Source organism: Actinomadura alba, assembly GCF_014323705.1.
GTDB lineage: Bacteria > Actinomycetota > Actinomycetes > Streptosporangiales > Streptosporangiaceae > Actinomadura_C > Actinomadura_C alba.
In genome coordinates this window covers 443,226-499,314 of record NZ_JABVEC010000001.1, presented here as the reverse complement: position 1 = coordinate 499,314, position 56,089 = coordinate 443,226, and the positions used below count along the sequence as shown (strand labels likewise).

General features: G+C 71.0%; 52 protein-coding genes and 2 tRNA genes (2 of these 54 only partly in view). 35 read left to right on the top strand and 19 right to left on the bottom strand.

The window, feature by feature from the left end; genetic code table 11:
- From HKK74_RS02640 to HKK74_RS02630, 3 genes are all read left to right on the top strand, one after another.
- Window positions 1-556: the end of an FtsX-like permease family protein gene (locus HKK74_RS02640; RefSeq protein WP_187241319.1), read on the top strand. 2,087 nt of this gene lie to the left of the window's left edge; only the last 556 of its 2,643 coding nucleotides appear in the window; its start codon lies off the left edge, out of view; the stop codon is at window positions 554-556.
- Between the two features lie 188 nt (window positions 557-744).
- Window positions 745-2,337, top strand: coding sequence for a phosphoglycerate dehydrogenase (serA, locus tag HKK74_RS02635; protein ID WP_187241318.1), 1,593 nt, complete (start codon window positions 745-747; stop codon window positions 2,335-2,337).
- 510 nt (window positions 2,338-2,847) lie between these two features.
- The gene (locus tag HKK74_RS02630; protein ID WP_187241317.1) at window positions 2,848-3,591 is read left to right on the top strand and encodes a (2Fe-2S)-binding protein; all 744 of its coding nucleotides are present in this window, start codon (window positions 2,848-2,850) and stop codon (window positions 3,589-3,591) included.
- A 122-nt stretch (window positions 3,592-3,713) separates the two neighbouring features.
- Here HKK74_RS02630 and HKK74_RS02625 read toward each other — a convergent pair whose 3' ends face one another.
- Window positions 3,714-5,300, bottom strand: coding sequence for a cellulase family glycosylhydrolase (locus HKK74_RS02625; protein ID WP_187241316.1), 1,587 nt, complete (start codon window positions 5,298-5,300; stop codon window positions 3,714-3,716).
- 273 nt (window positions 5,301-5,573) lie between these two features.
- Between HKK74_RS02625 and HKK74_RS02620 the strand changes: the two genes are divergently transcribed.
- The 3 genes from HKK74_RS02620 (at window position 5,574) to cimA (ending at window position 9,872) form a co-directional block, all read left to right on the top strand.
- Window positions 5,574-6,629, top strand: a complete 1,056-nt coding sequence (locus HKK74_RS02620) for a 3-isopropylmalate dehydrogenase (protein ID WP_187241315.1) — start codon at window positions 5,574-5,576, stop codon at window positions 6,627-6,629.
- Window positions 6,630-6,792: 163 nt separating this feature from the next.
- On the top strand, window positions 6,793-7,896 hold the full coding sequence (locus HKK74_RS02615) for a branched-chain amino acid aminotransferase (RefSeq protein ID WP_187241314.1): 1,104 nt from the start codon (window positions 6,793-6,795) through the stop codon (window positions 7,894-7,896).
- A gap of 398 nt (window positions 7,897-8,294) precedes the next feature.
- A complete protein-coding gene (gene cimA / locus HKK74_RS02610) occupies window positions 8,295-9,872 on the top strand; it encodes a citramalate synthase (RefSeq protein ID WP_187241313.1) in 1,578 nt (525 codons plus the stop codon).
- A 120-nt stretch (window positions 9,873-9,992) separates the two neighbouring features.
- Here cimA and HKK74_RS02605 read toward each other — a convergent pair whose 3' ends face one another.
- Entirely contained in the window at window positions 9,993-10,358 is a 366-nt protein-coding gene (locus HKK74_RS02605; RefSeq protein WP_187241312.1) for an antibiotic biosynthesis monooxygenase family protein, read from the bottom strand.
- 210 nt (window positions 10,359-10,568) lie between these two features.
- Between HKK74_RS02605 and HKK74_RS02600 the strand changes: the two genes are divergently transcribed.
- The 4 genes from HKK74_RS02600 to HKK74_RS02585 all read left to right on the top strand — a co-directional run bounded on the left by HKK74_RS02600 (window position 10,569) and on the right by HKK74_RS02585 (window position 13,162).
- Complete coding sequence (locus tag HKK74_RS02600; RefSeq protein ID WP_187241311.1) at window positions 10,569-11,831, top strand: cellulose binding domain-containing protein; 1,263 nt, start codon at window positions 10,569-10,571, stop codon at window positions 11,829-11,831.
- A gap of 200 nt (window positions 11,832-12,031) precedes the next feature.
- Entirely contained in the window at window positions 12,032-12,796 is a 765-nt protein-coding gene (locus tag HKK74_RS02595) for a fumarylacetoacetate hydrolase family protein (RefSeq protein ID WP_187241310.1), read from the top strand.
- Window positions 12,797-12,880: 84 nt separating this feature from the next.
- Window positions 12,881-12,952: transfer RNA gene (locus HKK74_RS02590), tRNA-Gln, on the top strand.
- A 137-nt stretch (window positions 12,953-13,089) separates the two neighbouring features.
- Window positions 13,090-13,162 (top strand) — tRNA-Glu (locus tag HKK74_RS02585).
- Between the two features lie 63 nt (window positions 13,163-13,225).
- On the opposite strand, the gene HKK74_RS02580 is transcribed toward HKK74_RS02585, so the two are convergent.
- A complete protein-coding gene (locus tag HKK74_RS02580; RefSeq protein ID WP_312881187.1) occupies window positions 13,226-13,624 on the bottom strand; it encodes a GNAT family N-acetyltransferase in 399 nt (132 codons plus the stop codon).
- 71 nt (window positions 13,625-13,695) lie between these two features.
- On the opposite strand from HKK74_RS02580, the gene HKK74_RS02575 reads away from it, so the two are divergent.
- From HKK74_RS02575 to HKK74_RS02560, 4 genes are all read left to right on the top strand, one after another.
- Complete coding sequence (locus HKK74_RS02575) at window positions 13,696-14,781, top strand: S-(hydroxymethyl)mycothiol dehydrogenase (protein WP_187241309.1); 1,086 nt, start codon at window positions 13,696-13,698, stop codon at window positions 14,779-14,781.
- Window positions 14,781-15,398, top strand: coding sequence for an MBL fold metallo-hydrolase (locus HKK74_RS02570; protein ID WP_312881203.1), 618 nt, complete (start codon window positions 14,781-14,783; stop codon window positions 15,396-15,398). The genes HKK74_RS02575 and HKK74_RS02570 overlap by 1 nt, the downstream gene beginning before the upstream one ends.
- Before the next feature lie 39 nt (window positions 15,399-15,437).
- Window positions 15,438-15,635, top strand: a complete 198-nt coding sequence (locus HKK74_RS02565) for a hypothetical protein (RefSeq protein WP_187241307.1) — start codon at window positions 15,438-15,440, stop codon at window positions 15,633-15,635.
- A 124-nt stretch (window positions 15,636-15,759) separates the two neighbouring features.
- Window positions 15,760-16,866, top strand: a complete 1,107-nt coding sequence (locus HKK74_RS02560) for a phosphotransferase enzyme family protein (RefSeq protein ID WP_187241306.1) — start codon at window positions 15,760-15,762, stop codon at window positions 16,864-16,866.
- A gap of 126 nt (window positions 16,867-16,992) precedes the next feature.
- Here HKK74_RS02560 and HKK74_RS02555 read toward each other — a convergent pair whose 3' ends face one another.
- Window positions 16,993-17,403, bottom strand: a complete 411-nt coding sequence (locus HKK74_RS02555; RefSeq protein ID WP_187241305.1) for a PTH2-like family protein — start codon at window positions 17,401-17,403, stop codon at window positions 16,993-16,995.
- 113 nt (window positions 17,404-17,516) lie between these two features.
- Here HKK74_RS02555 and HKK74_RS02550 point away from each other — a divergent pair, with 113 nt between their 5' ends.
- The 5 genes from HKK74_RS02550 (at window position 17,517) to HKK74_RS02530 (ending at window position 22,176) form a co-directional block, all read left to right on the top strand.
- Window positions 17,517-18,374: an AraC family transcriptional regulator gene (locus HKK74_RS02550; protein WP_312881186.1), complete on the top strand. Its 858-nt coding sequence runs from the start codon at window positions 17,517-17,519 to the stop codon at window positions 18,372-18,374.
- A gap of 92 nt (window positions 18,375-18,466) precedes the next feature.
- Window positions 18,467-19,834, top strand: coding sequence for a hemolysin family protein (locus tag HKK74_RS02545; protein ID WP_187241304.1), 1,368 nt, complete (start codon window positions 18,467-18,469; stop codon window positions 19,832-19,834).
- Complete coding sequence (locus HKK74_RS02540) at window positions 19,831-20,835, top strand: hemolysin family protein (protein ID WP_187241303.1); 1,005 nt, start codon at window positions 19,831-19,833, stop codon at window positions 20,833-20,835. Before HKK74_RS02545 ends, HKK74_RS02540 begins: the two co-directional genes overlap by 4 nt.
- A gap of 94 nt (window positions 20,836-20,929) precedes the next feature.
- Window positions 20,930-21,556 (top strand): MerR family transcriptional regulator, encoded by a 627-nt coding sequence (locus HKK74_RS02535; RefSeq protein WP_187241302.1) that lies wholly within the window; start codon window positions 20,930-20,932, stop codon window positions 21,554-21,556.
- 212 nt (window positions 21,557-21,768) lie between these two features.
- Window positions 21,769-22,176 (top strand): hypothetical protein, encoded by a 408-nt coding sequence (locus tag HKK74_RS02530; RefSeq protein WP_187241301.1) that lies wholly within the window; start codon window positions 21,769-21,771, stop codon window positions 22,174-22,176.
- A gap of 20 nt (window positions 22,177-22,196) precedes the next feature.
- Here HKK74_RS02530 and HKK74_RS02525 read toward each other — a convergent pair whose 3' ends face one another.
- Entirely contained in the window at window positions 22,197-22,916 is a 720-nt protein-coding gene (locus tag HKK74_RS02525; RefSeq protein ID WP_187241300.1) for an IclR family transcriptional regulator, read from the bottom strand.
- Between the two features lie 89 nt (window positions 22,917-23,005).
- Here HKK74_RS02525 and leuC point away from each other — a divergent pair, with 89 nt between their 5' ends.
- From leuC to HKK74_RS02505, 4 genes are all read left to right on the top strand, one after another.
- On the top strand, window positions 23,006-24,403 hold the full coding sequence (leuC, locus tag HKK74_RS02520) for a 3-isopropylmalate dehydratase large subunit (protein ID WP_187241299.1): 1,398 nt from the start codon (window positions 23,006-23,008) through the stop codon (window positions 24,401-24,403).
- A gap of 9 nt (window positions 24,404-24,412) precedes the next feature.
- Window positions 24,413-25,003, top strand: a complete 591-nt coding sequence (leuD, locus tag HKK74_RS02515; RefSeq protein WP_187241298.1) for a 3-isopropylmalate dehydratase small subunit — start codon at window positions 24,413-24,415, stop codon at window positions 25,001-25,003.
- A gap of 43 nt (window positions 25,004-25,046) precedes the next feature.
- A complete protein-coding gene (locus HKK74_RS02510; protein ID WP_222721824.1) occupies window positions 25,047-25,391 on the top strand; it encodes an SCO5555 family protein in 345 nt (114 codons plus the stop codon).
- 188 nt (window positions 25,392-25,579) lie between these two features.
- Entirely contained in the window at window positions 25,580-25,858 is a 279-nt protein-coding gene (locus HKK74_RS02505) for an HU family DNA-binding protein (RefSeq protein WP_187241297.1), read from the top strand.
- Between the two features lie 58 nt (window positions 25,859-25,916).
- Here the strand turns inward: HKK74_RS02505 and HKK74_RS02500 are convergent, their stop codons facing one another.
- A complete protein-coding gene (locus HKK74_RS02500) occupies window positions 25,917-26,144 on the bottom strand; it encodes a cold-shock protein (RefSeq protein WP_187241296.1) in 228 nt (75 codons plus the stop codon).
- 37 nt (window positions 26,145-26,181) lie between these two features.
- Window positions 26,182-26,853, bottom strand: coding sequence for a 2-phospho-L-lactate guanylyltransferase (gene cofC / locus HKK74_RS02495; protein ID WP_187241295.1), 672 nt, complete (start codon window positions 26,851-26,853; stop codon window positions 26,182-26,184).
- Window positions 26,854-26,931: 78 nt separating this feature from the next.
- Between cofC and HKK74_RS02490 the strand changes: the two genes are divergently transcribed.
- The 3 genes from HKK74_RS02490 to HKK74_RS02480 all read left to right on the top strand — a co-directional run bounded on the left by HKK74_RS02490 (window position 26,932) and on the right by HKK74_RS02480 (window position 29,970).
- A complete protein-coding gene (locus HKK74_RS02490) occupies window positions 26,932-27,678 on the top strand; it encodes a lysophospholipid acyltransferase family protein (RefSeq protein ID WP_187241294.1) in 747 nt (248 codons plus the stop codon).
- An 11-nt stretch (window positions 27,679-27,689) separates the two neighbouring features.
- Complete coding sequence (locus HKK74_RS02485) at window positions 27,690-28,703, top strand: NAD(P)H-dependent glycerol-3-phosphate dehydrogenase (RefSeq protein ID WP_187241428.1); 1,014 nt, start codon at window positions 27,690-27,692, stop codon at window positions 28,701-28,703.
- Between the two features lie 160 nt (window positions 28,704-28,863).
- The gene (locus tag HKK74_RS02480) at window positions 28,864-29,970 is read left to right on the top strand and encodes a D-alanine--D-alanine ligase family protein (RefSeq protein ID WP_187241293.1); all 1,107 of its coding nucleotides are present in this window, start codon (window positions 28,864-28,866) and stop codon (window positions 29,968-29,970) included.
- A gap of 15 nt (window positions 29,971-29,985) precedes the next feature.
- On the opposite strand, the gene HKK74_RS02475 is transcribed toward HKK74_RS02480, so the two are convergent.
- Window positions 29,986-31,905: a beta-propeller domain-containing protein gene (locus HKK74_RS02475; protein ID WP_187241292.1), complete on the bottom strand. Its 1,920-nt coding sequence runs from the start codon at window positions 31,903-31,905 to the stop codon at window positions 29,986-29,988.
- A gap of 189 nt (window positions 31,906-32,094) precedes the next feature.
- On the opposite strand from HKK74_RS02475, the gene HKK74_RS02470 reads away from it, so the two are divergent.
- A complete protein-coding gene (locus HKK74_RS02470) occupies window positions 32,095-32,784 on the top strand; it encodes an acetamidase/formamidase family protein (protein WP_246491109.1) in 690 nt (229 codons plus the stop codon).
- Between the two features lie 47 nt (window positions 32,785-32,831).
- Here HKK74_RS02470 and HKK74_RS02465 read toward each other — a convergent pair whose 3' ends face one another.
- Window positions 32,832-34,418, bottom strand: coding sequence for a tetratricopeptide repeat protein (locus HKK74_RS02465; protein WP_187241291.1), 1,587 nt, complete (start codon window positions 34,416-34,418; stop codon window positions 32,832-32,834).
- Between the two features lie 201 nt (window positions 34,419-34,619).
- Entirely contained in the window at window positions 34,620-35,825 is a 1,206-nt protein-coding gene (locus HKK74_RS02460; protein ID WP_187241290.1) for an MFS transporter, read from the bottom strand.
- A gap of 121 nt (window positions 35,826-35,946) precedes the next feature.
- Here HKK74_RS02460 and HKK74_RS02455 point away from each other — a divergent pair, with 121 nt between their 5' ends.
- A complete protein-coding gene (locus HKK74_RS02455) occupies window positions 35,947-37,137 on the top strand; it encodes an ROK family transcriptional regulator (RefSeq protein ID WP_222721748.1) in 1,191 nt (396 codons plus the stop codon).
- Between the two features lie 36 nt (window positions 37,138-37,173).
- On the opposite strand, the gene HKK74_RS02450 is transcribed toward HKK74_RS02455, so the two are convergent.
- From HKK74_RS02450 to HKK74_RS02435, 4 genes are all read right to left on the bottom strand, one after another.
- Window positions 37,174-38,718, bottom strand: coding sequence for a beta-1,3-glucanase family protein (locus HKK74_RS02450; protein WP_187241289.1), 1,545 nt, complete (start codon window positions 38,716-38,718; stop codon window positions 37,174-37,176).
- On the bottom strand, window positions 38,715-40,274 hold the full coding sequence (locus HKK74_RS39550; protein WP_187241288.1) for a ThuA domain-containing protein: 1,560 nt from the start codon (window positions 40,272-40,274) through the stop codon (window positions 38,715-38,717). Before HKK74_RS39550 ends, HKK74_RS02450 begins: the two co-directional genes overlap by 4 nt.
- Window positions 40,267-43,104, bottom strand: coding sequence for a PQQ-dependent sugar dehydrogenase (locus HKK74_RS02440; protein WP_187241287.1), 2,838 nt, complete (start codon window positions 43,102-43,104; stop codon window positions 40,267-40,269). Before HKK74_RS02440 ends, HKK74_RS39550 begins: the two co-directional genes overlap by 8 nt.
- A gap of 79 nt (window positions 43,105-43,183) precedes the next feature.
- Window positions 43,184-44,947 carry a discoidin domain-containing protein gene (locus HKK74_RS02435; RefSeq protein WP_187241286.1) on the bottom strand — a complete coding sequence of 588 codons (1,764 nt, stop codon included), beginning with the start codon at window positions 44,945-44,947 and terminating at the stop codon, window positions 43,184-43,186.
- 393 nt (window positions 44,948-45,340) lie between these two features.
- Between HKK74_RS02435 and HKK74_RS02430 the strand changes: the two genes are divergently transcribed.
- Window positions 45,341-46,336 carry a LacI family DNA-binding transcriptional regulator gene (locus tag HKK74_RS02430; protein ID WP_187241285.1) on the top strand — a complete coding sequence of 332 codons (996 nt, stop codon included), beginning with the start codon at window positions 45,341-45,343 and terminating at the stop codon, window positions 46,334-46,336.
- A gap of 118 nt (window positions 46,337-46,454) precedes the next feature.
- Here HKK74_RS02430 and HKK74_RS02425 read toward each other — a convergent pair whose 3' ends face one another.
- From HKK74_RS02425 to HKK74_RS02410, 4 genes are all read right to left on the bottom strand, one after another.
- Entirely contained in the window at window positions 46,455-47,492 is a 1,038-nt protein-coding gene (locus HKK74_RS02425; RefSeq protein ID WP_187241284.1) for an ABC-2 membrane transporter-related protein, read from the bottom strand.
- Complete coding sequence (locus tag HKK74_RS02420) at window positions 47,489-48,379, bottom strand: ABC transporter ATP-binding protein (protein ID WP_187241283.1); 891 nt, start codon at window positions 48,377-48,379, stop codon at window positions 47,489-47,491. The genes HKK74_RS02425 and HKK74_RS02420 overlap by 4 nt, the downstream gene beginning before the upstream one ends.
- Complete coding sequence (locus tag HKK74_RS02415) at window positions 48,376-48,768, bottom strand: GntR family transcriptional regulator (RefSeq protein ID WP_187241282.1); 393 nt, start codon at window positions 48,766-48,768, stop codon at window positions 48,376-48,378. The genes HKK74_RS02420 and HKK74_RS02415 overlap by 4 nt, the downstream gene beginning before the upstream one ends.
- Before the next feature lie 294 nt (window positions 48,769-49,062).
- The gene (locus tag HKK74_RS02410) at window positions 49,063-49,542 is read right to left on the bottom strand and encodes an Lrp/AsnC family transcriptional regulator (RefSeq protein ID WP_187241281.1); all 480 of its coding nucleotides are present in this window, start codon (window positions 49,540-49,542) and stop codon (window positions 49,063-49,065) included.
- 34 nt (window positions 49,543-49,576) lie between these two features.
- Here HKK74_RS02410 and HKK74_RS02405 point away from each other — a divergent pair, with 34 nt between their 5' ends.
- The 6 genes from HKK74_RS02405 to HKK74_RS02380 all read left to right on the top strand — a co-directional run bounded on the left by HKK74_RS02405 (window position 49,577) and on the right by HKK74_RS02380 (window position 55,070).
- Window positions 49,577-50,515 (top strand): EamA family transporter, encoded by a 939-nt coding sequence (locus HKK74_RS02405; RefSeq protein ID WP_187241280.1) that lies wholly within the window; start codon window positions 49,577-49,579, stop codon window positions 50,513-50,515.
- A gap of 367 nt (window positions 50,516-50,882) precedes the next feature.
- Window positions 50,883-52,331, top strand: a complete 1,449-nt coding sequence (locus HKK74_RS02400) for a sensor histidine kinase (protein ID WP_187241279.1) — start codon at window positions 50,883-50,885, stop codon at window positions 52,329-52,331.
- A 115-nt stretch (window positions 52,332-52,446) separates the two neighbouring features.
- Window positions 52,447-52,866 carry a roadblock/LC7 domain-containing protein gene (locus tag HKK74_RS02395; RefSeq protein WP_187241278.1) on the top strand — a complete coding sequence of 140 codons (420 nt, stop codon included), beginning with the start codon at window positions 52,447-52,449 and terminating at the stop codon, window positions 52,864-52,866.
- A complete protein-coding gene (locus HKK74_RS02390; RefSeq protein WP_187241277.1) occupies window positions 52,863-53,222 on the top strand; it encodes a DUF742 domain-containing protein in 360 nt (119 codons plus the stop codon). The genes HKK74_RS02395 and HKK74_RS02390 overlap by 4 nt, the downstream gene beginning before the upstream one ends.
- Window positions 53,209-53,811 (top strand): GTP-binding protein, encoded by a 603-nt coding sequence (locus HKK74_RS02385; RefSeq protein WP_376771502.1) that lies wholly within the window; start codon window positions 53,209-53,211, stop codon window positions 53,809-53,811. The genes HKK74_RS02390 and HKK74_RS02385 overlap by 14 nt, the downstream gene beginning before the upstream one ends.
- Window positions 53,808-55,070: a cytochrome P450 gene (locus HKK74_RS02380; RefSeq protein ID WP_246491108.1), complete on the top strand. Its 1,263-nt coding sequence runs from the start codon at window positions 53,808-53,810 to the stop codon at window positions 55,068-55,070. The genes HKK74_RS02385 and HKK74_RS02380 overlap by 4 nt, the downstream gene beginning before the upstream one ends.
- 108 nt (window positions 55,071-55,178) lie before the next feature.
- Here HKK74_RS02380 and HKK74_RS41240 read toward each other — a convergent pair whose 3' ends face one another.
- Window positions 55,179-56,089: the 3' portion of a cytochrome P450 family protein gene (locus tag HKK74_RS41240; RefSeq protein ID WP_187241275.1), read on the bottom strand. 346 nt of this gene lie beyond the right edge of the window; 911 of the gene's 1,257 nt are visible here — the last part of the coding sequence; the start codon falls outside the window, past its right edge; it ends in the stop codon at window positions 55,179-55,181.

Below are 56,089 nucleotides of genomic sequence, written 5' to 3'. Positions count from 1 at the left end.
CACGCCGGCCGCCTTGCTCATCGCGGCGGCGGACCACCGGGTCACCGTGGCCGAGGGGAAGCGTCTCGACGAGGTGGTGGCGGGGGTCACGGACATGGTCGACATCTACACAGAGCGCGGATTCACGCAGTCGTTCGCCATGCCGCTGCTGCTTCTCGCCGGCGCGGGCGCGATCATGGTGCTCGGTGGCTCGCTCATCGCCACCGGCCTGTCCGCCGCCGACGCCAGGCCCGATCTCGCGACGCTCGCCGCCGTGGGCGCGCGGCCTCGTACCCGGCGGCTGCTCATGATGGGGCAGGCGGGGTTCGTCGCCCTGCTCGGCTGCTGGCTCGGCATCGCGGCCGGGATGGTGCCGGGCATCGCCGTGGCGTTCCCCCTCACCTCGAACGACGGGTCATTCGGGACGGTGACCGGCGGCGTGCCGGAGCACGGTGTCATGATCGCGGTTCCGTTTCAGTTGCTGGCCGGCGTCGGGATCGCCGTGCCGCTGATCGCGATGATCGCCGCCGGGCTGTTCACCCGGTCGAGGCTGCCGCTCGTACGGCGCATCGGGTGACCCGGCGACCCTGGCCCTCGCCGATCTTGATCCGCCGTCCGGGATCTCACGCGGTGAACCCGCCCTATGACGCGCAGGGGTGGTCGCCTCCGGCTACGGGGCCACGGATTAAACTGGGGCGCTGGCGCGGCACGAGGAGGTGTCTCGCGACCTTCATCGCCTGAATCCATCCGAAAAAGGACTATTCCTTGAGTAAGCCTGTCGTCCTCGTCGCAGAAGAGCTTTCGCCAGCCGGCATCGCCGTGCTCGAGACCGATTTCGAGGTCCGGCACGTGGACGGTGCCGACCGTGATCAGCTGCTCCCGGCCGTCGCCGATGTCGACGCGCTGATCGTGCGCAGCGCGACCAAGGTCACGGCGGAGGTGTTCGAGCACGCCCGCGGCCTCCGCGTGGTCGCCCGCGCCGGCGTCGGCCTCGACAACGTCGATGTCGAGGCCGCCACCAAGGCCGGGGTCATGGTCGTCAACGCCCCGACCTCCAACATCGTCACGGCCGCCGAGCACGCGATCGCGCTGCTGCTGGCCATCGCGCGCAACGTGCCTCAGGGCCACTCCGCGCTCAAGAAGGGCGAGTGGAAGCGCTCGAAGTACACCGGCGTCGAGCTCCAGGGCAAGACCGTCGGCGTGCTCGGCCTCGGCCGCATCGGCGTGCTGGTCGCTCAGCGGCTCGCGGCCTTCGACATGAACGTGATCGCCTACGACCCGTACGTGCAGGCGGCGCGCGCCGCCCAGCTCGGCGTCCGGCTGGTCCCTCTCGACGAGCTGCTGCGCGAGAGCGACTTCATCACCGTGCACCTGCCGAAGACGGCCGAGACGCTCGGGCTGATCGGCGACAAGGAGCTGCACGACGTCAAGCCGAGCGTGCGGATCGTCAACGCCGCTCGCGGCGGCATCGTCGACGAGAACGCGCTGGCCCTGGCCCTCAAGGACGGGCGGGTGGCCGGTGCGGGCATCGACGTCTTCACCAGCGAGCCGTGCACCGACAGCCCGCTGTTCCACTTCGACAACACCGTCGTGACCCCGCATCTCGGTGCGAGCACGCACGAGGCGCAGGAGAAGGCCGGCACCCAGGTGGCACGGTCGGTCCGGCTGGCGCTCGCCGGAGAGTTCGTGCCCGACGCGGTGAACGTGCAGGGCGGCGCGGTCGCCGAGGACGTCAAGCCGGGGCTGCCGCTGGCCGAGAAACTGGGCCGGATCTTCACCGCGCTCGCGGGCGGCGTCCCCGTACGGCTCGACGTCATCGTGCGGGGCGAGATCGCCGCGCACGACGTCAAGGTGCTGGAACTGGCGGCGCTCAAGGGCGTCTTCGTCGACGTGATCGAAGAGTCGGTGACCTTCGTCAACGCACCGCTGCTGGCGCGCGACCGAGGCGTCGAGGTGACGCTCACCACCAGCGAGGACAGCCCGGACTGGCGCAATGTCGTCACGGTCCGGGGCACCATGGGCGACGGCGGCGTGGTGTCGGTCTCGGGCACGCTGACCGGCCCCAAGCAGGTCGAGCGGATCGTCGAGATCAACGGCTACGACATGGAGCTGCTTCCGGCGGCGCACATGGCGTTCTTCGCCTACACCGACCGGCCCGGCATCGTCGGTGTCGTCGGCAAGCTGCTCGGCGACCTCGGGATCAACATCGCCGGGATGCAGGTCGGCCGGCACGAGAAGGGCGGCAAGGCTCTGATCGCGCTCACCGTCGACTCGGCGATCACCCCGGACCTGCTCGACTCGATCACCAGGGAGATCGGCGCCGACATGGGGCGCCGCGTCGACCTCGACGAGAACTGAGGTTCATATCCCGGCGGTGACCTCGCGGCGGGCGCACGCCCGTGGCGAGGTCACGGCCGTTCGTCGGGCCGGCCATCGGTCGTGCCGGCCGTTCCGTCGCCGCCAGGCCGCTGTCGGCGCTCGGGGGGAGACGGCCCTGGGAGCCTGTTGTCTCAACATGTGGAAACATTGGCCGCATCGCAAAACTATCGCGTGAGCCCGCGGGTACTATCAATGTGACCATGTGGTGCCATTCAGTGATTCTTGGCACCCGCGACGGAGCCTGAGGCGCCGGGCAGGCCGGCGACCCGCCGCGGAATGAGGTGCCGGCCGAAGGTCCAGTACCGTGCCGCACCGCGATATGGAGCCTGATCCATGAAGAACACCTGTGCCCCCACGCCTGCGGACGACGCCCAGGACGAGGCCATCCGAGCCGTTCAGATCGCCCTCGACCGGCGGGACAACGGCGGTGCGGCCGGCAAGTAGCCGCCGCGCGAGGTTCACGCCTTCGGGCGCCGCTACGATGCGGCCATGAGCACCCGGCCAGGTACGTCGGCTGAGGATCCGCCGGCGCCCCTGGCCGATGCCGAGACGGTCAGCCGGGTGCTGCGCGACGTCGCGCGGCTCGGGCCCTTCTTCGCCGTGGCGACCGACCCGGCGGAAGCGGCCGATCCGACCTGGCGGCCGCTCGCCGAGTTCGATCCCGTGACGCTGCGCGGTCTGATCGACGAGTACGCGCGCAGGCTCGGGACGACAGAGGACCGGGTCGCGGCCTCACTCCTGTTCCAGGCACTGGCGGCGCGCCTGTGGTCGCCGGCGCTCGCGGCCGCCTCCCGCGGTGTCGTACCGGATCTGTCGTCGTTGCACTGGCGCTGGGCGCCCGGCGCGCCGATCGCCCTGTGGCTGGCCGAGCCGGCCGGGTGGGCGGCGGACGGTGACGCGGCCGGGCTCGTCCATCGCACTGTGGTGGACGGTCTGTTGCATCCGGTGCGGGTCACTTTCGGCGACGTCGTGCGCGTCGCCGATGGGCTGCTGTGGGGCAACGCCGCGTCGGCGCTGATGGGCGTGCTGCAAGGTGGCACGCATTCCCCCGGGTCGGCGGCGGCCATGCGCCATCTCGCCCGCGAGCTACTGGCACGGCACCCGCTCGCCGGCACCGGTTCGCTCGGCCCGGGTGCCTCGTTCGTACGCCGCAGTTGCTGCCTGTACTACCGGGTCCCGCCCGGCGGTGCGATGTGCGGGGACTGCGCGCTGCTGCACCCGGCCCGCCGGTGATCGGCCGGTCGGGTGCAGCACGCCGCCCCTCGGTGAGAGGGACGGTCACCGCGCCTGTCACGCGGTCTCGAGGACCGTGTGGTCATGTGATCACGAGGTCACGAGGTCACGAGGTGATGCGGTCATGAGCAGGCGTAACCGCTCGGCTGGGGAGTGGCAGGGCCGCCCGCCTGGAAACCGAAACTCGCCGTCGCGCCGGCGGCCAGGTCGGCGTTCCACGAGGGCGCCCGGGCTGTGAACGTCGTGCCGCTCTGGCTGACGGTCGCGTTCCATCCGTTGACCAGCGTCACACCCGCCGGCACGGTGAAGGTGAGCCGCCAGTCGCGCAGGGCGGAGGTGCCGGTGTTCTTCACGCTCACCGTCGCGTTGAAGCCCCCGGGCCACGAGTTGTCCACCTTGTAGGTCGTCTCGCACGCGCCAGGCGACGGCGGAGGCGTCGGGGTGGGGGTCGGTGTCGGCTGCGTTCCGCCGCCGGTGGGCGGGATGAGATACGGCTGCAGGATGTTCTGCTTGGTCTGGTTCACGGTCTGCCAGTCGTCGTTCAGGATCCCGCCGGTGTCACCGGAGTTGGGGTTCCACGACCAGTAGGTGAAGCTCATGCCGCCGGTGCCGGTCCCCGTGTGGGCCATCAGCCGCTCGAGCCAGATCCGATCCTTCGGATCGGCCAGGGTGCTGCCGAACTCGCCGAGCATGAGCGGAGCGATGCCCTGCCTGTGCAGGTAACCCCACTGCTGGTCCCAGATCGCCGCGAGGTTGCCCGGGAACGCCGGGTCGTCGAACCAGGGCTGGCGGTAGACCGAGATCCCGTACTCGTGCGGGGAGTACACCAGCCGGCCGGGCGTGCCCAGGCGTACCGGGAACTCGCCGGCCTTGGAGAGGTTCCCGCCCCACCAGCCGCAGTGCTCGTCGGGGATGTCGTCCCAGGCGTTCGCGTTGCCGCCGCTCGGGCAGCTCACGCCCTCGACGAAGATCAGCCAACTGGAGTTCACGGACAGGATCGCGTTGCCTCCGCGTTCGGCCGCCAGCCGCCAGTCGCGGGCCTGGTCGCCGCAGCCCCAGCAGGAGCCGGTGCCGTTCGGGTCGGTGCCCTCGGCGTGCGGCTCGTTGTGCAGGTCCGCGCCGATCACGGTGGTGTTCCCCGCGTAGCGCTGCGCGAGCATCTTCCAGTCGTTGATCCACGTGGCCTCGGAGACGGCGGGGGTGTACCAGAGCGCCGACTGCCCCGCGCTGGTGGGCCGATGCCGGTCGAGGATGACCCGCATCCCTTTCTGGCCCGAGTAGTCGATCACCTTGTCGAGGATCTGCAACGGGCTCAGGCCCACCAGATCGGGGTTGGCGACGCCGTCGATGCTGTTGGCCACGGCGCCCGGCTTGATCGCGTCGTTGGAGAAGGGGACGCGCAGGGTGTTGTAGCCGAGCCCGGCCATCTGGTCGATCATGCTCTTCCAGTTGCGGCTCCACAGGCCGTGGAAGGTCTTGTTGTCGGTCTCCATGCCGAACCAGTTGATGCCGGTGAGGCGTACGGTCGTGCCGGTGGCGTCGACGATCCGGTTGCCGCTGGTACGGAGGTGACCGGTGCCGGTGCCGCCGGCGGCGCCGCTCGCCGGTGCGAGCGGGGTCGCGACCAGTGCGGCCACGGCCAGCAGGAGCCCGGCGACGGCCGCGACGAGCGGGCCGAGGCGGGAGAAGTGTCTGTCGCTGAGAGACATGGGCTGGGTGCCTTCGCGTGAGGACACGCGACCACGGGCCGAGGCGGTCTTTGCGGCACGGCGCCGTCGTCGCGGTGGTGACGGCAGGCATGCCCGGACGAACGCCTGTACGGGTCACTCGGCTCCGCCGGTCATTGTGCGGGCGCGGTGGCGATCACGTCAACAGGCCGCGGGCGTCGCGCGAACCGGCACCGCGCAGGCCGATCGCGGCCCGCCGTCCCGCGATCTGAGACCGGCGTTCATGCATTGAGACGTTTGCACTAAGGTACGTCCATGGCTTCCCGCAGTATCCGTCTCGCCGTCATCCCGGGCGACGGCATCGGCCCCGAGGTCGTCGCCGAAGGCCTCAAGGTGCTCGACGCCGTGGCCCAGTCCCATGATCTCGCGATCGAGCGGGAGACCTACGGGCTCGGCGCGGCCCGCTGGCACGAGACCGGTGACACCCTCCCGGACTCGATGCTGGAGGAGATCCGCGGCCACGACGTCATCCTGCTCGGCGCCGTCGGAGACCCGACCGTGCCGAGTGGAGTGCTGGAGCGCGGGCTGCTGCTCCGCCTGCGCTTCGAGCTCGACTACTACGTCAACCTGCGGCCGGTCAAGCTCTATCCCGGGGTGACCACACCGCTGGCCGACGTGCGGCCCGAGGACGTCGACATGCTGGTCGTGCGGGAGGGCACCGAGGGCCCCTACACCGGTGTGGGCGGGGTGATGCGCCGCGGAACGCCGCAGGAGGTCGCCACCCAGGAGAGCATCAATACGGCGTACGGCGTCGAGCGCGTCGTTCGCTATGCCTTCGCGCGCGCCGCCTCGCGGTCCCGCAAGAAGCTGACTCTCGTGCACAAGGACAACGTGCTCACCTTCGCCGGCGACCTCTACCAGCGCACGGTCCGCGCGGTGGCGCGGGACTTCCCCGAGGTGTCCGTCGACTACCTGCACGTCGACGCGGCCTCGATGTTCTTCGTGACCCAGCCGGGCCGGTTCGACGTCGTGGTCACCGACAACCTGTTCGGCGACATCCTCACCGACCTCGGCGCGGCGATCGCGGGCGGCATCGGGCTCGCGGCCAGCGGCAACGTCAACCCGACGGGTGACGCGCCCAGCATGTTCGAGCCGGTGCACGGGAGCGCGCCGGACATCGCCGGGCAGGGCAAGGCCGACCCGACCGCTACGATCCTGTCCGTGGCCATGCTGCTCGATCACCTCGGTGTGCCCGAGGCCGCGCGCCAGGTCGAGTCGGCGGTCGCCGCCGACCTGGCCGAGCGCCAGGGAGGTCCCGCGCGGGCCACATCCCAGATCGGTGACGCGATCACCAAGCGAGTAGCCGGCTGAGGCGCGCCGTCCTGACCTGATCAGGGCTTCTCCGGGCGCGCCTCACGGCGCGCCCTTTTTCGTGCGCGCCGTGCTCCAGGAGACCTCGCTGGAACAAAGGGCCACAATGGGGAATGCCGGACAGGACGATGGGGCCTGCCGGGCTTCCGGAAGAGGACCGAACATGAGCAGCACTCTCGACTTCGACATCAAGCTCTCCGATCACCGCGTCCCCGACGCCGAGAGAGAACGCATGCTGGCCGACCCCGGATTCGGGCAGCTGTTCACCGATCACATGATCACGATTGAGTGGGACCAGGGGCGGGGCTGGCACGACGCCCGCCTCGAGCCGTACGGGCCGCTCTCGCTCGACCCGGCGACGGCGGTGTTCCACTACGCCCAGGAACTCTTCGAGGGGCTCAAGGCGTACCGGCACGCCGACGGGACCATCGTCACCTTCCGGCCGGACGCCAACGCGGCGCGGTTCAACAGGTCGTGCGAGCGGATGGCGATGCCGCCCGTCCCCGAGGAGCTCTTCGTCCGTTCGCTGGAACTGCTGGTCGAGACCGACAGGGACTGGGTGCCGACCGCGGAGGGCCACAGCCTCTATCTGCGTCCCTTCATGATCGCGACGCAGCGTGGGCTCGGCGTGAACAGCCCCTCCTCGTCGTATCGCTTCATCGTGATCGCATCACCCTCGGCCGCGTACTTCACCGGCGGGATCAGGCCGGTGTCGGTCTGGCTGTCGGAGGACTACACCCGGGCGGCACCCGGCGGCACCGGATTCGCCAAGTGCGGCGGCAACTACGCGGCCGCCTTCGTGGCCCAGGCCCAGGCCGTCGAGCAGGGGTGCGACCAGGTCGTCTGGCTCGACGCGATGGAGCACCGCTGGGTGGAGGAGATGGGCGGGATGAACCTCTTCTTCGCCTACGGCGGCGGCGCGGACGCGCGGCTGCTGACGCCGGCGCTGACGGGGACCCTGCTGCCCGGGATCACCCGGGACTCGCTGCTCAAGCTCGCTCACGATATGGGCATCCCCGCCGAAGAGGGGCGGATCAGCACCGACGAGTGGCGGGCCGGCAACGCCTCCGGCGAGCTCACCGAGGTCTTCGCCTGCGGCACCGCCGCGGTCATCACCCCGGTCGGCCGGGTCAAGGGGCGCGACGGAGAGTGGCTCGTCGGCTCGGGCGAGCCGGGCCCGGTGACCATGCGGCTGCGCGAGGAGCTGATCGGCATCCAGTACGGCACGCACCCCGACCCGTACGGCTGGGTCCACAAGATCTGCTGAGCGGCGGGCTCCATCACACGGACGAACCACACGGACCGATCACACGGACGACCGCAAGGTCACGGCGCGATGCGATGATCTCGCGGTCGTCTCGGATGGTGGGACCGGTGTGTCATGGCCGCCGACGATGTGGCACACTGACATCGCTATGCGTTACGGCCACGCTCACTATGAGCTGAACATTATCGGCTGGCGCGCCGGTATCTGACGAGACCACCGGCGCGCAGACCTCTCACGTCCGTGAGGGGTCTTTTGCTTTTCAGCACCGCGAACCGTGACGAGTGAAGATCCAGAAACCGGATCTACCAGACAAAAATCCGACAACAGTGCTTTTCCCATAACCGCGACGACATCCGCGTTCGGATACAGGGCGCCGGTCATTCGCAAAGGAGAGCTCGATGCTCGACGACGGCTTCCACGTCTATGACACGACCCTGCGTGACGGAGCCCAGCAGGAGGGGCTCAACCTCTCCGTGGCGGACAAGCTCGTCATCGCCCGGCACCTCGACGAGCTCGGGGTGGGCTTCATCGAGGGCGGCTGGCCCGGAGCCAATCCGAAGGACACCGATTTCTTCCGGCGCGCTCGAACAGAGCTCGACCTGAAGCATGCGCAGCTCACCGCCTTCGGCGCGACCCGCCGGGCCGGTGTGAAGGCCGCCGACGACCCACTGGTGGCCGCCTTGCGCGACTCCGGCGCGCCGGTCGTGACCCTCGTCGCCAAGAGTCACGACCGGCACGTCGAACTGGCCCTCCGTACGACCCTGGAGGAGAACCTCGCGATGATCCGCGACACGGTCTCGCACCTGCGCCGGGAGGGCCAGCGCGTCTTCGTCGACGCGGAGCACTTCTTCGACGGCTACCGGGCCGACCGGGCCTACGCGCTCGATGTCGTCCGGACCGCGGCCGAGGCGGGCGCCGATGTCATCGCGCTGTGCGACACGAACGGCGGCATGCTTCCGGACGAGCTCGCCGAGGTGGTCGCCGCCGTCGTCGAGCAGGGTGCCCGGATCGGCATCCACTGCCACGACGACAGCGGCTGCGCGGTCGCCAACACCCTCGCGGCGGTCACGGCGGGCGCCTCGCACGTCCAGGGCTGCGCGAACGGCTACGGTGAGCGCAGCGGCAACGCCAACCTGTTCACCGTGGTCGGAAACCTGCAGCTCAAGCGGGGGATGCGGGTCGTCACCGACGAGCAGCTGGCCGAGATGACCCGGATCGCCCACGCCGTGTCGGAGGTCACCAACGTCACCCCCGGCTCACAACAGCCCTACGTCGGGTTGTCCGCGTTCGCGCACAAGGCCGGCCTGCACGCCTCGGCCGTGAAGGTCGACCCGAGCCTCTACCAGCACATCGACCCGGCGGCCGTCGGCAACGACATGCGGATGCTGGTCTCGAGCATGGCGGGGCGCGCCTCGGTCGAGCTGAAGGGCAGGGAGCTCGGTTACGACCTGTCGGGGGACACCGCCAAGCGGGTCGTCGGCCGGGTGAAGGAGCTGGAGGCCGCGGGCTACACCTTCGAGGCGGCCGACGCCTCCTTCGAGCTGCTGTTGCGCGAGGAGCTCACCGGGGTACGGCAGCGGCACTTCGAGGTCGAATCGTGGCGGGCGATCATCGAGCGCCGGCCGGATGGTTCGATGGTCAGCGAGGCCACGGTCAAGCTGCACGCCAAGGGGGAACGGATCGTCGCGACCGGTGAGGGCAACGGTCCGGTCAACGCCCTCGACACGGCGCTGCGCGTCGCGCTCGAGCGGCTCTATCCCGAACTCGCCAGGCTCGAGCTGGTCGACTACAAGGTCCGGATCCTCGAAGGCTCACACGGCACCGGCGCTCGGACCAGGGTGCTCATCGAGTCGAGCAACGGCCGGGGCGAGTGGGGCACGGTCGGCGTCGAGGACAACGTGATCGCGGCCTCCTGGCAGGCGCTCGAGGAGGCCGTGACGTACTGCCTGCTGCACGCCGGCTACGACGTGAACTGACCGGCTCCGTCACGTACGGCCGGGAGGCCCCGTAGCGCGCGGGCCGGCGACGGCAGGGGCCGGCGACGGCACGGGCGGGCGACCGGACGGGTCGGACCGGCCGCCCGTCGCCGTGCCGCCTCAGCCCGCCTTGGGCGCGGAGCTCTGGATGACCTCGAAGGACCACAGCTCGGCGCCGGTGGCGGCGGGGCCGCCATGTCCCTGTCCATGCCCGTGCCCGGTGCCGCCCTGCGCCGCCGCCTGCGCCGCCGCCTGGGCGTGCCCGCGCTGGAAGTCCTGGCTCTCGGTCCAGCGCTGGAAGTCCTCCTCGCTGCGCCAGCGGGTGTAGACGAGGTACCGGTCGGTGCCCTCCAGGGGCCGCAGGAGCTCGAAGCCCTCGAACCCGTCGGCCGACTCCACCAGACCGGCCCGGCCCGCGAACCGCCGCTCGAGTTCGTCCCGCGAGTCCGCGGTGACGGTCAAGGCGTTGATCTTGACGACAGACACCTGAATTCCCTCCATGACGATGACGTGGACCTGTTCCGGACCCTATTGCCTGGACCCGCCCGGCCGGTGGCGCGGCCCGGTGGCGTTCCCGTGCCTTTTCGCGGCGCTCGGCCGAACGGCGGGGAAAGTGCGAACCAAACGGGCGTTCTCGCCGTCGGACTCACTGAGATCACAGGGCCGGAATCACCTGTGGGGCGAAAGGGTGACGAGTTGAACGGCGACAAGTCGGGCGGACCGGCGGAGCGGGACGAACACCCCCTTGCGGACCAGCAGCCGGCCGGGGAGACGCCGCCTTCCGGCGGCGACCCCACTGACCCACCCGGCGAGGGCGCCGCCGCGGCGACCGTCACGGACGAACCGGTGGACACCGGGTCCGGGACGTCGGCCACCACCGAGATGGCGGCGAAGACCGGGACGACCGCGGCGGGCGGGTCCTTCGACGACGAGGATCTCTGGCCCGCCCTCGCCGACGTGACCGACGAGCAGCCCTGGGGAGCCGCCTCGGCCCAGCCGGGCGACGAACCCCCGGCCGACGCCGCGACGGTTCCCCAGACCGATTCCTCGCCGCCTGGCGGTGACCGGCGGGTGGCTCCTCAGCCGCCGGCCCCGTTGGACGTACCGACCGAGATCCCGGTCGCGATGGCCGCCGCGGCGCACCGGCCGGCGGCCGAGGCCGCGCCCGCCGCCGGCGTGGACGAAACGTCCCCGTCGTCCCCGTCGTCCCCGTCGTCCTTCGCCGTGCCGCCGCCGTTCATATCGGGACTTGGCATGGGAACGCCGCCGTCCGGTGTGGCGCCGCCGCCGGGAACGAACGGCCCGCCCCACCTGGCGCCGCCGGGACCCGGCGGCAGGCGTCCGAAGGTACTGATCGGCGCCGGTGCCGGTGCCGCCGTCATCGTCGCCGGAGTGCTGGCGGCCGTCCTCCTGTCGGGCGGGGAGCCCGGCCGCTCCGGCGCGGCCGCCGCCGGGCCGTCGACCGCGCCCGCGGCGTCGGCCGCCCCCTCGATCGGGCCCACGGGCTCACCGGGACCCGAGACGGCTCCGACGGCGTCCGGCTCGCCGGCTCCCGGTGCCGGCCAGGTGCCGGTCCAGCCGTCCGCGCCCGGCGAGGTCACCCCGTCGGGTGCGCCGGACGGCGCGCCGGTCGCCCCGGAGCAGCAGAACGGCCCAAGGGTGCGCTATCAGACCGTTCAGCACGACCCGGGCTACTTCGAGGGCGTCCTCACCTTCACCAACCAGACCGGTGCGACGATGCACGCCTGGGAGGTGTCGTTCACCTATCCGGGGGCCAACGTCAAGAACATCTGGGACGCGGTGCTCGTCCGGGGCGGCGACCACCCGGTGATCCGGAGTATGCGGACCGCCGAGGCCATCCCGCCCGGTGGCTCGCTGGAGGTCCGCTTCGGCGCGGAGGGCAGCCCCGCGGCCCCGGCCGACTGCCTGTTCGGCGGCAGGCCCTGCGCCTTCGGCTGACCGGCCCGGCCGGCCAGGCCGCCGCGCCGGTGAGGCGCTCGAGGGTGAGGCGCCAAGGGTACGCGGCGCGAATCCGGCCGGCGCCGGCGCGGGCCGGGAGCCGAGCGCGGCCGCGTAACGGGACGGTCATCAGCGTCAACCGTCATTCCAGGGTTTGGACGCCCGGCGTGCGACGTCGGCCGCGCGGCTAGGCTCGGGGCATGCGCATTGCAAGGTTTTCCACGGACGAAGGGATGTCCTTCGGCGTGATCGAGGAGGATTCCGTCGCCGCGATCGCGGCCCACCCCTTTGGTGAGCTCCGCTTCACCGGCGAGAGGTTCGCCCTCGCCGACGTACGGCTGCTGGCGCCGATCCTGCCCAGCAAGGTCATCGGAATCGGCAAGAACTACGCCGAGCACGCCCGCGAGATGGGCGGGGAGGCCCCCGACGAGCCGGTCGTCTTCAGCAAGCCGTCGACCACGGTGATCGGTCCGGGCGAGACCGTCGCCTACCCGGAGAAGCTCTCCCAGCGGGTCGACTACGAGGGCGAGCTCGCGGTCGTCATCGGCCGGATGTGCCGCGAGGTCCCGGCGGCGCGTGCCGCCGAGGTGATCCTGGGTTACACCTGCGGCAACGACGTCACGGCCCGTGACCTCCAGCAGCGGGACGGGCAGTGGACCCGGGGGAAGGGGTTCGACACCTTCTGCCCGCTGGGGCCGTGGATCGAGACGTCCGCCGATCCCGCGGACCTCGCGATCACCACGATGGTCAACGGCGAGGTGCGCCAGGACGCGCGGACGTCGCTGCTGATCCACGACATCCCGACGCTGATCGAGTACGTCAGCCAGGTGATGACCCTGCTGCCCGGCGATGTGATCCTGACCGGCACGCCCGCCGGTGTGGGCCCCCTCGAGATCGGCGACGAGGTGTCGGTCACGATCGAGTCCATCGGTACGCTCACCAACCGGGTCGTCTCCCGCGAGTAGCCCCGGGGCTATTTGGTTTTGGTTCAGACTCTGGACTCCGGTAAGCTCTCCGAGGCGCAAGCGGCCCGGAAGGGCATACGCCGGTGGGGTATGGTGTAATCGGCAGCACGACTGATTCTGGTTCAGTTAGTCTAGGTTCGAGTCCTGGTACCCCAGCTGGGTCGGCTGAATTTGGCTGGTTTGACCCATTTCTCTTGTACGAGGCAGATTGAATGATCTGGTTCGGCAAGGGTTGGATGTCCGGTAAGCTGAGCGTCGCCCGAGTGAGAGATCACAAGGGAGAGCAAGGTCATGGCCCCGTCGTCTAGTGGCCTAGGACGCCGCCCTCTCAAGGCGGTAACGCCGGTTCGAATCCGGTCGGGGCTACATACGTAGCAGTTGGAAGGCCTGGTCACGAAATCGTGACCAGGCCTTCTGTCGTACGGGCCGTTAATCCCGCCGGACGCCCGCGTCCGCGTTCAGGTCGAACTCGGCGCGCCTGTGCTCGGGCACCATGTCGAGGTAGTCCGGGTGCCTGTTGATCCAGTCGCGGATGAAAGGGCAGTAGGGAAGCGCTCCGAGACCGGTGTCCCGCGAGGCGTCGAGGGCCTCGCGCACGAGCCGGCTGCCGATCCCACGGCCGTTGAACCTCTCGTCCACCTCCGTGTGCAGAAGCGCGATGTCGTCCCCGCGCAGGCGGTAGTCGAGGAATCCGGCGAGTTCCTCCCCGTCGTAGACCTCGAAGCGCTTCTTGTCAGGAGCGTCGATGACCCGCAGTGCCATGTGGTGCCCACTCTGTCCTCGCGTACGGGCGCGACCGGATGCCACGCCCTCACCCCAGAGTGCCACGGCACTAGGCTGCAGCTGCTGCTGCAGGTGTCGGCTGCCCCGCCGTCCGCCTACGTACGAGGAGAGAACGCATGGCACACGAGGTCCGTGGTGTGATCGCCCGTAAGAAGGGCGAGCCCGTATCGCTGGAGACGATCATCGTTCCGGATCCCGGGCCGGGTGAGGCCCTGGTCCGAGTACAGGCATGCGGGGTCTGTCACACGGACCTGCACTATCGCGAGGGCGGGATCAACGACGACTTCCCGTTCCTGCTCGGCCACGAGGCGGCCGGCATCGTCGAAGAGGTCGGGGTGGGGGTCACCGACGTGGCGCCCGGCGACTTCGTCATCCTCAACTGGCGGGCGGTCTGCGGCCAGTGCCGCGCCTGTTCCCGGGGCCGTCCCTGGTACTGCTTCGCCACGCACAACGCCACCCAGAAGATGACGCTCGCCGATGGCACCGAGCTCTCGCCCGCCCTCGGCATCGGCGCCTTCGCCGAGAAGACCCTGGTGGCCGCCGGGCAGTGCACCAAGGTCGACCCGGCCGCGAGCCCGGCCGCCGCGGGCCTGCTGGGCTGCGGCATCATGGCCGGCATCGGCGCCGCCATCAACACGGGCGGGGTCAACAGGGGTGACTCGGTCGCCGTCATCGGCTGCGGCGGCGTCGGGAACGCCGCCATCGCGGGCGCGCGGCTGGCCGGCGCGGCGAAGATCATCGCGGTGGACATCGACGACCGGAAACTGCAGTGGGCCCGGGACTTCGGCGCCACGCACACGGTGAACTCCTCCGCCGCCGATCCGGTCGAGGCGATCCGCGAGCTCACCGGCGGCGACGGCGCCGACGTCGTGGTCGAGGCCGTGGGCCGCCCCGAGACCTACGAGCAGGCCTTCTACGCCCGTGATCTGGCCGGCACCGTCGTGCTCGTCGGCGTGCCCACCCCGGACATGCGCATCGACCTCCCGTTGCTCGACGTCTTCGGCCGCGGCGGCGCCCTGAAGTCGTCCTGGTACGGCGACTGCCTGCCCTCCCGCGACTTCCCGATGCTCATCGACCTCTACAAGCAGGGCCGGCTCGACCTCGACGGCTTCGTGTCCGAGACGATCGGCCTGGACGACGTCGAGGCCGCCTTCGGCAAGATGCACCGCGGCGAGGTGCTCCGCTCGGTGGTGATGTTGTGATCGAGCATCTGGTCACCTCCGGGCAGTTCACCCTGGACGGCGGCACCTGGGACGTCGACAACAACGTCTGGCTGGTCGGTGACGACAGTGAGGTGCTCGTGATCGACGCCGCCCACGACGCCGACGCCATCGTGGCCGCGATCGGCGGGCGGCGGCTGGTCGCGATCGTGTCCACGCACGCGCACAACGATCACATCAACGCGGCGGCGGAGGTCGCCGACCGGACCGGCGCGCCGGTCCTGCTGCACGAGGCCGACCGGGTCCTGTGGGACGCCGTCTACCCGGACCGGAAGCCGGACGGGTCGCTCGCCGACGGCGACGAGATCACGGTGGCGGGCACGGTGCTCCGCGTCATGCACACGCCCGGTCACGCGCCGGGCGCCGTGTGCCTGTACGCCCCGGAACTCGAGACCGTGTTCACGGGAGACACGCTCTTCCAGGGAGGCCCGGGAGCGACCGGCCGGTCGTACTCCGACTTCCCCACGATCATCGACTCGATCCGTGACCGGCTGCTCTCCCTGCCGCCGAAGACGGTCGTACGGACGGGGCACGGCGACACCACGGTCATCGGCACGGAGACCCCGCACCTGGAGGAATGGATTCAGCGGGGCCACTGAGCCGCTCCCGTGCTGGATTTCACGGCATATGTCCCGCAGATGTCAGTGCGGTCTGCCACGATGCGCGGCATGGGCAACCTGTACGACACCGAGGTGGCGGGGCCGTGGTTGAGGACCGAGGAGTTCTGGGGCCAGGGCGCCCCGGAGATCCTCGCGGGCTTTCCGGGCGAGCTCGCGGATCTCGCGCGCCGCGCGCGGGACGGCGGGCACCGGCTCCACTGCCGGTGGAGTCTGTGAATCTCCGTGGCGCGGGTGCGGGGTGCGCGTGGGTGTTGTTCAATGGAACGTCTGTTCGTCCCGCCCCGGACCCTTCTCGAACGTGTTCGTCGTGACCTGACCAAGGCATGAGGTGTCGACTTCGGTGAGCTCTGGCGTGCGGTCGCCGTCCGCGCGCCTGCTCCGCCGATGGGACCTCGAGGAGCCGTGGGAGCTCGCCGCTCTCAGCGCCGCGCCCGAGAACCGGAACTGGCGGGTCGTGACGCCGGACGGCCGCTTCCTGCTCAAGCGCTTCGCGGACGCGACCCGGCGGCAGGTCCTGTTCCGGCTCCGGGTGACCGAGGCGCTTGCCGCGGCGGACCTCCCGGTGCCGGCCCCGATCCCCACGCGTGACGGCCGCCCGCTGGTCGACACGGCCCACGGGCGTTACGCGCTCTACCCCTGGATCGACGGCCGGCACCGTGACGGCGTCGACCTCGGCATCGCGGAATGCCGGGAGCTCGGCGGCGTCCTCGGCCGGTTGCACACCGAGCTCGACCGGTTCGCCCCGCCGGTTCAGCAGAGCCTGCTGGTGCCCGCCACCCGGGCGCACGACGCCATCGCCCTGGCCGGCCGGATGCTCGCGGAACCGCCCGAGGGCCGCGGGGAGCGTGACGAGTCCGACGAGCTCGACGAGCTCGACGAGGCGGACCGGCTCGACGAGCCGGCCGCGACCCGGCTGGCCGACCGGCGCGATCTGCTGGTCCAGTTCGCCGATCACGAGCCGCCGGCCGCGGAGACGGTGACGGTGGGCTACGTGCACGGCGGCCTGCACTCGGGCAACCTTCGGTACGGCGAGTTCACCGGTGGCCTCGTCGCCGTCCTCGGCTGGCGCCGCCTGCACATCGCGCCTTTCGCGGGTGAGCTGGTACAGGCCGCCTCGGCGCTGTTCGCGCACGGTGACGAGCGGGGGATGGACCTCGAGCGGGTGGAGGCCTTCGTCCGCGGCCACGCGGCGGCGTTCCGGCTCGACGCGGCTCAGGTGCAGTCCGCGGTGCACCGGGTGTGGTGGGAACGGCTTTGCGATGTGCGGGTGCTGGCGCCCACCGCTGACGCTCGTGACGGCTCCGGGGATGAACGGGCCGCCGCGGAGATCGCCCTCGTCGAGTGGTGGACCGCCAACCTCGACCGCACGCTCGACGTCTTCGCCGCGCCGTACGGCCACGGGGACGGCGGTGCCGATGAGGCGGGCGGCACCGAGGGTGACGCATGAGACGGGTATGTCAACCGCTCCGGCGACAGGCGCGTCCTTGATGTGACGATCCGTGATTCGCGGGACGCCTCCGGTCGCGCGCCCTAAATTCTTAGTCCTGATATATGGCGAGGTAGACCGAGCCGATCAGGGGTGGAGGGCGAGCCCCTTCATGACCTTGTCGACGGCGTTGCGGGGCCCGTGCACCGCGAGCCCGACGAGCCGCAGCGCGTCGGTCGGCACCGCGGCGACGGCGGCCCGGTTGTCGTCGTCGTTGCCGGTCTTGAAGAGCTCTTCGGTGTAGATCCCGATGAGGAGGTCCCGGGAGAGCGCGCGGGCGTGCGCCCGCCCGAGCGCCTCGGCGTCGCCGCCGTGGACGAGGACCGGCTGGCGGAACGTCGCCAGATAGCGGTTGCCGGAGCCGTCCTCGTACGGCCTTCCGACGGTGTCGGGGAAGCCCGCCGCCAGTCCACCGGCGAGGAACGCCGTCACGTTGAGCTTCTGCCATGCCGCGAGGTCCTCCCGTACGGCGATGGCGATCTTGGTGTCGAATCGCATGCGGGCAGTCTGCCCCGGCCGGCCACCGGCGTATTGAACGCTGGTGCGCCTACCACCGCGGGTCTGCCGCCGTCCGCGGCGCACGCGACCGGGCGGGCCATGCACAATGAGGTGTGACCGTCGACGGCGAATGGGTGAGCTACTGGCGCTCGCCGGACCGGCCGGTCGAGGCGATGCGGGCCCATTTCCGGCGGCACGCCTATCACCGGCACAGCCACGAGACCTACTCCTTCGGGATCACCGAGAGCGGCGCCCAGTCGTTCAGCTGCCGCGGCGCGGCGCATACCAGCACCACCGGCATGGTGATGGCCTTCAACCCCGACGACCCGCACGACGGGCGGACCGCCACCGATCCGGGATTCACCTACCGGATCGTCCACGTCGGAGCCGATCTCGTCGCCGACGTGCTCGGTGACGCGGCCGGGCGGCTGGCGGGTCTGCCGTTGTTCGCCGAGCCGATCGTGCACGACCCATCGCTCGCGGGGATCGTCTGGCGGCTGCATGCGGCGCTGACCGGTGGTGCGGAGGACGGGGGCGGCACCCTGCGGCGGGACGAGCTGCTCTCGGCCGCTGTCACCGCGCTGGTGCGCCGCGGGGCGACCAGGCCGGGGCCCGGGGACGGCGGCGCCGTCCGGGGCCGCGCCGACGTGACCCGCATCGCGGGCCGGGTGCGCGCGCTCCTCGACGACGCCTATGCGGCCGACCTGGGAGCCGGGGATCTCGCGGTGGTCGCCGGATGCAGCCGCTACGCCGTCTACCGCGCGTTCCGTGCCGCGTACGGCATGTCACCGAGCGACTACCAGCGCCAGGCCCGGTTGCGCGCCGCCCGCCGGCTGCTCACCAGGGGCGACGCGCCGGCGCGGGTGGCGGCGCGGGTAGGCTTCGCCGATCAGAGCCACCTGACCCGCTGGTTCAGCAGGTACTACGGCATCACACCAGGCGCCTACCGCGACGCGGCCCTGGAGACGTGAGATCATCCTGTCCGATGGGCGACCGGGAGAGTGACATCCTCGCCAATGGACTCGAGCAATAGAACCGCCGGCTCGCGCCGCGGGCCGGCGTCATGATCCTCGATCTGGTCCTCCTGGCCGTCGCTTTGGGGCTGATCGTGGCCAACGGCGTCTTCGTCGCGGCGGAGTTCTCCCTGGTGACCGTCGAGCGGAGCCAGGTCCAGCGGCTCGCCGACGAGGGTGATCGCGGCGCCAAGGGCGTGCTCGCCGCGGTGCGCCGGTTGTCGTTCCAGCTCTCGGGCGCGCAGCTGGGCATCACGATCACCTCGTTGCTGCTCGGTGTGATGACCGAGCCGGCCATCGCGCACCTGCTCGTGCCGCTGATCTCGGCCCTTCCCGCGGGTTCAGAACAGACGGCGGACGGCGTGGCGATCGCGGCGGCGCTGGTGATCGCCACGGTGGCGCAGATGGTCCTCGGCGAGCTGGTGCCCAAGAGCGCCGCGCTGGCGAGCCCGCTCGCGGTGGCCCGCTTCGCCACGCCGCCGCAGCGGGCCTTCTCGGTCGTCTTCGGCCCGCTGATCAGGGCGTTCAACGCAGGTGCGAACGGGATCGTACGCCGCCTGGGGGTGGAGCCTCAGGACGAGCTCGCCTCGGCCCGGTCGCCCGATGAGCTCGGCCTTCTGGTGCGGCTGTCCGCCGAGGCCGGGACGCTGCAGCCGACGACCGCCGCCATGCTGCACCGCGCTCTGAGGTTCGGGGACAAGCTCGCGGCCGAGGCCATGACACCCCGCGTCGACTGTGTGGTCGTCGACGCGTCGGCGAGCGTCGCGGAGCTGCTGGAGATCGCCGACCGTACGGGTCATCTGCGTTTCCCCGTACGCGGCGATGGCGGGGACAGGGAGGCCGGGGCCGGCTGGGGCGAGGCCGCGGGGGTCAAGGGCGTGGCCGGGGTGGCCGGCGCGTTCGCCGTGGCCGAGGCCGACCGCGCGGGCATCCGGGTGGCCGAGATCCTGCTTCCCCCGGTACTGGTGCCGGGCACGCTCGGCCTCGGCATCGTGCTGGAGCGGCTGCGCGCCGCCCGCACCGAGATGGCGATCGTGGTGGACGAGTACGGCGGCTTCGCGGGCATCGTCACGACCGAGGACCTTGCCGAAGAGCTGGTCGGTGAGATGGCCGACGAGTACGACCTGCCGGGCGACGAGTCGGCCGAGCCGATCCCCACGCGGCTCGGGCCCGGTGAGTCGGCGACCGTTCCCGGCGGGCTGAGCGCCGACGAGGTCGAGGAGCGCACCGGCTTCGTGATGCCGGAGGGGCCGTACGAGACCCTCGCCGGCCTCGTGCTGGCGCGGCTCGGTCACCTGCCCGACGCGGGTGAGCGGGCCGACGTGGACGCCTGGACGCTGACCGTCACCGCCATGGAGCGCCGGCGCGTCGAGCAGGTCACCGTCACCGCGCCGTCCCTCACCGAGGAGGAGTCGTGAGCGCGCTCGACCTGGTCGCGATCTTCGTCCTGCTCGGGCTCAACGGCTTTTTCGTCGGCTCCGAGTTCGCGTTGATCTCCGCGCGCCGTACGCAGATCGAGCCGCTCGCCGCCCACTCGCGGAGGGCACGCGCCGTCGTGGCGGCGATGGAGGCGGTGCCCACCATGCTGGCGGGTGCGCAGCTCGGGGTGACGGTGGCGTCGCTGCTGCTCGGGGCGATCGGCGAGCCGACCCTCGCGCATGCGCTGGAGCCGGCGTTCGAGGCCGCGAGCGTGCCCGAGCACTTCGTGCACCCGGTCGCCTTCGCGCTGGCGCTGACACTGGTGGTGTCCGGGCACATCATGCTCGGCGAGATGGTGCCGAAGAACCTGGCGCTCGCCGGTCCCGAGCGGGTCGCGCTGTGGATCGTGCCGCCGTTGCTGGCGTTCTCGCGTCTCACCCAGCCGTTCATCGCGGTCATCAAGCTGCTGTCCAACGTCACCCTGCGGCTGATGCGCCTGCCGGCGACGAGCGAGGTCAGGACCGTGTACACGCGGGACGAGCTTCCGGCGCTCATCGGCGAGTCGCGCGAGCACCGGCTGCTCGAAGCCGCTGAGCACGACCGGATGATCGCCACACTCGCCCTGCACGCCCGGCCGGTCGAGGGAGTGATGGTGCCCTTGTCCAAGGTGGTCACCGTGTCGGCGGCCACCACGCCCGTCGAGCTGCAGGACTTCGCCGGGAAGTACGGGCACTCGCGCTTTCCCGTGCACGGTGACGAACCGGGTGAGCTGCGCGGCTACCTGCACATCCTGGACGCGCTCAACGGGGCGCCCCGGGAACGGCCCCTGCCGGTCCGCGTGCTGCCCACGGTGGCCGGTGGCGCCATGCTCGCCGATGTGCTGGCGCTGATGCGCAAGAGCCGGGCCCAGGTCGTCGCCGTGGCCGGGCGGGACGGTGCCACCGTCGGCGTCGCGACGCTGGACGACGTGCTCGTGGCGTTGCTCCAGCCGGCGGACTGATGCGCTGACGGCCGTGAACCGGATGGGGGGCATCCTTGGATATCAACACTATCCAATAGTTGGATATCGCTAGTATCCAGTCAAGGGGGTGCGGATGAAGATCTCTGAACTCAGTGATCGGAGCGGCCTGACCGTACAGACGATCAAGTTCTATCTGCGTGAGGGGCTGATGCCGAAGGGCGCGGCCACCGGCGCGACGCGCGCGGAGTACGGCGACGGTCACCTGGAGCGGCTGCGGCTCATCCGCGCGATGCGGGAGGTTGGTGATCTTCCGGTGTTCGCGATCAAGCGGATCATCGCCGCCGCCGACGAGCCGGAGGTCGGCCTGCACGAGCTGCTGGGAACGGTGCAGTACGCCCTCGGCCCGCATGTCGACGCCCCGGCCGACGACCCGCAATGGCGGGCCGCGCGGGCGGACGTCGACGCGCTGATCGCCGAGCTCGGCTGGCGGGTCACCGCCGACGCGCCCGCCCGTGACCTGCTGGCCCAGACCTTCGTGGCCCTGCGCAAACTCGGCTTCCCCGTGGTGCTCACCGAACTGCGCCCCTACATCGAGGCGGCCATGAGCCTGGGCGAGCACGAGGCCGGCGGCCTCTCGACCGACGAGCCCCGCACCCGGGCCATCCACCGCACGCTCGTGACCACCGTGCTGTACGAGCAGGTGCTGCTCGCCCTGCACCGGCTCGCCCGAGAACACGAGTCGGCCCGCCGGCTCGGATAGCGGCGGCACGCCCGCGGGCGACGCGAAGACCGGGCAATCTCGGAAAGGAATGCCACGGGCGTGGTCATTCGGCTACCTTCGGTGACGCGGTACGTCTCACACAGGTCTGCGGGTGGCGGTGGCCAGCCGGGTGCCCGACCAGATCGTTCCTTCACGGCCGCTTCGTGACGGCGCCGGGCCCCGCCCCGGCACGAGTGGGAAGACGCGTCCGCATGGCCTCTTTCGATACGACCGGTTCCGGTGGCGACGCCCCGGTGAGCGAGCAGCGCGACCACGACCCCCTGGCCGGTGAGACCCGGCTCGGACGCCCGCGCGCCCGTGACGACGCGGCGGCCGACGCCATGGCGGCCCTCTTCGACCGGGGCCGGCCCGAGGACTTCACCGGGGTCTATCTCGCCCTGCGAGACCGGGGTTACACCCGGGACCGGCTGATCGAGCTGATGTGCGCCCGCGGCCCGGCCTACGACCCCTTCCTGTTCGCCGGGGCACTGGCGGAACTGCCGCACCTGCCCGACGCCGAGTTCGCCCGGCACGGCCTCGACGCCATCCAGATGGCCATGATGCGGGCCCGTTTCGCCGACTGGTACCGCGCGCTCGTGCGGCGTGGCCTGAGTTCCTGACCGGGCCGCCGGCCGAGGGCTCAGCCGGTGGTACGCCGCATCGAGTCGGAGATCTTGTCGGCGGCGGCCGTCACCGGATGCGCGTGCTGGCGGCCGGGCGAGCGGGTCAGCCGCTCGATCGGCCCCGACACCGACACGGCGGCGATCACCCGGCCACCCGCGCCGCGGATCGGGGCCGAGACCGACGCGACCCCCGACTCGCGTTCACCGACGCTCTGCGCCCACCCGCGGCGCCGTACCGACGCCAGGGTGGTGGCCTCGAACTTCGCCCCGCGCAGGCCGCGGTGCAGCCGGTCGGGCTCCTCCCAGGCCAGCAGGATCTGGGCGGCCGAGCCGGCGGTCATCGGCAGCGCGCTGCCGACCGGCACGGTGTCGCGCAGCCCGCTCATGCGCTCGGCCGCCGCCACGCACACCCGCACGTCACCCTGCCGCCGGTACAGCTGGGCGCTCTCGCCCGTGAGGTCCCGCAGCTGCGTCAGGATGGGCTGGGCGATCGCCAGCAGCCGGTCCTCGCCGGCCGCGACCGCGAGCTCGGCCAGCCGGGGGCCGAGGATGAAACGGCCCTGGGTGTCCCGGTGGACCAGGCGGTGGTGCTCCAGCGCGACGGCGAGCCGGTGGGCGGTCGGGCGCGCGAGTCCGGTGGTCTGCACGAGCTGCGCGAGCGAGGCCGGACCGGCTTCCAGCGTGTTCAGAACGAGAACCGCTTTGTCGAGAACGCCGACTCCGCTAGAGTTGTCCATACCTCGATATTGCCGTCTCGGATTCTGAGATGCAAATCGAAGTCGGACGGCGCAGGGCCGCGCCGGGAAGCAACGGATGAGGTGGAGCGATGGGCCGCACACTGGCGGAGAAGGTTTACGACGCACACGTCGTACGACAGGCCGAGGGCGAGCCGGATCTGCTCTACATCGACCTGCACCTCGTGCACGAGGTGACCAGCCCGCAGGCCTTCGACGGGCTGCGCATGGCCGGACGGCTCGTACGGCGGCCCGACCTCACCATCGCCACCGAGGACCACAACGTCCCCACCACCGACCTCCTGGCGCCGATCGCCGACCCGGTGTCCCGCGTCCAGATCGAGACGCTGCGCAAGAACTGTGCCGAGTTCGGCATCCGGCTGCACCCGATGGGCGACGCCGGGCAGGGCATCGTGCACGTGATCGGCCCCCAGCTCGGGCTGACCCAGCCGGGCATGACGGTCGTGTGCGGCGACTCCCACACCTCGACGCACGGCGCCTTCGGGGCGCTCGCCTTCGGCATCGGCACCAGCGAGGTCGAGCACGTGCTCGCCACCCAGTCGCTGCCGCAGATCAGGCCCAAGACGATGGCGATCACGGTCGAGAACACCCTTCCGTACGGTGTCACGGCCAAGGACCTGATCCTGGCGATCATCGCGAGGATCGGCACCGGCGGTGGCCAGGGGCACATCGTCGAGTACCGCGGCGAGGCGATCCGGGCGCTGTCGATGGAGGGCCGGATGACGGTCTGCAACATGTCCATCGAGGCCGGCGCCCGGGCCGGCATGATCGCGCCGGACGAGACCACCTTCGCCTACCTCGAGGGCCGGCCGCACGCCCCGTCGGGCGCGGAGTGGGAGGCGGCCAAGGAGCACTGGCTGTCGCTCCGCACCGACGACGACGCGACCTTCGACCGCGAGATCGTCATCGACGCGGCGGAACTGACGCCGTTCGTCACCTGGGGCACCAATCCGGGTCAGGGCGTCCCGCTGGCTGCGGCCGTTCCGGACCCCGCCGAGTTCGCGGACCCGGCGGCGCGGTCCGCCGCCGAGCGGGCCCTCGAGTACATGGGGCTGACCGCCGGCACTCGGCTGCGCGACGTCGCGGTCGACACCGTGTTCGTCGGCTCCTGCACCAACGGCCGGATCGAGGACCTCCGGGCCGCCGCGGATGTCGTCAAGGGGCGCAGGGTGGCGGACGGCGTCCGCATGCTCGTCGTGCCCGGCTCGATGAAGGTCAAGAAGCAGGCCGAGCAGGAGGGGCTCAAAGAGGTGTTCAGCGCGGCCGGCGCCGAGTGGCGCGAGGCGGGCTGTTCGATGTGCCTCGGCATGAACCCCGACCAGCTCAAGCCGGGAGAGCGCAGCGCCTCCACGTCCAACCGGAACTTCGAGGGGCGGCAGGGCAAGGGCGGCCGTACCCACCTGGTATCGCCCGCCGTCGCGGCCGCCACCGCCGTCACCGGCCGTCTGACGGCTCCCGCCGACCTGTAAGGGAAGATCATGGAAGCGTTCACCGTCCACACCGGCCGCGCGGTACCGCTGCGGCGCAGCAATGTCGACACCGACCAGATCATCCCGGCGGTCTGGCTCAAGCAGGTCAGCCGCACCGGTTTCGAGAAGGGGCTGTTCGCCGCGTGGCGCGAGGACCCGTCCTTCGTGCTGAACGACCCCGCCTACGCCGGGGCGAGCATCCTGGTGGCCGGCCCGGACTTCGGTACCGGTTCCTCCCGCGAGCACGCCGTCTGGGCGCTGCAGCAGTACGGTTTCCGCGCCGTCGTCGCAGCCCGCTTCGGAGACATCTTCCGTAACAACGCCACCAAGATGGGCCTGCTGCCGATCCAGCTCCCCGAGGCCGACGTCGAGCGCATGCAGGGCAAGATCGAGGCCGATCCGGCCAAGGAGTTCACCGTCGACCTGGACCGGCGCGAGCTGCGCTGTGACGACGGCGGCGTGCTGTCCTTCGAGATCGACGACTACACCCGCTGGCGGCTCCTGGAGGGCCTCGACGACATCGGGCTCACGCTCCGCCACGCCGACGCCATCGCCTCGTTCGAGCAGGGCCGTTCCTCCTGGCTGCCCGTCACGGCGTGATCGTCGAGGCGATCCGTCCGGCCGGCGGCGAGGTGAGCGCCGCGTGAGCGCGCCGCGCCCCCGGCCGGGCGAGCCGGGCTGGGCGGGGCCGGAGTGGGACGACCCCGTGCTGACCGCGCTGGCCCATCGGCTCCGCGACGCCCACCGTCTGGTCGCTCCGCTTCCCGCGGACGACCGGCGGCGACTGATTCGGCACCTGCTCATCATCACCGACCTCGCCAAGCGCGATCCGCAACTCGCCGATCGCCGCCTGGTGACCTTTGTGGCCGATCTGGAGCGGGAGCACGGGTCCTCGTACCCGCCGGACGGAGGGGAAGCGCGCGAGCTGCGGCGCAGGCCCGACGGGGGGTCCGGGGGGCCGGGCGAGGGCGGCCGAACGGCAGAGTGACGCTTGTCACCGATACCACCGGCCTTGGGATGTTTTGTAGGCATCCGTCCAGGCCATAGAGCCTGTGGAAACGGGGTGGGGGCAAGGAAATCGCCTACGACACGGCAACTATTGCTTGCAGGTGATTGTGCAGGCGTCGTGGGTCCCCTAGTTTCGTCGGGGCAAGGGGGAACTGGAGGAGTATCCCAATGAACAAGCGCGAGCTGGTCGACGCGATCTCCGAGCGGCTGGGGAGCAAGAAGGCCGCATCCGAGGCTGTCGACGCCATCTTGGAGACCATCCAGGCGGCGGTCGCCAAGGGAGAGAAAGTCGCCATCACCGGGTTCGGTTCGTTCGAGAAGGCCGATCGGCCTGCCCGAACGGCTCGTAACCCGGCAACAGGCAAGGCCATCCAGGTCCCTGCGACATCGGTGCCGAAGTTCAAGCCCGGTGCCGATTTCAAGAACCTGGTCGGCGGCAAGCACTAGTCAATCGTCGCGACGCCCGGTGGCCGTGCTGACGCACGGCCACCGGGCGTCGCGGCATTCAGCCCGAGGGCGGGGCGGGCAGGGGAAACGTCGACAGGGTGATCACCGAGATCCGGTCGCCGTCCGGGGCCGATTCCACGGCGAGGTTGACCCGCTGGCCGAACCGCAACATCCGCAGTCCGCCCGCCTCGAAGGCCGTGGCGTCGAAGTCGAGCCGGGTGCCGTCATCGAGCAGAACGCTGCCCGACCGCGTCGCGGCGTCGTAGGTGCGCACCGTTCCCTGCATGACGGTCAGCCTATCCGCTGAGGAGGCGACGACATGATCATGATGGTGCGCACGCGGGCAGGAGGGGGGCGATGGCGGTCGTGCGCGGACCGGCACCGAGGCTGAGCGCGGCGATCAGATCGTCGAGGGTGTCCACGTCACGGCGCACGCTCGGGATGCCGGCCAGGGCCAGCTCGCGGGCACCCTGAGCGCGGTGCCTCGCTCGGGAGTCCGGGCCGAACGCCGGTGCGAAGACGACTCCGGGCGATGCGACGTAGAGTGTCGTTCCCGTCCCGGCGGTGTCCGGGACGAACGCCGTCCCGCCGTGCGCGGCCGCCGTCCCGAGGACCTCGGACAGCTCGGCCGGGCGCAACGCGGGCAGATCCGCCGACAGCGCACCGACACCGGCGTCCGGGGCGAGGGCGCGGGCGAGCGCGGCGCCGTGCGCCAGGGCCGGGTTCAGACCGGCGTCGGGCTCGTCGGACACGACGCGGGCTCCGAGGTCGGAGAGCTCGCTAGCGGCGAGCGGATCGTCGGTGACGACGACGACCGCCCCGACGTGCTCACACAGCAGGGCGGCCGCTACGGTGTCGGCGGCCACCGAAAGGGCCAGCGCCTCACGGTAGGGGCCTGCTGCGGCGGACATGCGGGACTTGGCGCGGGCCAGGACCTTGACCGGGACCACGAGGGACCACCGGAGGTCGGGGGCGCTGAAGGCTGCAGTAGACATGGCGACTCGACACTATGCGGACGCACCGCGAAACTTGAGGGCACCCCGAGCTCGGGGCATCGCAAGAGGAGGACGGGCATGAGCCACGACTATTCGCCGCTCTGGCGCAAGACGTCGATCGTCATCCTGCGCCCGCTGCTTTACGCGCTGCTGAAGCGGGACTGGAAGGGCCGGCGCAACGTCCCCCGGAAGGGCGGCGTGATCATCGCCGCCAACCACCTGTCGTGGGCCGACCCGCTGGCGCTCGCTCATTTCGTGTACGAGTCCGGGCGCTACCCCGTCTACCTCGCGAAGGCCCCGTTGTTCACGGCCAGGGTGGTCGGCCGGATCGTCCGCGGAACGGGGCAGATCCCGGTCTTCCGCGATCGGGCCGATTCCGCCGAGGCGCTCAAGGAGGCCGAGGAGGCCCTGCGCGCCGGGGAGTGCCTGATCTTCTATCCCGAGGGCACATGTACCCGCGACCCCGAGTTGTGGCCGATGACCGGCCAGACCGGGGTGGCGCGGCTCGCCCTGGCGACCGGGGCCCAGGTCGTCCCGGTGGCACACTGGGGGGCGCACCGGTTGTGGCCGTACGGCACCAAGAGGTTCCGGCCGTTCCCGCGCAAGACCATGCAGGTCGTCGCCGGCCCGCCGATCGACCTGTCGGACTACGCGGACCGGCCGGACGACAAGGCCACGGTGCGGGCCGCCACTGACATGATCATGAGGACCATCGCCGACCTGGTCGGTGAGCTGCGCGGGCAGAAGCCGCCCGAGCAGTTGTACGACCACCACAAGGCGATCGAAGAGCGACGGGCCAGAGCCGATAGAGAGCAGGCGTCGTGACGCGCACAACCATCAACAGAGCGGCGGTCATGGGGTCGGGGTCGTTCGGCACCGTGTTCGCCAAGGTCCTGTGCGACGCGGGCGGTGAGGTCAGGCTCTGGGGCCGCCGTCCCGAGATCGTCAAGGCGATCAACGAGGGGCGGGAGAACGCCGACTACCTGCCGGGCGTAGAGCTTCCCGAGACGATGCGCGCGACGCTCGACCCGGCCGAGGCGCTCCAGGGCGTCGACTACGTCGTGCTGGCCGTGCCCTCGCAGACGCTGCGCGAGAACCTCTCGGCGTGGAAGCCGCTGCTGCCCGAGAGCGCCGTGCTGGTCAGCCTCATGAAGGGCATCGAGCTCGGCACCTGCCGTCGCATGTCCGAGGTCATCCAGGAGGTCGCCGACGTGCCCCAGGAGCGCGTCGCCGTGATCAGCGGGCCGAACTTCGCCCGTGAGATCGCCGCGCGCCAGCCGGCGGCCTCGGTGGCGGCCTGCACCGACGCCGAGACCGCGCGGCGGCTGCAGGCCGCGTGCATGACCCCGTACTTCCGGGTCTACACCAACACCGATGTCATCGGGTGTGAGCTGGGCGGCGCGGTGAAGAACGTCATCGCGCTGTGCGTCGGCATCGCGGCCGGGCTGGGCTTCGGCGACAGCACGCGGGCGATGCTCATCACCCGCGGGCTCGCCGAGATCGCCCGCCTGGGCACGGCGCTCGGCGCCGACCAGCACACGTTCGCGGGCCTGGCGGGTCTCGGTGATCTCGTGGCGACCTGCAGTTCGCCGCTTTCCCGCAACCGCACCTTCGGTGAGAACCTCGGCCGGGGTATGACACTGGAGCAGGTCACGGCGGTGACCAGGCAGACGGCTGAGGGAGTCAAGTCGTCCGAGGCCGTGCTCGAGCTCGCCCGCAAGCACAGCGTGGAGATGCCGATCACGGAGGTGGTCGCCGCGGTGATGCACCACGGGATGCCGATCTCTGAAGCCGGCTACCTCCTGATGTCGCGCTCGCCCAAACCGGAGCGCTACGGCGTGGACGAGTGAGTCGCGGCCGGTACGGGGCGGCCGGCGCGATGCCCGCGAGCGTTGGGGTGGGAGGCCCGGCCGAAGGACCGGCGAACGATGCGTGCACTTCTGCACCCGCTGGGTTCCGTAATGTTCGCGCTTGGGCGATCGGTGCCGATCGCCGGTAAGGTCGGTCACCATGTCCGAGTCCAAGATTCGCGTTGCCGTGGTCTTCGGCGGGCGCAGCTCCGAGCACGCCATCTCCTGTCTCACCGCCGGCAGCGTCATGGCGGCGATCGACCGTGATCGCTACGAGATCGTGCCGATCGGCATCGCCACCGACGGCCGCTGGGTGCTGGCGCCCGAGGACCAGCGGCTGTCCATCCAGGATGGCAAGCTGCCGGAGGTCGACTCCGCCGGCGCCGCGCTCGCCCTCCCGTTCGACCCGGCCGGCCGTGGCCTCATGGTGGTCGAGCCCGGCCGGGTGCCGCGCACCCTGGGCGAGGTCGATGTGGTCCTGCCCCTGTTGCACGGCCCGTACGGGGAGGACGGCACCATCCAGGGGCTGCTCGACCTGGTCGGCGTCCGTTACGTCGGCGCCGGGGTGCTGGCCAGCGCTGCGGGCATGGACAAGGGCTTCATGAAGGTCATCTGGGCTGGGCAGGGGCTGCCGGTCGGGCCGTACGTCGCGGTGACCGAGCGCGACTGGCGACGAGAGCGCAAGCGCGTGATCGACGAGATCAAGGAACTCGGCCTGCCGGTGTTCGTCAAGCCCGCCCGGGCCGGGTCGAGCATGGGCATCAGCAAGGTCGACTCCGAGGGCGACCTGGACGCGGCGGTCGAGGCGGCACGGGAGCACGACCCGAAGGTGATCGTCGAGGCGGCGATCGACGGGCGCGAGATCGAATGCGGCGTGCTGCAGGGCCTCGGCGACGACCCTGCCGAGGCGAGCCTTCCGTCCGAGGTCAACGTGGCGGACGGGCATGATTTCTATGACTTCGAGGCGAAGTATCTCGATGACGGGCTCCGGCTCGACATCCCGCCGAGGCTGCCGGCCGAGGTGATCGAGGAGGTCCGGCGGCTTGCGGTGCGGGCGTTCGACGCGCTCGGCTGCGAAGGGCTCGCCCGGGTCGATTTCTTCTACACCAGTGACGGCCGGCTGCTGCTCAACGAGATCAACACGATGCCGGGCTTCACCCCGGCCTCGGCGTTCCCGAAGATGTGGGCGGCGAGTGGTCTCGACTACCCGGCGCTGGTCGACCGGCTGATCCAGACCGCCCTGTCCCGCCCGATCGGCCTCCGCTGACGGGGTCGTGCCCGGTCAGAACCGGATCCAGGCGCGTTCGTCGAGGTCGGTCACGGCGTTGGCGCGCAGGCCGGTGTCGGACACGGTCCACAGGGTGTCACCGATGACCAGGGACCGGCGGATCTGTGAGCGCGGGTGCTCGATCGTGCCGAGCCTGGTCACGCGGTCGCCGGTCACCCTCAGCGCCAGCGCCGATCCGCCGCCCTGGTACGTGGTGATCGGTACGACGGTGAGGCCGGTCCGCGGCCAGTACAGGAACGCGTGCGCGTCGAACTCGGTCTCGGTGCTCGTGTCCGGCAGATGGAAGCGGGACAGCCGTTTCGGCTGCCCGGTCACGTCGAACAGGGACACCTGGAGGCCCAGAGTGCGGCCTTCGCCGCTCGCCTCCTGGCCGACGCCGAGCAGGCGCCCGTCGCCCGCGGGATGCAGGTACGCCGAGTAACCGGTGATCTTCAGTTCGCCGGTGACCTTCGGCCGGGCGGGGTCGCGCAGGTCCAGCGTGTAGAGCGGGTCCACCTGCCGGAACGTCACCACGTATCCGGTCGGTCCGATGAAGCGCACCGAATAGATGCGCTCTCCCTTGCCGAGCCCGCCGACACTGCCGACGACATCGAGTCTCGCGCCGTTCTGGGCCAGGACGCGCACCGTGCTGCTGGATCGGCCGTTGCCGGGATCACTGGTGGTGGCGACCCGTAGCCGCCCTTCGTACTCCGACAGGGCGTACTGGTTGAGCAGAGTGCCGGGAACCGAGCCCGAGGCGGCGTAGCGCGGGGGTCCCGTGCCGCTGACATCGAACCGGTGGATGTCCGTCCGCGCGACCGGCGGCTCCACCGGTTTCATCGCGGTGCCGGGACCGCCGGGGGCGGTGCCATAGTCGGTGTCGCTGACGTAGAGGCTCGATCCGGTGCCGTAGACGGTACGGCCCTTCGTCACCACGCTGACCGGATCGGCGTCGTTGATGCCGGCGCCGAGATCGAACGTCAGCACGCTGATGATCGAGGTATCGGTGGAGCCGGCCGGCTGGCTCACCCGCTCACACGGCACCCTCAGGCGCTGCCGGTTCGTGCCGGTCGTCACCTCGTAACTCGGCAGCCAGGCCTCCAGCGGAGCGCGGCGTACGGCTTGGCGGTTCTCAGCGAGGGCGTCGACCTCGGAGCGGTCCGGCCGTGCCTGCGTGAAGTCGATGCGCGGCGTGGACCGGAACACCACGCGGGCCGTCGGGCCCGTCTGGCGGGCGTCGAGGTACTCGCCGTCGGCGGTCAGCGTGCTGACGACCCGCGGCTCGCCGCTCAAGTCGACCAGCAGCAGCCGCATCCGCGGACCGGTCGGCGCGGGGTCCGCCACTTCGACGTTGTCGCGCTGGATCATGCCGAGACGGTGATCGGGCAAGATCACTATCGCCCTGTCACCGGCCAGCAGCAGGTTCTCGCTGCCGACCTGGGAGTTCACCTCGGGCAGCGTCAGGGTGCCGGTGACCTTGCGGTCGGCGGCGTCGACGACGCGCAGGCGACCGCGGGCGACCGTGACGATGCGGCGGCCGTCGGTCTTGACCAGATCCGGCTCGTCCACCCCGGCCTCGTGCACGTTGGTGCTCGAATGCTCCGGGGCCTGCTTCGCGGCCGCGCCCGGCGCCTCCGGGACCGCCGCGTCGCCCCGCGCCGACTCGGCACCGGGCAGTCCGCGGCCCGCGAGGGCGGCCCGGCCCTGGTTGCCGTCCGGGAGGCCGTACGGCCCCACCACCTTCTCGGCGGACTTGCGCAGCCGGGAGAGCAACTCGGTGCAGTCGGTATAGGCGACCAGCCGCATCGGCGGGGCGGGCGCCGACGAGGCCGTGGCCTCGGTCTTCGAGCCGCCCTCGCCGCTGCAACCGGCGACCAGGACGAGCACGGAGAGGGTTAGCGCGGACCAGGAGAGTCGTCGACCCGGGGAGCCCATTCACCTTGGACGGGGCATCGGATATTTCGGTTCCATCCGTTTCGCCGGAGTGATTCATCTCGCGCTGACGACCCGTCGCGACATGCAGACCTGGACATTACTGGACGTTAAAGGTCCGGAAACGGGTCCGAAACAACGGGAAGCGGAAGATGCACTCAGGGACTCCTCCCGTCAGAAGGGACCACGTCGTTGCTGCTCTCACTCGCCACGCCTCCGCGGCGGAACGCGCAGGCCGTACCCGGGCACCACCGATGGCATCCCGAGATCCCCGCGGTGGCCGAAGTGATCACGGGCGGATCGGTCCGCATGGAGTGCCAGGGCCGCGACCGCCTCGCCGACGGTTCGCCGAGCGCCGAACCGGTGCTCTGCGGCCCGATCGCGGTGATGGGCGCTGAGCCCGGCGATGTCATCACCGTCGACGTCCTCGGCATCGGCCGCACCGATGGCAGGTACGGGGGCATCGGGCACCCCGGCGTGATCGGCTGTGCGCCGGCGCCGGACGCGATGACCGGGCCGGCTCATGGGAACGGTCCGAACCCCGGGGCCGGCGCTCCACTGCTCGGGCACGTGGGTCCCGGGCTGGCCTCGTACGAGAGGATCGCGGGCGAGGCCCGCACGACCGCGGCACGCGGCCGCGAAGTCGCCACCTGCTCCATCGCCCCGCTCGTGCCCGGCTCCCGCATCCTGCTCCCGGTGCACGTGCCCGGTGCGAAGCTCTCGGTCGGAGACCTGCACTTCCCGTGGGCCGGTGCTCAGGATTGCGTGCTCGCGCCGCTGGCCGGCTGGATCGATCTGCGGATCCACCTCACCAAGCGCGGTGTCGAACGCTTCCGGATCAGCGGCCCATTGCTGATGCCCGACCCGTCTCCCGCCGCCTGAGGGACGGCTCAGTCCCACGCGAGACGCCGGGTGAACCGGCGCCAGTGTCAGTTCACCGCGCGGCGGTACCACTCACGGGCCTCGCCGGCCCGCCCCGTCCGTTCGAGCACGGCTCCGAGCTGGTTCATTGCGTCGACGTCGCCGGTCTCGGCGGCCGCTCGGAACCAGCGCACGGCCTCGTCGAGGCGGCCGGTCCGCCGGAAGTGGTTGGCGAGGTTGTACATGGCGTCGACGTGGCCGGCCGCGGCCGCCTGGCGGTAAAGTCGCTCGCCCTCGTCGGCGCGCTCGGTCTCGACGAGGATGATCGCCAGGTTGTACAGGGCGGATGGTTCGCCGACCTCGATCCCGCGCCGGTACCACTGTTCGGCCTCGTCCAGCTCGCCGCGCTGCTTGAGCATGACGCCCAGTTCGCTGACGGCCCCGTTGTTGCCGTTGCCTGCGGCACGGCGGAGCCACCACTCGGCCTGCCACGTCCGCCCGGTCTCCTTGAGCAGCAGGGCGAGCATGCACATGACATCGGTGTCGCCCTCCTCCGCGTGCTGCCGGTACCACTCCTCGGCGTCCTTGATCCGGCCGGCCTGTTCGAGCAGTACTCCCTCGCTGCGCGCGGCGCGGCGATGGGCTCGGCCCGCCTCCTCGCGCCATGGCTGCGCCTCGCCGTCCCGGCCGGTGCTCTTCAGTAGAACGCACAGGTTGTACATCGCGGCGGTGTCGCCGGCCTCGGCGGCCGTACGGAACCGTTGCTCGGCCTCCTCGGCCCGCCCGGCCGCACTGTGCAGCAGCCCGACGGCGTTGATCGAGTACGGGACATCGGCGTCGGCGGCTCGACCGAGCCATTCCGCCGCCTCTTCGGTACGCCCCGACTCCTTGAGCAACAGCCCGAGGTTGTGCGCGGCGGGGATGTGCCGGCCCGTCACCATGGCCTTCAGGTACCACTGCTCCGCCTCTTCGGTGCGGCCGGTCTCGGCCAGCAGCGTGCCGAGGCGGGTCATCGCGCCGGCGTGGCCGGCGTCTGCGGCGCGCCGGTAGGGCTCGAGCACCGCGTCGTCGTCATCGGGGGCGGTCAGCGCGGCCAGCTGGTCCAGAGCCAGATCGTTGCCCGCCTCGGCCGACCGCCGGAACCAGTCCGCGGCCTCCCCGGCCCGTCCGGTCTGCATGAGCAGGATGCCGAGGTTGTATATGGCATCGGTGTTGCCGGCCTCGATGGCGCGCCAGTACCAGCGCTCGGCGTCCGCGCTCCGCTTGTCCCGCTTGAGGAGGATCGCCAGGTTGTTCATGGCGTCGGCGTCCCCGAGGTCGCTCGCGTGCTGAAGCCACTGCTCCGCCTCCCCGAGCCGGCCGGTTCGCTCGAGCAGGAGTCCGAGGCTGAACATCGGGGCGGTGTTGCCGGCGTCGATGGAACGCCGGAACAGCGCCTCGGCCTCTTCGGTGCGTTCCGCGCGTTCGAGCAGGATCCCGAGGTTGTTCATGGCGACGGGATGGCCGGCCTCGACCGCGCGCCGGTACCAGTCCTCGGCGGCCGCGGTACGACCGCCGTCGAAGAGCAGGTTGCCCAGTTCGGTCATGGCATCGGCGTCACCGCGCTCGGCGGCCCTCCACAACCGCCCCTCGTTCATGTCTCCGGACGTCGTCAACGTGGCCTCCCACCATGATCCGAGCCTGCTCGCGACGCAAGCTCACCACTGCCCGATGGCACTGTCCACCCCGGTCAGCGAACCGGTGGAAGGTATGTGGCGACCACCCCGCCGGAGAGTTGGCGCTTGACGGTGTGGAAGTCCCACCACGAGATCTTCACGGCGGTGGCCTGTGGTCCTGAGCGCCGCCGACGTCCTGTTCTACGCCATGTCGTCCTGAGCCGTGGTGCGGGGCCCTGGACGCACTCCGGCCGCCCCGCGCGCGAGCCGCACGGCGCAGCGGATCAGGAACACGAGCAGCAGCGAAGGCGTCAGCAGCGTGGCGACGCGCAGATCCGCGGCGTCGGCGAGCGTGCCCAGGAGCACGGGCGCCGCTCCGATGGCCACCCCGGAGGCGAGAGCGCACCGCGCGGCCGCCACGCTCGGGTCGGCCGGCCAGGCCGCGAGCGTCTGCGCGAGCGTGACCGGGTAGAGCAGCGCGACGCCGAGCCCGGTGATGGCCAGCCCCGTGATCGCGACCGCCGGTGGGCCGCCCGCCCAGAAGAGGGCGAAGCCCGCCGTGGCCAGGCCGGCCGAGCCCGCCAGCAGCGGCACCGGCGCGGCGACGAGCCGGGTCACCGGGCCGATCACCGCGCGGCCGATCGCCATGCCGAGGACGAAGGCGGCCGCCGCCGTGACGGCCGCGTCCGCGCCGATGCCGCTCTCGGTCTGCAGGAAGTCCGCCGCCCAGAACAGCACGCAGAACTCCACGGCCACGACGAGGACGAGATCGAGCCACCACCCCGCGAACTCGGGGGACCAGCGGCGGGTGTGTCCCTCGGCCCTCGCCGGGGCCACCGTCCCCACCGCCGTCGGGTGATCTCGCCTTGGAGCGCTCGCCGTCAGGAGGATGACGAGCGCCGCCGCGGCCAGCGGGAGGACGAGGTAGCCGGGCCGCCAGCCGAGGTCCGCGCCCAGCGCCGCGCCGACGATCAGCGGGGCGAGCACCGACGCGCCGCTGGCCACCGCGTTGGCCTCACTGATCGGCTCGGTGGCCGGGTCGCCGTGTTCGGCGCGCAGGGCGGCCGGGACGAGTTGTACGAGTCCGGCGCCGCCGGTGCCCAGCACGAGCGCCCCGGCACCGGTGATCAGGCGGTCGGTGCCGGCGGCGAGGATCACGGCTCCGGTACCCAGCAGGGCCAGCGCGGCCGGCACGGCGAATCGCCCGAGCAGCCGGTTCAGGTGATGTCCCGCGACCCCGACGATGATCAGTCCGGCCGCGAAGGCCGACGGGTAGAGCCCGACCTCGACCCGGCTCAGCCCGCGCTCCTCCTGCAGCCGCGGGAGGATCGCGCCGAGACCGGTGAGCAGGTAACCGAGGCAGCCGAGGGCGGCGTAGAGGCCGAGCGTGTTGCGGGTCCTGCTCACGGCGGTTCACCTGCTCCGGCACCGCGCGGCGGTCGTGGAGCCACCGCGCTCGACCTGTCTCGGGGGAGCGTTCCAATTTCCTCGCGTGACGAGGATAAAACGCCGGGGGGAGAATGTCACCATGCGCGAAGCCGTTCCCCGGGCACGTGCCCTCCGTAGGCAGGGGGCGCTGGCGGTGCTCCGCCACGTCCACGCCCATCCGGAGGTGACGCGTGCGGAGCTGACGCGGGCGCTCGGGCTCAGTAGTGGCTCGGCCACCGAGATCACCGCCCGCCTCAAGGCACTGCGGCTCGTCGACGAGGTCAGCGCACCGCCCACCGGTGGACGCGGGCGTCCCTCGCCCGCGCTGACCGCCCATCCCGAGGGCCCGCTCGTCTGCGCCGTCGACGTCGGCCACGAACGGTGGCGGGTGGTCACGGTGGAGCTGGGCGGAGCGCTTCTCGACGAGAGCACGGGGCGGCACCGCGACCGGGACTCGGGTGCCGTGCTCGCCGTGCTGCGCCGGCGGATCGCCGAGGCCAGGGAACGGCACGGCCACCGCCTGCGCGCGGTGGCGGTGGCGGTGGCCGGCACCGTGCAGGGCACCCGGATCGTGCAGGCGTCCACCCTGCGATGGCGCGACGTGACGCTCGACGGCCTGTGCCCGGACCCGTCCATACCGCTGCTCGCCGGAAACGACGCCTCCCTGGCCGGGCTGGCCGAGGCCAGACGGGGGGCCGGTGCGGGCGTCAAGGCACTGCTCCACCTCACGGTCGAAGTGGGCATCGGGGGTGTCCTCGTGATGGACGGGCGGATGATGACCGGCGCCACCGACGCCGGTGGCGAGTTCGGCCATCTGCCCTTCGGCGACCCTCGGCGGCGCTGCCCCTGCGGGGCCCACGGGTGCTGGGACCTGGAGGTCGACGGGCGGGCGATGGCCCGCGCGCTCGGCCGGCCCGCCCCGCACGACCCGCGCGCCGACGCGGACGTCATCCTCGCCGAGGCCGCCTCGGGCGACCCGGCGTCCCGCGCCGCCGTCGGCACGGCCGCCACCGCCCTCGGCCGGGGCGTCGCCGGGCTCGTCAACGCACTCGACCCCGCCCTGGTGACGCTGTCCGGCCTCGGTTGCGGCCTCATCGAGACGGCGCCCGAGGAACTGGGCTCCGCCTATCTCGGCGGGCTCATGAGCTTCCGTCACGACGACCCGCCCCCGCTGCTGGCCTCGACCCTGCGCGGCGACGGCACCATCATCGGCGGCGCCGAGGTCGGCTTCGACGCCATCCTCACCGACGAGGGCCTGGAGAGCTGGTCCGCGGCCGTCGCCGGCGCCTGATCGCGTGATCACGGGGGAGCGGGCGGGACGTGGGGATCAGGTGCCGTACACCTCCATCTCCCAGAGGGAGTAGCCGTAGGGGGTGGCGCGCTGGGTGCCGTACACACGGACATGCCGGGCCGCCACGGCGGGGAACGTGACGTCGTCGGTCCCGCCGTCGCCCGCCGCCGTGCTGTGGACGGTCGACCAGGCGGTGCCGTTGGTGGAGGTCTCGATCCGGTACGCCCTCGCGTAGGCCGCCTCCCATCGCAGCCGCACCCGGCTCACCGTGCGGGCCGAGCCGAGGTCGACCGATACCCACTGCGGGTCGGCGAACGCCGACGACCAGCGCGTCCCCGCGTTGCCGTCGACCACGTTGCCGGCCGCGAGACCCGCCCCCTCGGTGGAGGAGGCGGTGGCGGGGCGTCCCGCGGACAGCAACGTGGGGTCATCGCCCCCGCCGCCGAACGGGGTCAGCGTCACGGTGAACGAGGTGGGTGCCAGGTCCTGGATGTAGGAGGCGAAGTCGAGCACGTCGTCGAAGGCGAAGCCGTACGCCCGGCCGTCGATGGTGTTCTCGTGCATGACCCGGGAGTAGTGGTTGGTGAGCGGCGTTCGGTAGTACAGCGCCGGGTCGGTCGTCGGCTGGGCGGCATGGTCGCGCAGCACGGCGCGGTTGAACGCGGCGCCGAGCACGGCCGCGACGGGGCCGGTCCGCCCGTCGTTCGGCGCGCCCAGCGCCCCGTCGCAGAAGAAAACGTCCTTGGTGGTCGGCTTCCGGAACGCCGCGACCCCGCCGCCGAAGGTGAGCAGGTCGCCCTGGACCCGGGCCGTGTAGGTGGTCGCGTTGATCCGAACGCTCAGGTCGGTGGTGCGGTACTTCGCCCACACCTCGTCGATGTACGGCGCGAGATAGTCCGGTGCGAACAGGCCGGCGTTGATGCCGTGCCCAGGAGCGATCACCCGGAGGTCGTCGCCGATGATGAGCCGCCGGAAGTCGGGCAGCGCCCTGAGCGCCTCGAACACGCGCGCGCGGCCACCGGCCTTGAACGTGCCGGTGGTCTGGTTCTGGGCTCCGACGAGCCGGATGGCCATCGGGATGCTCAGCATGTCCACCATGGTCGTGTTGCAGAACATCCCGCCCGGGCCGAACGTGAACTCGACGCAGTCGTGCAGGACCGGGTAGCTCGGGTCCGCGGACACCCAGCCGGCGGGGTACTGGAATGCCGACCGCCCGCCCCCGTCCGTGACGACCCGGAACTTCAGTTTCTGCTCGATCGAGAAGTAGATCCGGCCCGACATGTGCGGCAGGCTCGGCGGCGGCGCGGTGATCGGCACGGACAGGTCCGCGTAACCATCGGGCCCGTTGAGCGCGGGGGAGGCGGGGACGAACGTACCGTCGCCCCGTACGTAGCCCTGCTGCCCGGTCGTGAGGTCGCTGCCGACCACGTACATCCAGATCGAGCCGCTCGCGAAGCGGCCGGTGTCGTTCGCCACGGACAGCGGCAGCCGCTCGGCGGCGAGCGCCGCGGGAACGCGCACTGACGAGAGGACACCGGCCGCGAGCGCGGTTCCGAGGAAGGTCCGCCTGGTGAGCGTCATGTTCCGTGCACCTCCATTTCCCAGAGGGAGTAGCCGTACGGGGTGGCGCGCTGGGTGCCGTACATGCGCACGTAGCGGGCGGACACCGGCGCGAGGGTGATGTCGTCGGTGGCGCCGTCACCGGTGGTGGTGCTGTGGGCGCTCGTCCAGGTGGTGCCGTTGGTCGAGGTCTCGATGCGGTAGGCCCTGCCGTACGCGGCCTCCCATTGCAGCACCACGCGGTTGACCGAGCGGGTGGAGCCGAGGTCGATCGAGATCCACTGCGGGTCGGAGAACGCCGACGACCACCGCGTCCCGGCGTTGCCGTCCACGACGGCGCTCGCGGGGAAGCCGGCGTCCTCCGTCGAGGAGGCTGTCACAGGACGGTTCGCCGACAGCAGGCCCGACGCGGGCGGCGGGGTTGAGTCCCGGGTCACGGTGAAGTCGTCGAGGTCGAACAGCGACCCCGCGCCACCGGTGAACACCAGGTGCAGCGGACCGCTCCCCGTCCCCGTGAGGGTCGTGGACACGTTCTGCCAGGTCTCCCAGCCGCCGGTCACCGGCACCTGTGCCGAGCCCAGCAACGCGCCGGTCGGTGAACCCGCCCGTACCTGGATCGTGCCGCCGGCGCCCGCCGAGGCGACCCGGGCGGTGAAACCCCTGGCCTGGGCCGACTCGACCGGCGCGAAGCCGAGCCAGTCGCCGTTGTCGATGTAGCCGACCGCCCGGCCGCCGTGCGCGGAGGCCTTGGTGACGATCTGCGTCCCCGACTGGGCCGAGAAGCCCTCGGCCTCCACCGTCGGCGACGACGGGGGCGGCGGGGCCGAGCAGTCGGCGGCCACCGCGCCCGCCGCGTACCGGACACCGCCGAGCAGGTGTGCGCGGAAGGCCGGCTCGGAGTACGACTCGATCGTGTGCCCGAGGCCGGTGTACCACGACCGGCCGCCGCGGTAGGCCTGGCACCAGGCGATCGGGTGATCGCCGCCCATCGACCCGCCGGTGTAGGTCGACTCGTCCAGCGTGGCCAGCACGTGCACGGTGCCGCGCGGGTTGGTGCGGTAGTTGTACAGCTCGTCGGTGCGCTGCCAAGCGGCCGGCAGATGCGCCGTCGAGGGGTGCGCCCTGTCCTCCACGCGGATGGTGGCCTGCTGAATGGCCGGGTGGGAGGCGAAGTAGGCGCCGACGAGCCCGCCGTAGAAGGGCCAGTCGTACTCCGTGTCGGCGGCGGCGTGGACGCCCGCGTACCCGCCGCCCGCGGTGATGTAGGACTCGAACGCGGTCTGCTGGGCGGCGTTGAGCACGTCGCCGGTCGTCAGCAGGAAGACGATCGCCTGGTAGCCCGACAGGTTGGCGGTGGTGAAGGCGCCGGCGTCCTCGGTGGCGTCGACGGTGAAGTCGTTCGCCGCTCCGAGCTCGCGCAACGCGGTGATTCCCGCGGGGATCGCGTCGTGCCGGAAACCGGCGGTCTTGGAGAAGACCAGGATCCGGAACGGGGCGTCGGCGGCGTTCACGCCCGGAACTGCGACCGTGAGCGCGGCCAGCAGGCCGATCACCAGGACGAGGATGCGTTTACGCACCGTAGACCTCCATTTCCCAGAGGGAGTAGCCGTACGGGGTGGCGCGCTGGGTGCCGTACATGCGCACGTAGCGGGCGGACACCGGCGCGAGGGTGATGTCGTCGGTGGCGCCGTCACCGGTGGTGGTGCTGTGGGCGCTCGTCCAGGTGGTGCCGTTGGTGGACGTCTCGATGCGGTAGGCCCTGCCGTACGCGGCCTCCCATTGCAGCACCACGCGGTTGACCGAGCGGGTGGAGCCGAGGTCGATCGAGATCCACTGCGGGTCGGAGAACGCCGACGACCACCGCGTCCCGGCGTTGCCGTCCACGACGGCGCTCGCGGGGAAGCCTGCGCCCTCCGTCGAGGAGGCCGTGACCGGGCGGTTCGCCGACAGCAGGCCCGACGTGGGAGGCGGCGTGGATCCGCCGCTCAGGGTGAAGTCGTCGACGTCGAACAGCGCGCCCGCGCCGCCGGTGAAGACGAGATAGAGCGTCGTGGTGCCGGCCGGAGCCCCCGACAGCGGCGCGGAGACGTCGGTGAAGGTCTCCCAGCCGCCGGTGGGCGACACCGTGGCCGTGCCGAGCAGCGGGCCCGTCGGTGATCCGGCGCGGACCTGGACCGCCCCGCCGGCCCCGCCGGAGGAGACGCGGGCCGAGAACGACGAGAGCCCCTGGAGGACGTACGGCTGGAAGGCGATCCAGTCGCCGCTCTCGATGTTGCCGACGGTCTTGCCGCCGTGCGCGGCGGCCTTGTCGAACAGCGCGATGCCCTGGGCGGCGGTGTGGTGCTCGGCCTGCTTGGTCCGAGGCTGGGTGACGTGCTGGTCGTGGGTGACGAGCCCGCCGCCGTCGGTGTACTCGGCGTCCCAGACGCCGAACAGGTTCGCCGCGCCGTCGTGCTCGCCGTTGCCCGGCGTCTGGATGGTGCCCGAGCAGCCGGTGCCGGTGGCGAGCGGGTGGCCGTGCTCGTCGTGCCCGAGGATGTACGTGACCTTCACCCGCGAACAGTCGATCGAGGCGTCCTCGGGATCGGTGACGGTGACCCGGTAGGGGACGGCGTCGCCGAAGCCGAATACCTGGCCGTGCGCCGGGAGCTGGAGGCTCACCGTCGGGGCGGTGTTGCCCACGGAGATCGGGACGGTCGACGTGGCGGTCTTGCCGGTGCTGTCCCTGACGGTCAGCGTCGCGTTGTAGGTGCCGTTGGCGGTGAAGGTATGACTCGGGTTCGCCGCCGTCGACGTGCCGCCGTCGCCGAACGCCCAGGAGAAGGTGATCGCGTCGCCGTCCGGGTCGGACGAGCCGGCCGAGGAGAACGCCACGGTCAGCGGGGCCCGTCCGGACGTGGGCGTGGCCGTGGCGTTCGCCACCGGTACCCGGCCCGAGCCGCCGCTGCCGATGTACTCGATCCGGTAGAGCGCGGAGTTCTCGTTGCCGTTGAACCAGCCGGTGCCGTAGTCGAGAACGTAGAGGGCGCCGTCGGGGCCGAACGCCATGTCCATCACCAGCGTCCCCGACCACGGGAACGGCTCGATCGCGCCACGGCTCCCATCGGCGTTGACCGTGATGTCCTTGATCCAGGCCCGCTGGAGCTCACCGGCGAAGAAGTGCCCGTCGAGCGACTGCGGGAACTTCACCGGGGAGCTGACATCGGTGTTGTACCGGTAGACGACGCCGCCCATCGGCGACTCGGCCCCGCAGCCGAACGCCGGCAGTGAGCAGCCGTCGTAGGCGATCCACGCGGGCTTGGCCGGCGGCAGTTTCGACTGCCCCGTGTTGTTGCGCGAGTCGTTGACCGGCCCGCCCGCGCAGTCGTACTTCGCGCCCACCGCGCCCGTCGCGTAGTTGTAGTGCGCGTACGTCTCGGCCGGGGTGTTGTTCCCGGTGCAGTACGGCCAGCCGTAGAAGCCGGGCCCGGTGATCCGGTCGAACTCGACCTGCCCGCCCGGGCCGCGCGCCCCGGCGGCGCCCGCGTCAGGGCCGTAGTCGCCGAGGTACACAGCACCGGTGGCCTTGTCGACGCTCATCCGGAACGGGTTGCGGAAACCCATCGCGTAGATCTCCGGCCGGGTGTTCGGCGTGCCCGGCGGGAACATGTTCCCGGCCGGGATCGAGTACGAGCCGTCGGCGTTCACCTTGATCCGGAGCAGCTTGCCGCGCAGGTCGTTGGTGTTGGCGGCGCCGCGCTGCGCGTCGAGCACCGGGTTGCGGGTGGCCCGGTCGTCGAGCGGGGCGTACCCGTCGTTGAAGCCGGGCTCGGTGTCATCGCCCGTGGTCAGGTAGAGGTTCCCGGCGGCGTCGAAGTCGATGTCACCGCCGACGTGGCAGCACGATCCCCGGCTGGTCTTGACCTCGAGCACGGTGCGTTCGCCGGCGGTGTCGAGGGTGCCGTCGGTGTTCAGCCGGAACCGGGACAGCCGGTTGACGCCGTCGAACCGGGCGAAGTCGGCCGCTGTTCCGTCCAGCGGAGCGCCGCCGGGCGGGGTCGACAGCGGCGGCGCGTAGAAGAGGTAGATGAACCTGTTCGTGGCGAACCCCGGGTCGATCCCGATGCCCTGCATGCCCTCCTCGTCGTTGAAGTAGACGGGGACCCTGCCCGCCACCCTGGTGGTGCCGGCTGCGTCGGTGACACGGATCGTGCCGTCGCGCGCGGTGTGCACGACTGAGCGGTCGGGCAGCACCGCCATCGACATCGGCTCGCCGACCTCCGGGACGCCCTTGGCCAGCGTGACCTGCTGGAAGTGCGCGGGATTCACCGGGTCGGCCGACGCCGGCGCCGGGCCGGCGACCAGCGAGAGGACGAGGAGCAGGGTCGTGAGGAGGGCGGCCTTCGGCCATCGGTTGATCAAAGGCATGGCGGGGTTCCTGACCGGGGCGGGGCGGGGTGGCCCGGTTCCGGTACGGCGCGCGCACGCCGTACCGGAACCGGTGGGATCACTGGTAGACGCGGACGTAGTCGACGAGCATCCGCTGCGGGAGCACCGTGGACGCGTTGGGCGGTCCGGGCCAGTCACCGCCCACGGCGTTGTTGAGGATGATGAAGAACGGGTGGTCGAACACCCAGGGCCCGCGGGTCGCCTCCAGCGAAGCGCGGTCGACGGTGTGCACGACGTTGCCGTCGACGGTGAACCTCATGCCGGAGCTGTTCCAGTCCACGGCGTACGTGTGGAAGGCGGCGGCCCAGTCGCCGCCCGGCAGCGTGAGGGACGAGCCGAACCCACCGGCGCCGAAGTAGGCCGGGGCGTGGAGCGTGGAGTAGGTCTTGTCCGGCTCGCGGCCGATGTGCTCCATGATGTCGATCTCACCGACGTACGGCCACGGCCGGCCCTGGCTGAAGAAGTCGGCGCCGAGCAGCCAGAACGCCGGCCACAGGCCCGTGGTGCCGCTGACCTTGATCCGCGCCTCGACCCGGCCGTAGGTGAACGTGTACCGGCCGTAGGTGTTGAGCCGTGACGAGGTGTACTGGCAGGTGGTGCTACCGCTGATCGGGTCGCGCGGGCATGCCGAGCCGGCCGTCGCCTGCCTGCGGGCCTCCATGACGAGGCTGCCGGCGCCGTCCATCGACGCGTTGTCGTTGTTGGTGTAGTACTGCAACTCGTTGTTGACGCCGGGGCCGATCTCGGGCTGCCACTTGGCGGCGTCCGGCCTGGTGCCGGCGGCGCCGTTGAACTCGTCGCTCCAGACCAGCTGCGGCGGCTCGCGCGGGTCGGGCGGCAGCGGCGGCGGGGTGATCGGGGCGCCGCCGGTGCCGTACACCTGGAACTCCCAGAGCGAGTAGCCGTACGCCCCGCTCCGCTTGGTGCCGTACATCCGGACGTAGCGGCCGGTGCCGTTCACGGTGAGGTTCTGCCGGAAGCCGGTGCCGGTGGTGGTCGAGTAGATCGTCGTCCAGTTCGCGGCGTCGGCCGAGGTCTGGAGCTGGAAGGCGGTGGCGTAGGCGGGGTCCCACTGCAGCACGACCCGGTGGATCTGAGCGGTCGCGCCGAGGTCGACGTAGATCCAGCCCGGGTCGGTCCAGCCGGTCGTGGAGCTCGTCGCCCAGCGGGTCGCGGGGTCGCGGTCGAACGCCCGGGCCGGCAGGCAGTTGCCGCAGTTCCCGTCGTTCTGCGAGCTGGAGGCCGCGCCCGGACGGCCGTACGAGAGCAGCACGTCGTCGCCCGACGGGGGTGGGGTGGTCCCCCCGTCGGTGACCGTGCGGACGGCGAGTTCCCAGAGCGAGTAGCCGTACTGCGTGGCGCGCTGGGTGCCGTACACGCGCAGGTAGCGGCCGGTGCCCGAGACGGTCAGCGTCTCGGTGCCGCCGGCGCCGGTGGTGGTGGAGTGGATCGAGGTCCAGGCCGAGGCGTTGTCGGACACCTGGATCTGGTAGGCCCGGCCGTAGGCGGCCTCCCAGGTCAGTGTCACGCCGCAGACCGGCACCGACGAACCGAGGTCGACCTGGATCCACTGCGGATCGCTGAAGCCGCTGGACCAGCGCGTGCCGCCGTTGCCGTCCACGGCGGAGGCCGGGCCGAAGCCGGCGTTCTCACTGGACGAGGCGGTGACCGGCTTGCCCTGCGCGGCGTTGGCCGTATCGCAGACGGGCGCGGCCGCGGACCCGGAGACGGGGGTGACGGCGAGATAGGAGGCGAGCACGGCGAAGACGGTGGCGATGATCAGCAAGGGGCGAGCGCGGGCAGGACTGCGGGAAGAGAACACGGCGTCTCCTCAACGGGGCGGGGGGTCGGAGAGCGCTCCCGGAAGCTGAGAGTGCGCTTGTCCGAAAGATCTGTCAAGACCCTTATCAATTCTGTGGAAAGGGTGATCGGGTGTGCCCGCAACGCCGAGTACAGGACGGGGAAAGCCCATCTGAATGATCTTCCGGTCCGCCATTGCTCGGCGTGAACTGCACGGATGTCAAGACGAGTGAGAGAGCGCTCTCTCGATGGACCGTTGCAAATCGCCGGGACAATAAAGATCGTTCAATTGGGTGACCGTTGACACCCGGCGGCAAAGGGACGACCCTCGCAGGGAGCGCTCTCCACGACCAAGGTGGCGCTCGGCGACGGCACCTTCGTCGCCCGGCGCAGTCGCGAGGCAGAACGGACTCGTATGAAACGACCCACCTTGGAGGCCGTGGCCGCCAGGGCAGGAGTATCCAGGTCGAGCGTCTCGCGGGTGGTGAACGGTCAGGCCACGGTCGCCCCCGAGATCCGCGACGTGGTGATGCGGGCCGTCACGGAGCTGGGCTATGTCCCGAACGGCGCCGCCCGCAGCCTGGCGACCCGGCGCACCAACGCGATCGCCGTGATCGTCTCCGACCCTCCCGGCGGGGTGGTCGCCGACGACCCGATGTTCTCCGCGGTGGTCCGCACGGTGAGCCGCGAGCTCGAGGCGGCCGGCAAGCGGGTGACGCTCATCCTCACGGGGTCGCCCGGCAGCCATCTGCGCGTCGAGGAGCAGCTCGCGGCCGGGCACGTGGACGGCGCGATGCTCATGTCGATGCACGGCGCCGATCCGCTGCCGGCCGCGGTGGAGCGGATGGGCGTGCCGGTCGTCACCCACGGCCGGCCGACCATGTCCGTGGACCTGCCGTACGTCGACAACGACAACGTGGGCGGTGCGACGCTGGCCGTACGGTATCTGCTCGATCAGGGACGACGGCGGATCGCCACGATCACCGGGCCGCTCGACATGATCGCCGCGCAGGACCGGCTCGCGGGCTATCGCGAGACCCTCCGTGACACCGGACGCCGGTCGATCGCGGCCGTCGGGGAGTTCAACCGGCTCTCCGGAGCCGTGTGCATGCGCCAGCTGCTCGACGACGACCCGGCGCTCGACGCGGTGTTCGCCGCCAACGACCTGATGGCCATCGGCGCGCTGCGGGCACTGCGCGAGGCGGGCCGGCGGGTGCCGGACGACGTGGCGGTCGTGGGGTTCGACGACATCGAGGCCGCCTCCTACACCGCGCCGCCGCTCACCACCGTGCACAGCCCGATGAGCGACCAGGCGAGGGCGACCGCGCGGCTGCTGCTCTGCCTGCTCGAGGGCGAGCCCGCCGACTCGGTGATCATGCCCAACGAGCTGGTGGTCCGCGAGTCGGCTTAGCACTCCAGTGGCATGTAGCGCCGCGGTCTCGGCCGAGATGATCGACTCGACCGAGAGCCGGCGACGCCTTTGCGCGGCGGGATCGTCGACCGGCCTGCCGCGCTCCGGTGAGGTTCGGTCAGGACACGCGGCGGAGCCGCCGGAAGCAGAAGCCCGCCAGGCCTAGGGCGAGGATGGTGTAGATCCCGGTCTCGGTCCGCTGGAAGGCCCAGAAGCGGCTGGAGGGGTGATACGACACTTCTTGCCGGTAGCCCAGCCGCTTGAGCTCGGCAAAGCACGCCGAGGGCCCCCGCGCTGGGTCTGGTGCGCAGGGTCCTGACGTCGTGGACACAGGGACGGTGCTGCTGACCGTGTTTCCGGACGTGTCGACGAGCCGGCTGGACAAGGCCCAGCCGTTCTTGTCGGGGGCCAGTGTCCGCAACTGAAGGCGCAGAGGACCTCCGCCGCGCTCGAATCCGAGTCCCTCCAGGTTCGACATGCTGATCTCGACGGTCGCATGGACGGGTGGGCGCAGGTACGGGCGGACCAGCAGCGGCATGGCGACCTGTACGGCGGCGAAGACGGCCAGGGTGATGGCCATGGCGGGCAGGGTGCGGCGCACCAGCATCCCGACGGTCACGCCGAGGACGAAGGCGAAGGCCGCGTAGCCGATGGGGACGATGCCGCGTACGTCGAACAGCAGTGTCCCCATCCTTGGGAAGCCGGGCTCGTTCGCGGCGGCGGCCTTGTCGATAGGGCCGGACCACCAGCTCACCGCGAGGCTGGCCAGCCCCGCGGCGGCCATGGCGGCCAGGCCGGTGAGCCCGAGTTTGATCGCCAGCCAGCGGGTGCGGGTGATGCTCTGGTTCCACACCAGCCGGTGCGTGCCGGCCTCGAGCTCACGCGTGATCATCGGTGCTCCCCAGAAGAGCCCGGTAAGTGCCGGCAGGGCCAGCATGACGGCGGTGAGGCCGAGGAAGGCCGCCTGGTTGTCATGGAAGAAGTTCTGGAGGAACCGCGAGCAGCCGTCGCTCTGCGTGGTGCAGCCGGTGAGCCCGGTGGCGTAGTCGTCGGCCAGGCCCGGGCCGGTGATGGCCAGGACGGCGGCGAGCGCGGCGAGCGCGGCGGCCGTGGCCGCGGCCGCGGCGCGGAACTGGCGCCAGGTCAGCCAGATCATCGCTGGACCTCCAGGGTGGGTCGGCGGTGGGTGTCGGCGGGCTTGCTCATGTAGGCGAGGACCAGGTCTTCAAGGCTGATCTGACCGACCGTCCAGGCGGGGTCGTGGATCGGGGCCTGCGTGCGTACCAGAAGGGTGGACTGCCGGTCGGTGTGGCTGGCGGAGATGACGTGCTGGTCGGCCGGCAGCCGGGCGGGGTCGCGGCGCGGCCCGGTGAGCCGGTGATGGGTGGCCAGCAGTTTCTCCAACTCTCCGGCCACCTGGACCTTGGAGTCCACCAGCACGATCAGGTAGTCGCAGACCCGCTCCAGGTCGGAGACCAGGTGGGAGGACAGCACTACGCTGAGCTGCTGCTCGACGGCGGCCTCCATCAGGCCCTGCAGGAACTCGCGGCGCGCCAGCGGGTCGAGCGCGGCGACCGGCTCGTCCAGGATCAGCAGCTCGGGCCGCTTGGCCAACCCCAGCGTCAGGGCCAGCTGAGCACGCTGCCCACCCGACAGCTTCCCGGCCCGGCTGGAGGGGCGGAGACCGAGCCGTTCGATCCGGTGCCGCGCCAGCGCGTCGTCCCAGCCGGGATTGAGCCGGGCGCCCAGCTTCAGATGCTCGGCCACGCTCAGCCCGGCGTAGGTGGGAGTGTCCTGGGCGACGTACCCGACCTTGGCCAGCTGCGCGGGGCTGCCCCCGGGGCGGCCGCCGAGCACCGTGATGCCGCCCGCGGTCGGCGGCAGCTGGCCGCAGGCCAGGTTGAGCAGCGTGGTCTTGCCCGCCCCGTTGGGACCGACCAGTCCCACCACATGCCCGGTCGGGATGTCCAGGGTGCAGTCGGTCAACGCCCAGTGCTTCCCGTACCTCTTGCCGAGTCCCTCGGCCCGCAAGACGGCGGTCATGCTATTTCCTCCTGAGCGGTGGTCCGAAAGGTGGTCATGAACAGGGCCTCGATGCTTTCCTCGTCGAGACCGGCCCTGCGGGCCTTGGCAAGCCAGCGCCGCAGCTCCTGGCGCAACGGCCCGTGCGCGGCGAGGGTGGCGTCGACCAACGTCGCCGTGACGAACGTCCCGACCCCCGGCCGGGCGGCCACCAGGCCGTCGTGCTCCAGCTCCCGATACGCCTTGAGCACCGTGTTGGGGTTGATCGCCAGCTGCGCCACGACCTCCTTGACCGTGGGCAGCCGGTCCCCCTCGCGCAGCAGGCCCAGCCGCAGGGCCTGCCGCACCTGGCGGACGATCTGCAGGTACGGCGAGAGGCCGGACCGCTCGTCCAGATGAAACTCGATCATCCTAGGCTCCATTTATCTAGTTACCTAGTACTTTAGACTGATAGTCGGTTGAGCTGTCAACCCGGCATGGGGACGATCCACTTGAGGACGCTGAAGATCGCGACTTGCCACTGGAGCGGATGCGCGGCATTCCGCTGCTGGATGAGGCCGCCGAGCTGCTGGGCATCGACGACCGGGACGCTCAAGCCGGTCGATGACCCTTGCCGGGCGTGGCTCAGACCTCGGACGCGGCCGCCACCGCCTCCTGGGACCGCGCGCTCGCCCCACGAACGCTGTGGGTGATCACTGTGCCGATCACAGGGGCAGGGGGCGGCGCGGGACGGTCGCGGTATGGATGAGCGACGTGGTCGTCTGGCCGAAAGGGGTGAACCGGTCGAGGATCGGCTGCAGCTCGTCCACCGCACGCAGATGCATCGTGAAGTAGAAGCAGTCCTCTCCGGTCATCCGGTAGCACTCGACGATCTGCGGGATCTCGTCAGCGATCTTGGCGATGCGGCCCAGCTCCCGGACCGCCGGCCGGATCCGGACCATCACCGTGACGGGGAAGCCGAGGGCCCTCGGATCGACCTCGGTGCGGTAGCCGACGATCACACCGGTGCCCTCGAGTCGCTGCACCCGCTCGGTCACCGCCGGCGCCGAGAGCCCGACCCGGCGTCCCAGCTCGGCAAAGCTCACCCGAGCGTCGATCTGGAGCTCGGTGAGGATGCGAAGGTCGAGGGCGTCGAGATCCTTGGTTTCGTAGGCTCGCCCTGGCCTGACCGTTCGATTCGCCATTCTGCAAAGTTACGGGCCGGTCGACGATGGAGCCATGCCCTTCTTCGGTTCCCGCACCCTCCTGTCGACGGCGCCTCCCTGGTCCTTTTTCATCGGCAGCGCGGTCTTCCACTACCTCGGCCCGGCCTTCGCCGTCCTGCTGTTCTCCAGGCTCGCGCCGCTCGGGGTGGCGGGCCTGCGGATCTGGAGTGCAGCGCTGGTCTTCGCGCTCTGGCGCCGGCCGTGGCGGTTGCTCGGCCGGATGGACCCCGCCGGCCGCCGCACGATCGTCGCCTGGGCCGCGGTGCTCGCGGCCATGAACGCCTGCTTCTATCTGGCGATCGACCGGCTGCCCCTCGGAACCGTCGCGGCCATCGAGTTCGTGCCGGTCATCGTGCTGGCCGCCCTCGGTGCCCGTACGCCGCGCAACCTCGCGGCGCTCGTGGTGGTCGTGTGCGGTGTCGGTGTGCTGGCCGACGTGCGGCTGACCGGGGCGCCGCTGGGTTTCGTTTTCGCCGCCGCCAACGCGGTGCTGTTCGCCGCCTACATCGTGGTGGCGCACCGGGCCGCCCGGCGGCTGTCCGGCATCAGCGGAATCGACGGGCTGGCCGGGGCCATGCTGGTCGCCTGCGTACTGGTCGTGCCCCTGGGCCTCTGGCAGGCCGCTCCGGCCCTGATCGACCCGGTGGCGCTCGGCGCCGGGATCGGAGTCGGGATCACGTCGTCGGTCATCCCGTACGTCTGCGACCAGCTCGCCATGGCTCGCATGGCCCGAGCGACCTACGCGCTGCTCGTCGCGCTCCTGCCCGCCACGGCGACGGTGATCGGTGTGGCCGTGCTTCGGCAGGTGCCGACCGTGGCCGAGGTGGCCGGCGTCGGGCTGGTCGTCATCGCGGTCGCTCTGCACCGCGAGGCTCCGCCCGTGGTCGAGGAAATGACCGATGATCCGAGAGCATCGGATTTCCTAGATAGTGGCTACCCGCCCGGAAAGTAACGGCAAAATACGACGAATCCCAGCGCGTTAAGTGGCAGGGCCACTACGATCGCCGTTCTGGGGGCGGCCCGGGGATCTTCCACAGCCGGCACCGGAAGTCGCGGCCAAGGCGAGGGGATCGAGATCAAGACACTTGACCGCCCGAGTCGGCACCAGGTGCCCCGCTCGTCCGTCTCAGACCGTTCTCCCCGCTCCGTGCCACCCTGTGCCACCGGGGATCACCTACGGATCCTGCGGCGAGCCCCCACGCGCGCGGATTCGCCGGACGTCCCGTGAGTCCGTCGGCGTCTCGCCGCACGGTGAACCGGCCCGCGGCTCCGCTCGACCCGGTTCCCGCCTCCATCCGCCGCCGACGAGGACTTGATTGATGTCAGCACACGTTCCCACCCGCCGTCGGGAAGAGCCCCCGCCGCTCCAGCAGGCACTGTTCGCCCTGGTGGCCGCGGCGGTCATCACCGGTGGCGCATGCCTGTTGGCGACGGCCGCCGCACCCGCCGCGAACCGAGGTCTCATCGCCGTGCTCACCGGTATGGCCGCACTCATCCTCTGCGCCGCGGTGACCGCCGGGACCTACGGATTCCAGACCGCACGCCAGCTACGCACCCGCGTCGCGGCGACGGACGCGGAGCTGGCCCGGCTCGCCGACAAGACGCTGCCCGCCCTGGTGAAGCTGCTGCGCGACGGGGCATCGGCGGACACCGCCCTGGCTGAGATCACGCGGCCCGCCGGACGCGCCCAGCAACGCATCCTCCACACCCTGGCCGAAGAGATCGGCAAGGGAGAGCGCATGCGCGCGGCTGCGATGGCGGCCTCGGCGAACGCCGTCGGCCGCGTCCAGGCCCTGGCCACCAGCATGCTCGCCGATCTGCGTGAGATGGAGGACCGGCATGACGAAGAGGTTCTCGGCGACCTGCTGAGACTGGACCACAGCACCGCGCAGGTGGGCCGGCTGGCCGACAGCGTCGCCGTGCTCACCGGTGCCCGTTCCGGCCGGCGCTGGACCAAACCGATCATGATGGAGAGCATCCTGCGCGGCGCGGTCGGCCGGATCAGCGCCTACCAGCGGGTGCGGGTGCACTCGACCAGCCTGGTCGCGATCGCGGGCTACGCCGCCGAAGGCGTCATGCACGCGCTGGCCGAGCTGATGGACAACGCGACGCGCTTCTCGCCTCCGTCCGAGAAGGCCCACGTGTACGTCGAAGAGGTCCATGCGGGCATCGTGGTCACGATCGAGGACGCCGGCCTCACCATGAGCGCCACCGCGCTGCGGCGCGCCGAGCGGGCCGTGTCGTCCGAGCCGCTGGACCTGATGACGTTGTCCGGCACGAGGTTGGGCCTCGCGGTGGTGGGCTGCCTGGCCCGCAAGCACGGTCTGACCGTTTCCTTCAGGCCGTCCTCGCGCGGAGGGACGGGAGTCGTGGTCATGATCCCACGCAAGCTGATCACGCAGGCCGCGCCGGACGCCGCACCTGCGATGTCACGGGCGGTGCGCCCGTCCACCCCGGCGGCGGCAGCCGAGCCCCGCCCGACGGTCTCGGTCGGCGCGGCGGCCGCGCCGACCGAGACCGGCCCGACCCTTCAGGCGGCCTCGCCCGCCGAGAGCGGCGTCCCCGTCGCCGAGGGCAAGGCTCCCGGGCTGCCGAAGCGCCCGAAGGGCCAGACGCTGGCGGCGGCGTCCCCGCCACCGGCCGAGCCGATTTCCAGGCCCGCGAAGTCCGCCGCCGAAGCCGCGGAGCGATTCCGCGCCTTCCGCCAGAGCGGCCGTGGCGGGCCCGCAAGCGGTGCCAAGTCCTCGCCCCCGGCGGACGACACCTGATGATGTCGGCTCTTCCCGCCGGCCCGGATGACACGACACCGGATGACCCGACAAAGGATTGGAGACAGGGGCCGCGCCCCGGCACCGACGCCCGGAGCACCGCCCCGAGAACTCGATGAAGCCCTCACAGCGCGACCTCGACTGGTTGCTCGAGAATCTCCTCGAGCGGACGCCGGAGACCCGGCACGCTTTGGTGCTGTCGAAGGACGGCCTCAAACTCTGCCACTCGTCCGGGCTGACCGTGGACCAGGCGGACCAGCTGGCCGCCATAGCCTCGGGCATCCAAAGCCTCTCCTACGGCGCGTCCGCCGAGTTCGGTGACGGCACCGGAGGGCTGCGGCAGTCCATGACCGAGTTCCACGGCGGGCTCATGTTCATCGTGGAGGCCGGTGAAGGGGCCCACCTCGCCGTCGTGGCGACCGATGACGCCGACGTCGGCGTCATCGGACACAACATGCACGAGTTGGTCGAGCAGCTCGGTGAGTACCTGGTCGCCCAGCCGCGGCGGCCTCAGCAGAGCAGCCAATTGCCATGACCTCACGGCCAGTCGACAGGGAGGGCCCGGACCGGCTGTACGTCGTCACCGGCGGGCGCAGCCGGGCGGACGAGAGCACCATCGACATCGTCTCTCTGATCGTCAGCGAATGTGATCCCACGCCGGGAATGCAGTCTGAGCACGTCAAGATCCTCCGCATGTGCCGTACGCCGACGGCGGTCGTAGAGATCTCATCGGAGCTGGACCTGCCGGTGGGCGTGGTGAAGATCTTGCTGTGCGACCTCCTGGACACCGGCCGGATCACCGCACGCCATCCGTCATCGACCCCCGCCTGGGCGCAACTGCCCGATCGAGAAATCCTGAAGCAGGTGCTCGTTGGACTTGAAAAGCTCTGAGCAAGCCACCCGCACGCCACTGCGGAGCACGGCCGCCAACGGTCTCAAGATCGTGATAGTCGGCGGTTTCGGCGTGGGCAAGACGACCATGGTCCGCTCGGTCAGTGAGATCCGGCCGCTGAGCACCGAGGAGACCATGACCCGGGCGGGCGTCGGGATCGACGACCCGGAGGGCGTACAGAACAAGACGACGACCACTGTCGCCTTCGACTTCGGGCGCATCAGCCTGAACGACGAGATGGTCCTCTATCTGTTCGGCGCTCCGGGACAGCAGCGGTTCTGGTTCTTGTGGGATCGGCTGTTCTCGGGAACCCTCGGCGCGGTCGTCCTCGTGGACACCCGGCGGGTGGAGGACTCCTGGTACGCCATCGACCGTCTCGAACACCACAAGACGCCGTTCATCGTCGCTCTCAACGACTTCGGCGGACCCGTGCACGGCCTGGAGAACGTACGTGAGGCGCTCTCGCTGTCCGATGGCATCCCATTGATCCACTGTGATGCCCGCAGGCGCGACTCCAGCAAAACCGTGCTGATCACGCTCGTGAACCACCTCTACGCCTTGTCCGACACCCAAGAGAGCACGCCATGACCCAGCAGTCGTTCGACGCCTCGCAGTCGTCCTCTGGAGCGACGCCGCCCCCGGGGTGTCCGGCCCACGCGAATGCCATGCCGCTGTACGGACCGCGTTACCAGGAGAACCCGGCCGAGTTGTACCGGGAGATGAGGCGGCAGCATGGGCCGGTCGTCCCGGTTCTGCTCGAGGGCAACGTCCCCGCGTGGCTCGTGATCGGGTACCGAGAGCTCCACTACATGCTCGGCAATCCGCAGCTCTTCGCCCGCGACTCCCGCCGGTGGAACGCCTGGGATCAGATCCCGCCCGACTGGCCCCTCATGGCGTTCGTCGGTTATCAACCTTCAGTGCTGTTCACCGAGGGGGCCGAGCACCAGCGGCGGGCCGAGGCCATCAGTGATGCCCTCGCCGCCGTCGACCAGTTCGAGCTCAAGGCTCGATGCGAGCGGATCGCCGACTCACTGATCGACGCGTTCGCGGGCCGCGGTGAGGTCGACCTGATGCGGGAGTACGCCCACCGGATGCCGCTGGTGGCCGTCGCCGGGCTGTTCGGTATGCCCGGGTCCGAGACGCCGGCCCTAGTACGGGATGTGAGCGCGGCGTTGGACGGCGGCGAGGGTGCCGCCGAGGCCCATCAGCGGTTCGCCGCCACGATGGGGCGGCTGCTGGAGAGCAAGCGGGCCCACCCCGGTCCGGATGTGCCCTCTCGTATGCTGGCGCACCCCGCCGGGCTCAGCGACGACGAGCTGATCCAGGATCTGCTGTTGCTGATGGTCGCGGGGCAGGATCCCACTGCCAACTGGATCGGGAACACTCTGCGGCTGATGCTGACCGATGACCGGTTCTCCGTGAATCTCTCCGGAGGCCGCCGCAGCGTCGGCCAGGCGTTGAACGAGGTGCTGTGGGAGGACACTCCCGGCCAGAACAGTATCGGGCGGTGGGCCGCTCAGGGCACCGAGCTGGGAGGGCAGCACATCCGGGCCGGTGACGCGCTCATCCTGGGCTTGGCCGGCGCCAACGCCGATCCCGAGGTGCGGACCGACCTCTTCTCCGGGTCCGCCGGAAATCACGCCCATATGGCGTTCGGCCATGGCCCGCACGGGTGCCCGCACCCGGCGCCCGAGCTCGCCGAGGTCATCGCGCAGGCCGCCGTCGAGGTGCTCCTGGACCGGCTCCCGGACGTGACGTTGGCGGTGGCCGCCGACGACCTCGTTTGGCGGCCGTCCTTTCAGATACGCGGCCTGTCCACGCTGCCGGTCACGTTCAGCCCCTCCTGACAAAAGTCGGATCCCGCCGGAGCCGATCCGGCGGGATCCGTGCCGTGGGTCATGCCGGCCGACGGCCCCCACGGCGGACAGTGCCGGGGTCGCCTTCGGCCCGGTCCTCTACCGGGTCCTATACCGGCTCGGGCCGGCGCGCTCCGGAGTCCGATCCGCGGCAAGGCCGAGATTCACGGGCAGGGACAGCGGGCCGTAGGTGATGAAGGACGGCGAGTAGGGAATGTGGTCGGCGTCGACGGCCAGTCGCAGACCGGGTAGCCGGTTGAACAGTGCCGGGAGACCGATCCGGCCTTCGAGCCGGGCGAGCGGCGCGCCGATGCAGAAGTGCGGGCCGTAGCCGAAGGCCAGGTGCCCCTTGTCCTCCCGCGTGATGTCGAACCGGTCCGCGTCCTCGCCGTACCGGTCGGTGTCGGTGCCCGCTCCTCCGTAGCAGACCAGCATCGCGTCACCGGCGGGGATGTCCGTCCCCGCGAGGTTCACGTCCGTCATCGCGTACCGGAACGGGCTGGTTTTCACGGACGTGCGGTGGCGGAGGGTCTCCTCCACCACCTGCGGCCAGAGGTTCTCCGCCACCGCGAGGGCACGCTGCTCCGGATGGGTGCACAGCGCCACGATGGCGTGCCCGAGCATGTGCACGGTGGTCTCGTGGCCGGCGATGATCATCAGCCAGAGATTGGTCACCAGCTCGGAGCCGGACAGTTGGTCGCCCTCGTCCTGCGCGCGGACCAGCCCGGTCGTGAGGTCGTCTCCCGGGTCGCGGCGCTTTCGTTCCACGTGCTCGGCCAGGTACGCGAGCATGTCACGGTTGGCCGCGGCGGTCTGCTCCCCGGTGCTGGTGTGCGAGATCATCGTGTTGGCCCAGGCCCGGAGCTGGGGCCGCTCTGGTTCGGGCACGCCGTACAGCTCGCAGATCACCGACATCGGCAGCGGCTCGGTGAAGGCGGAGACCAGGTCGACCCCGTCACCGGCCGCGACGACCTCATCGACGAGATCGGTCACCATCTCTTCGACCCGGG

What these genes read in the sequence shown, in the direction of transcription:
- HKK74_RS02430 (WP_187241285.1), top strand. Translation starts at nt 45,341, where the DNA reads ATGAAACGACCCACCTTGGAGGCCGTGGCCGCCAGGGCAGGAGTATCC.
- HKK74_RS02545 (WP_187241304.1), top strand. Translation starts at nt 18,467, where the DNA reads ATGATCCTCGATCTGGTCCTCCTGGCCGTCGCTTTGGGGCTGATCGTG.
- HKK74_RS02615 (WP_187241314.1), top strand. Translation starts at nt 6,793, where the DNA reads ATGAGCAGCACTCTCGACTTCGACATCAAGCTCTCCGATCACCGCGTC.
- leuC (WP_187241299.1), top strand. Translation starts at nt 23,006, where the DNA reads ATGGGCCGCACACTGGCGGAGAAGGTTTACGACGCACACGTCGTACGA.
- HKK74_RS02450 (WP_187241289.1), bottom strand. Translation starts at nt 38,718, where the DNA reads ATGACGCTCACCAGGCGGACCTTCCTCGGAACCGCGCTCGCGGCCGGT.
- leuD (WP_187241298.1), top strand. Translation starts at nt 24,413, where the DNA reads ATGGAAGCGTTCACCGTCCACACCGGCCGCGCGGTACCGCTGCGGCGC.
- HKK74_RS02475 (WP_187241292.1), bottom strand. Translation starts at nt 31,905, where the DNA reads ATGGGCTCCCCGGGTCGACGACTCTCCTGGTCCGCGCTAACCCTCTCC.
- HKK74_RS02620 (WP_187241315.1), top strand. Translation starts at nt 5,574, where the DNA reads ATGGCTTCCCGCAGTATCCGTCTCGCCGTCATCCCGGGCGACGGCATC.
- HKK74_RS02415 (WP_187241282.1), bottom strand. Translation starts at nt 48,768, where the DNA reads ATGATCGAGTTTCATCTGGACGAGCGGTCCGGCCTCTCGCCGTACCTG.
- HKK74_RS02480 (WP_187241293.1), top strand. Translation starts at nt 28,864, where the DNA reads ATGTCCGAGTCCAAGATTCGCGTTGCCGTGGTCTTCGGCGGGCGCAGC.
- HKK74_RS02420 (WP_187241283.1), bottom strand. Translation starts at nt 48,379, where the DNA reads ATGACCGCCGTCTTGCGGGCCGAGGGACTCGGCAAGAGGTACGGGAAG.
- cimA (WP_187241313.1), top strand. Translation starts at nt 8,295, where the DNA reads ATGCTCGACGACGGCTTCCACGTCTATGACACGACCCTGCGTGACGGA.
- HKK74_RS02455 (WP_222721748.1), top strand. Translation starts at nt 35,947, where the DNA reads ATGCGCGAAGCCGTTCCCCGGGCACGTGCCCTCCGTAGGCAGGGGGCG.
- HKK74_RS02380 (WP_246491108.1), top strand. Translation starts at nt 53,808, where the DNA reads ATGACCCAGCAGTCGTTCGACGCCTCGCAGTCGTCCTCTGGAGCGACG.
- HKK74_RS02555 (WP_187241305.1), bottom strand. Translation starts at nt 17,403, where the DNA reads ATGCGATTCGACACCAAGATCGCCATCGCCGTACGGGAGGACCTCGCG.
- HKK74_RS02400 (WP_187241279.1), top strand. Translation starts at nt 50,883, where the DNA reads ATGTCAGCACACGTTCCCACCCGCCGTCGGGAAGAGCCCCCGCCGCTC.
- HKK74_RS02505 (WP_187241297.1), top strand. Translation starts at nt 25,580, where the DNA reads ATGAACAAGCGCGAGCTGGTCGACGCGATCTCCGAGCGGCTGGGGAGC.
- HKK74_RS02390 (WP_187241277.1), top strand. Translation starts at nt 52,863, where the DNA reads ATGACCTCACGGCCAGTCGACAGGGAGGGCCCGGACCGGCTGTACGTC.
- HKK74_RS02625 (WP_187241316.1), bottom strand. Translation starts at nt 5,300, where the DNA reads ATGTCTCTCAGCGACAGACACTTCTCCCGCCTCGGCCCGCTCGTCGCG.
- HKK74_RS02530 (WP_187241301.1), top strand. Translation starts at nt 21,769, where the DNA reads ATGGCCTCTTTCGATACGACCGGTTCCGGTGGCGACGCCCCGGTGAGC.
- HKK74_RS02440 (WP_187241287.1), bottom strand. Translation starts at nt 43,104, where the DNA reads ATGCCTTTGATCAACCGATGGCCGAAGGCCGCCCTCCTCACGACCCTG.
- HKK74_RS02395 (WP_187241278.1), top strand. Translation starts at nt 52,447, where the DNA reads ATGAAGCCCTCACAGCGCGACCTCGACTGGTTGCTCGAGAATCTCCTC.
- HKK74_RS02525 (WP_187241300.1), bottom strand. Translation starts at nt 22,916, where the DNA reads ATGGACAACTCTAGCGGAGTCGGCGTTCTCGACAAAGCGGTTCTCGTT.
- HKK74_RS02425 (WP_187241284.1), bottom strand. Translation starts at nt 47,492, where the DNA reads ATGATCTGGCTGACCTGGCGCCAGTTCCGCGCCGCGGCCGCGGCCACG.
- cofC (WP_187241295.1), bottom strand. Translation starts at nt 26,853, where the DNA reads ATGTCTACTGCAGCCTTCAGCGCCCCCGACCTCCGGTGGTCCCTCGTG.
- HKK74_RS02565 (WP_187241307.1), top strand. Translation starts at nt 15,438, where the DNA reads ATGTCAGTGCGGTCTGCCACGATGCGCGGCATGGGCAACCTGTACGAC.
- HKK74_RS02630 (WP_187241317.1), top strand. Translation starts at nt 2,848, where the DNA reads ATGAGCACCCGGCCAGGTACGTCGGCTGAGGATCCGCCGGCGCCCCTG.
- HKK74_RS02490 (WP_187241294.1), top strand. Translation starts at nt 26,932, where the DNA reads ATGAGCCACGACTATTCGCCGCTCTGGCGCAAGACGTCGATCGTCATC.
- HKK74_RS02595 (WP_187241310.1), top strand. Translation starts at nt 12,032, where the DNA reads ATGCGCATTGCAAGGTTTTCCACGGACGAAGGGATGTCCTTCGGCGTG.
- HKK74_RS02405 (WP_187241280.1), top strand. Translation starts at nt 49,577, where the DNA reads ATGCCCTTCTTCGGTTCCCGCACCCTCCTGTCGACGGCGCCTCCCTGG.
- HKK74_RS02535 (WP_187241302.1), top strand. Translation starts at nt 20,930, where the DNA reads ATGAAGATCTCTGAACTCAGTGATCGGAGCGGCCTGACCGTACAGACG.
- HKK74_RS02410 (WP_187241281.1), bottom strand. Translation starts at nt 49,542, where the DNA reads ATGGCGAATCGAACGGTCAGGCCAGGGCGAGCCTACGAAACCAAGGAT.
- HKK74_RS02575 (WP_187241309.1), top strand. Translation starts at nt 13,696, where the DNA reads ATGGCACACGAGGTCCGTGGTGTGATCGCCCGTAAGAAGGGCGAGCCC.
- HKK74_RS02500 (WP_187241296.1), bottom strand. Translation starts at nt 26,144, where the DNA reads ATGCAGGGAACGGTGCGCACCTACGACGCCGCGACGCGGTCGGGCAGC.